The organism is Aliirhizobium wenxiniae, from assembly GCF_019511445.1.
GTDB lineage: Bacteria > Pseudomonadota > Alphaproteobacteria > Rhizobiales > Rhizobiaceae > Neorhizobium > Neorhizobium wenxiniae_A.
In genome coordinates this window covers 1-53,880 of the sequence record NZ_JAEUAN010000029.1, presented here as the reverse complement: position 1 = coordinate 53,880, position 53,880 = coordinate 1, and the positions used below count along the sequence as shown (strand labels likewise).

The 53,880-nt window shown below is 57.1% G+C and carries 65 protein-coding genes and 9 pseudogenes (1 of these 74 only partly in view); 39 read left to right on the top strand and 35 right to left on the bottom strand.

What is annotated here, in order from left to right:
* A protein-coding gene (locus tag JNB91_RS26795) for a response regulator (protein ID WP_220328528.1) crosses the window boundary here: on the top strand, positions 1-173 show its end. The gene continues 187 nt to the left of window position 1, outside the view; the window shows 173 of its 360 coding nt (coding positions 188-360); its start codon lies off the left edge, out of view; its stop codon occupies positions 171-173.
* Between the two features lie 237 nt (positions 174-410).
* Here JNB91_RS26795 and JNB91_RS26790 read toward each other — a convergent pair whose 3' ends face one another.
* Positions 411-623 (bottom strand): hypothetical protein, encoded by a 213-nt coding sequence (locus tag JNB91_RS26790; RefSeq protein WP_220328527.1) that lies wholly within the window; start codon positions 621-623, stop codon positions 411-413.
* 238 nt (positions 624-861) lie between these two features.
* On the opposite strand from JNB91_RS26790, the pseudogene JNB91_RS26785 reads away from it, so the two are divergent.
* The 4 genes and pseudogenes from JNB91_RS26785 to JNB91_RS26770 all read left to right on the top strand — a co-directional run bounded on the left by JNB91_RS26785 (position 862) and on the right by JNB91_RS26770 (position 5,362).
* A pseudogene (locus tag JNB91_RS26785) lies at positions 862-1,643 on the top strand (IS5 family transposase).
* Between the two features lie 249 nt (positions 1,644-1,892).
* Complete coding sequence (locus tag JNB91_RS26780; RefSeq protein WP_220328526.1) at positions 1,893-3,524, top strand: putative bifunctional diguanylate cyclase/phosphodiesterase; 1,632 nt, start codon at positions 1,893-1,895, stop codon at positions 3,522-3,524.
* Between the two features lie 2 nt (positions 3,525-3,526).
* Positions 3,527-3,964, top strand: coding sequence for a BLUF domain-containing protein (locus tag JNB91_RS26775; RefSeq protein ID WP_220328525.1), 438 nt, complete (start codon positions 3,527-3,529; stop codon positions 3,962-3,964).
* A gap of 684 nt (positions 3,965-4,648) precedes the next feature.
* Positions 4,649-5,362 (top strand): Crp/Fnr family transcriptional regulator, encoded by a 714-nt coding sequence (locus JNB91_RS26770; protein ID WP_220328524.1) that lies wholly within the window; start codon positions 4,649-4,651, stop codon positions 5,360-5,362.
* A 2-nt stretch (positions 5,363-5,364) separates the two neighbouring features.
* Here JNB91_RS26770 and JNB91_RS26765 read toward each other — a convergent pair whose 3' ends face one another.
* The 4 genes from JNB91_RS26765 to JNB91_RS26750 all read right to left on the bottom strand — a co-directional run bounded on the left by JNB91_RS26765 (position 5,365) and on the right by JNB91_RS26750 (position 8,599).
* Positions 5,365-5,610, bottom strand: a complete 246-nt coding sequence (locus JNB91_RS26765) for a DUF6894 family protein (protein WP_220328523.1) — start codon at positions 5,608-5,610, stop codon at positions 5,365-5,367.
* Between the two features lie 52 nt (positions 5,611-5,662).
* A complete protein-coding gene (locus JNB91_RS26760) occupies positions 5,663-6,379 on the bottom strand; it encodes a Crp/Fnr family transcriptional regulator (protein ID WP_220328556.1) in 717 nt (238 codons plus the stop codon).
* A gap of 531 nt (positions 6,380-6,910) precedes the next feature.
* Positions 6,911-7,747, bottom strand: coding sequence for a GAF domain-containing protein (locus tag JNB91_RS26755; RefSeq protein WP_220328522.1), 837 nt, complete (start codon positions 7,745-7,747; stop codon positions 6,911-6,913).
* A gap of 21 nt (positions 7,748-7,768) precedes the next feature.
* A complete protein-coding gene (locus JNB91_RS26750) occupies positions 7,769-8,599 on the bottom strand; it encodes a GAF domain-containing protein (protein WP_220328521.1) in 831 nt (276 codons plus the stop codon).
* A gap of 173 nt (positions 8,600-8,772) precedes the next feature.
* Here JNB91_RS26750 and JNB91_RS26745 point away from each other — a divergent pair, with 173 nt between their 5' ends.
* Positions 8,773-9,273 (top strand): sigma-70 family RNA polymerase sigma factor, encoded by a 501-nt coding sequence (locus JNB91_RS26745; RefSeq protein ID WP_220328520.1) that lies wholly within the window; start codon positions 8,773-8,775, stop codon positions 9,271-9,273.
* A gap of 2 nt (positions 9,274-9,275) precedes the next feature.
* On the opposite strand, the gene JNB91_RS26740 is transcribed toward JNB91_RS26745, so the two are convergent.
* Complete coding sequence (locus JNB91_RS26740; protein ID WP_220328519.1) at positions 9,276-9,668, bottom strand: response regulator; 393 nt, start codon at positions 9,666-9,668, stop codon at positions 9,276-9,278.
* 278 nt (positions 9,669-9,946) lie between these two features.
* Here JNB91_RS26740 and JNB91_RS26735 point away from each other — a divergent pair, with 278 nt between their 5' ends.
* From JNB91_RS26735 to JNB91_RS26725, 3 genes are all read left to right on the top strand, one after another.
* A complete protein-coding gene (locus JNB91_RS26735) occupies positions 9,947-10,447 on the top strand; it encodes a YciE/YciF ferroxidase family protein (RefSeq protein ID WP_220328518.1) in 501 nt (166 codons plus the stop codon).
* Positions 10,448-10,509: 62 nt separating this feature from the next.
* A complete protein-coding gene (locus JNB91_RS26730) occupies positions 10,510-10,689 on the top strand; it encodes a DUF2934 domain-containing protein (RefSeq protein WP_220328517.1) in 180 nt (59 codons plus the stop codon).
* A 393-nt stretch (positions 10,690-11,082) separates the two neighbouring features.
* Positions 11,083-11,292, top strand: a complete 210-nt coding sequence (locus JNB91_RS26725) for a hypothetical protein (protein ID WP_220328516.1) — start codon at positions 11,083-11,085, stop codon at positions 11,290-11,292.
* Positions 11,293-11,458: 166 nt separating this feature from the next.
* On the opposite strand, the gene JNB91_RS26720 is transcribed toward JNB91_RS26725, so the two are convergent.
* A complete protein-coding gene (locus tag JNB91_RS26720; RefSeq protein WP_220328515.1) occupies positions 11,459-11,608 on the bottom strand; it encodes a hypothetical protein in 150 nt (49 codons plus the stop codon).
* A gap of 343 nt (positions 11,609-11,951) precedes the next feature.
* Here JNB91_RS26720 and JNB91_RS26715 point away from each other — a divergent pair, with 343 nt between their 5' ends.
* The 4 genes and pseudogenes from JNB91_RS26715 (at position 11,952) to JNB91_RS26705 (ending at position 14,769) form a co-directional block, all read left to right on the top strand.
* Positions 11,952-13,739 (top strand): thiamine pyrophosphate-requiring protein, encoded by a 1,788-nt coding sequence (locus tag JNB91_RS26715; protein ID WP_220328514.1) that lies wholly within the window; start codon positions 11,952-11,954, stop codon positions 13,737-13,739.
* A 15-nt stretch (positions 13,740-13,754) separates the two neighbouring features.
* Positions 13,755-13,940, top strand: a pseudogene (locus JNB91_RS26710) (DUF3175 domain-containing protein); the annotation flags it as partial.
* Positions 13,928-14,035, top strand: a complete 108-nt coding sequence (locus tag JNB91_RS31785) for a DUF3175 domain-containing protein (protein ID WP_430736369.1) — start codon at positions 13,928-13,930, stop codon at positions 14,033-14,035. The pseudogene JNB91_RS26710 and the gene JNB91_RS31785, both read left to right, overlap by 13 nt.
* A gap of 8 nt (positions 14,036-14,043) precedes the next feature.
* A complete protein-coding gene (locus tag JNB91_RS26705; RefSeq protein WP_223218404.1) occupies positions 14,044-14,769 on the top strand; it encodes an MgtC/SapB family protein in 726 nt (241 codons plus the stop codon).
* Positions 14,770-14,791: 22 nt separating this feature from the next.
* On the opposite strand, the gene JNB91_RS26700 is transcribed toward JNB91_RS26705, so the two are convergent.
* From JNB91_RS26700 to JNB91_RS26685, 4 genes are all read right to left on the bottom strand, one after another.
* Entirely contained in the window at positions 14,792-15,412 is a 621-nt protein-coding gene (locus tag JNB91_RS26700) for a flavodoxin family protein (protein ID WP_220328513.1), read from the bottom strand.
* Positions 15,413-15,550: 138 nt separating this feature from the next.
* The gene (locus JNB91_RS26695) at positions 15,551-16,357 is read right to left on the bottom strand and encodes an SDR family NAD(P)-dependent oxidoreductase (RefSeq protein ID WP_220328512.1); all 807 of its coding nucleotides are present in this window, start codon (positions 16,355-16,357) and stop codon (positions 15,551-15,553) included.
* A gap of 12 nt (positions 16,358-16,369) precedes the next feature.
* Positions 16,370-17,539: a zinc-dependent alcohol dehydrogenase gene (locus tag JNB91_RS26690; RefSeq protein ID WP_220328511.1), complete on the bottom strand. Its 1,170-nt coding sequence runs from the start codon at positions 17,537-17,539 to the stop codon at positions 16,370-16,372.
* 13 nt (positions 17,540-17,552) lie between these two features.
* Complete coding sequence (locus tag JNB91_RS26685) at positions 17,553-19,361, bottom strand: YbhB/YbcL family Raf kinase inhibitor-like protein (RefSeq protein ID WP_220328510.1); 1,809 nt, start codon at positions 19,359-19,361, stop codon at positions 17,553-17,555.
* Positions 19,362-19,779: 418 nt separating this feature from the next.
* Between JNB91_RS26685 and JNB91_RS26680 the strand changes: the two genes are divergently transcribed.
* From JNB91_RS26680 to JNB91_RS26670, 3 genes are all read left to right on the top strand, one after another.
* Positions 19,780-20,094, top strand: a complete 315-nt coding sequence (locus JNB91_RS26680; RefSeq protein ID WP_220328554.1) for a plasmid stabilization protein — start codon at positions 19,780-19,782, stop codon at positions 20,092-20,094.
* Positions 20,095-20,113: 19 nt separating this feature from the next.
* Positions 20,114-20,314 (top strand): hypothetical protein, encoded by a 201-nt coding sequence (locus tag JNB91_RS26675; RefSeq protein ID WP_220328509.1) that lies wholly within the window; start codon positions 20,114-20,116, stop codon positions 20,312-20,314.
* 247 nt (positions 20,315-20,561) lie between these two features.
* Positions 20,562-21,425 (top strand): SDR family oxidoreductase, encoded by an 864-nt coding sequence (locus tag JNB91_RS26670; RefSeq protein ID WP_220328508.1) that lies wholly within the window; start codon positions 20,562-20,564, stop codon positions 21,423-21,425.
* 534 nt (positions 21,426-21,959) lie between these two features.
* Here the strand turns inward: JNB91_RS26670 and JNB91_RS26665 are convergent.
* Positions 21,960-22,541, bottom strand: coding sequence for an exopolysaccharide biosynthesis protein (locus tag JNB91_RS26665; RefSeq protein ID WP_220328507.1), 582 nt, complete (start codon positions 22,539-22,541; stop codon positions 21,960-21,962).
* 233 nt (positions 22,542-22,774) lie between these two features.
* Between JNB91_RS26665 and JNB91_RS26660 the strand changes: the two genes are divergently transcribed.
* On the top strand, positions 22,775-23,218 hold the full coding sequence (locus tag JNB91_RS26660) for a CopD family protein (RefSeq protein WP_262928031.1): 444 nt from the start codon (positions 22,775-22,777) through the stop codon (positions 23,216-23,218).
* Here the strand turns inward: JNB91_RS26660 and JNB91_RS26655 are convergent.
* Complete coding sequence (locus JNB91_RS26655) at positions 23,196-23,597, bottom strand: DUF2231 domain-containing protein (RefSeq protein ID WP_346269402.1); 402 nt, start codon at positions 23,595-23,597, stop codon at positions 23,196-23,198. The genes JNB91_RS26660 and JNB91_RS26655 overlap by 23 nt on opposite strands.
* 3 nt (positions 23,598-23,600) lie before the next feature.
* Between JNB91_RS26655 and coxB the strand changes: the two genes are divergently transcribed.
* The 6 genes from coxB (at position 23,601) to JNB91_RS26625 (ending at position 31,320) form a co-directional block, all read left to right on the top strand.
* Positions 23,601-24,428 (top strand): cytochrome c oxidase subunit II, encoded by an 828-nt coding sequence (coxB, locus tag JNB91_RS26650; RefSeq protein WP_223218403.1) that lies wholly within the window; start codon positions 23,601-23,603, stop codon positions 24,426-24,428.
* On the top strand, positions 24,421-26,934 hold the full coding sequence (ctaD, locus tag JNB91_RS26645) for a cytochrome c oxidase subunit I (RefSeq protein WP_220328504.1): 2,514 nt from the start codon (positions 24,421-24,423) through the stop codon (positions 26,932-26,934). The genes coxB and ctaD overlap by 8 nt, the downstream gene beginning before the upstream one ends.
* Entirely contained in the window at positions 26,935-27,279 is a 345-nt protein-coding gene (locus JNB91_RS26640) for a hypothetical protein (protein ID WP_220328503.1), read from the top strand.
* A 126-nt stretch (positions 27,280-27,405) separates the two neighbouring features.
* A complete protein-coding gene (locus JNB91_RS26635) occupies positions 27,406-28,215 on the top strand; it encodes a formate/nitrite transporter family protein (protein WP_220328502.1) in 810 nt (269 codons plus the stop codon).
* Positions 28,216-28,290: 75 nt separating this feature from the next.
* Positions 28,291-30,567, top strand: a complete 2,277-nt coding sequence (locus JNB91_RS26630) for an FdhF/YdeP family oxidoreductase (protein ID WP_220328501.1) — start codon at positions 28,291-28,293, stop codon at positions 30,565-30,567.
* A 447-nt stretch (positions 30,568-31,014) separates the two neighbouring features.
* On the top strand, positions 31,015-31,320 hold the full coding sequence (locus JNB91_RS26625; RefSeq protein ID WP_220328500.1) for a hypothetical protein: 306 nt from the start codon (positions 31,015-31,017) through the stop codon (positions 31,318-31,320).
* Positions 31,321-31,584: 264 nt separating this feature from the next.
* Here the strand turns inward: JNB91_RS26625 and JNB91_RS26620 are convergent, their stop codons facing one another.
* Positions 31,585-31,881, bottom strand: a complete 297-nt coding sequence (locus JNB91_RS26620; protein WP_220328499.1) for a hypothetical protein — start codon at positions 31,879-31,881, stop codon at positions 31,585-31,587.
* 126 nt (positions 31,882-32,007) lie between these two features.
* Positions 32,008-32,475: a hypothetical protein gene (locus JNB91_RS26615; RefSeq protein ID WP_262928030.1), complete on the bottom strand. Its 468-nt coding sequence runs from the start codon at positions 32,473-32,475 to the stop codon at positions 32,008-32,010.
* Here JNB91_RS26615 and JNB91_RS31780 point away from each other — a divergent pair.
* The 3 genes and pseudogenes from JNB91_RS31780 to JNB91_RS26600 form a co-directional block, all read left to right on the top strand.
* Entirely contained in the window at positions 32,405-32,569 is a 165-nt protein-coding gene (locus tag JNB91_RS31780) for a hypothetical protein (protein ID WP_430736370.1), read from the top strand. The two genes, JNB91_RS26615 and JNB91_RS31780, sit on opposite strands and share 71 nt — an antisense overlap.
* 130 nt (positions 32,570-32,699) lie before the next feature.
* Positions 32,700-33,047: an IS66 family insertion sequence element accessory protein TnpB gene (gene tnpB / locus JNB91_RS26605; RefSeq protein ID WP_220328496.1), complete on the top strand. Its 348-nt coding sequence runs from the start codon at positions 32,700-32,702 to the stop codon at positions 33,045-33,047.
* Between the two features lie 72 nt (positions 33,048-33,119).
* Positions 33,120-33,679, top strand: a pseudogene (locus JNB91_RS26600) (transposase domain-containing protein); the annotation flags it as partial.
* Here JNB91_RS26600 and JNB91_RS31775 read toward each other — a convergent pair.
* The 7 genes and pseudogenes from JNB91_RS31775 to JNB91_RS26570 form a co-directional block, all read right to left on the bottom strand.
* Positions 33,663-34,948 (bottom strand): annotated as a pseudogene (locus JNB91_RS31775) (hybrid sensor histidine kinase/response regulator); the annotation flags it as partial. The pseudogenes JNB91_RS26600 and JNB91_RS31775 sit on opposite strands and share 17 nt — an antisense overlap.
* Positions 34,949-35,365: 417 nt before the next feature.
* Positions 35,366-36,202: pseudogene (locus JNB91_RS31770) on the bottom strand (PAS domain-containing protein); the annotation flags it as partial.
* A complete protein-coding gene (locus tag JNB91_RS30940; protein WP_346269399.1) occupies positions 36,111-36,521 on the bottom strand; it encodes a PAS domain-containing protein in 411 nt (136 codons plus the stop codon). The pseudogene JNB91_RS31770 and the gene JNB91_RS30940, both read right to left, overlap by 92 nt.
* Before the next feature lie 113 nt (positions 36,522-36,634).
* Entirely contained in the window at positions 36,635-37,021 is a 387-nt protein-coding gene (locus JNB91_RS26585; protein WP_220328495.1) for a response regulator, read from the bottom strand.
* A gap of 2 nt (positions 37,022-37,023) precedes the next feature.
* Positions 37,024-38,070 (bottom strand): HWE histidine kinase domain-containing protein, encoded by a 1,047-nt coding sequence (locus JNB91_RS26580; RefSeq protein ID WP_220328494.1) that lies wholly within the window; start codon positions 38,068-38,070, stop codon positions 37,024-37,026.
* Between the two features lie 38 nt (positions 38,071-38,108).
* Entirely contained in the window at positions 38,109-38,291 is a 183-nt protein-coding gene (locus JNB91_RS26575) for a hypothetical protein (protein ID WP_220328493.1), read from the bottom strand.
* 10 nt (positions 38,292-38,301) lie between these two features.
* Positions 38,302-38,580 (bottom strand): hypothetical protein, encoded by a 279-nt coding sequence (locus JNB91_RS26570; protein WP_220328492.1) that lies wholly within the window; start codon positions 38,578-38,580, stop codon positions 38,302-38,304.
* 656 nt (positions 38,581-39,236) lie between these two features.
* Between JNB91_RS26570 and JNB91_RS26565 the strand changes: the two are divergent.
* Positions 39,237-39,764 (top strand): annotated as a pseudogene (locus JNB91_RS26565) (glutathione synthase); the annotation flags it as partial.
* Between the two features lie 6 nt (positions 39,765-39,770).
* Here the strand turns inward: JNB91_RS26565 and JNB91_RS26560 are convergent.
* The 4 genes from JNB91_RS26560 to JNB91_RS26545 all read right to left on the bottom strand — a co-directional run bounded on the left by JNB91_RS26560 (position 39,771) and on the right by JNB91_RS26545 (position 42,314).
* Positions 39,771-40,385, bottom strand: coding sequence for a flavodoxin family protein (locus tag JNB91_RS26560; RefSeq protein WP_220328552.1), 615 nt, complete (start codon positions 40,383-40,385; stop codon positions 39,771-39,773).
* A 16-nt stretch (positions 40,386-40,401) separates the two neighbouring features.
* The gene (locus JNB91_RS26555; protein WP_220328551.1) at positions 40,402-41,037 is read right to left on the bottom strand and encodes a glutathione S-transferase family protein; all 636 of its coding nucleotides are present in this window, start codon (positions 41,035-41,037) and stop codon (positions 40,402-40,404) included.
* Between the two features lie 26 nt (positions 41,038-41,063).
* The gene (locus tag JNB91_RS26550; RefSeq protein ID WP_220328491.1) at positions 41,064-41,942 is read right to left on the bottom strand and encodes an SDR family oxidoreductase; all 879 of its coding nucleotides are present in this window, start codon (positions 41,940-41,942) and stop codon (positions 41,064-41,066) included.
* A gap of 75 nt (positions 41,943-42,017) precedes the next feature.
* Positions 42,018-42,314 carry a PRC-barrel domain-containing protein gene (locus JNB91_RS26545; RefSeq protein WP_220328489.1) on the bottom strand — a complete coding sequence of 99 codons (297 nt, stop codon included), beginning with the start codon at positions 42,312-42,314 and terminating at the stop codon, positions 42,018-42,020.
* Positions 42,315-42,511: 197 nt separating this feature from the next.
* On the opposite strand from JNB91_RS26545, the gene budC (JNB91_RS26540) reads away from it, so the two are divergent.
* From budC (JNB91_RS26540) to budC (JNB91_RS31260), 10 genes and pseudogenes are all read left to right on the top strand, one after another.
* Positions 42,512-43,198 carry a meso-2,3-butanediol dehydrogenase gene (budC, locus tag JNB91_RS26540; RefSeq protein ID WP_262928029.1) on the top strand — a complete coding sequence of 229 codons (687 nt, stop codon included), beginning with the start codon at positions 42,512-42,514 and terminating at the stop codon, positions 43,196-43,198.
* Positions 43,164-43,274: an SDR family oxidoreductase gene (locus JNB91_RS31765; RefSeq protein ID WP_430736368.1), complete on the top strand. Its 111-nt coding sequence runs from the start codon at positions 43,164-43,166 to the stop codon at positions 43,272-43,274. The genes budC (JNB91_RS26540) and JNB91_RS31765 overlap by 35 nt, the downstream gene beginning before the upstream one ends.
* A 9-nt stretch (positions 43,275-43,283) precedes the next feature.
* Positions 43,284-43,526, top strand: coding sequence for a hypothetical protein (locus JNB91_RS26535; RefSeq protein WP_220328488.1), 243 nt, complete (start codon positions 43,284-43,286; stop codon positions 43,524-43,526).
* A 132-nt stretch (positions 43,527-43,658) separates the two neighbouring features.
* Entirely contained in the window at positions 43,659-43,862 is a 204-nt protein-coding gene (locus tag JNB91_RS26530) for a cold-shock protein (RefSeq protein WP_220328487.1), read from the top strand.
* Between the two features lie 398 nt (positions 43,863-44,260).
* The gene (locus tag JNB91_RS26525) at positions 44,261-44,428 is read left to right on the top strand and encodes a hypothetical protein (RefSeq protein WP_220328486.1); all 168 of its coding nucleotides are present in this window, start codon (positions 44,261-44,263) and stop codon (positions 44,426-44,428) included.
* 508 nt (positions 44,429-44,936) lie between these two features.
* Positions 44,937-45,693, top strand: a pseudogene (locus JNB91_RS26515) (SDR family NAD(P)-dependent oxidoreductase).
* On the top strand, positions 45,693-45,836 hold the full coding sequence (locus tag JNB91_RS26510) for a hypothetical protein (RefSeq protein WP_220328484.1): 144 nt from the start codon (positions 45,693-45,695) through the stop codon (positions 45,834-45,836). The pseudogene JNB91_RS26515 and the gene JNB91_RS26510 overlap by 1 nt, the downstream one beginning before the upstream one ends.
* 42 nt (positions 45,837-45,878) lie before the next feature.
* Entirely contained in the window at positions 45,879-46,034 is a 156-nt protein-coding gene (locus JNB91_RS26505; RefSeq protein ID WP_220328483.1) for a hypothetical protein, read from the top strand.
* On the top strand, positions 46,021-46,437 hold the full coding sequence (locus JNB91_RS26500; protein ID WP_223218402.1) for a GFA family protein: 417 nt from the start codon (positions 46,021-46,023) through the stop codon (positions 46,435-46,437). Before JNB91_RS26505 ends, JNB91_RS26500 begins: the two co-directional genes overlap by 14 nt.
* A pseudogene (gene budC / locus JNB91_RS31260) lies at positions 46,361-47,245 on the top strand (meso-2,3-butanediol dehydrogenase). Before JNB91_RS26500 ends, budC (JNB91_RS31260) begins: the two are co-directional and overlap by 77 nt.
* 72 nt (positions 47,246-47,317) lie before the next feature.
* Here the strand turns inward: budC (JNB91_RS31260) and JNB91_RS26490 are convergent.
* A complete protein-coding gene (locus tag JNB91_RS26490) occupies positions 47,318-47,554 on the bottom strand; it encodes a hypothetical protein (RefSeq protein ID WP_220328481.1) in 237 nt (78 codons plus the stop codon).
* 550 nt (positions 47,555-48,104) lie between these two features.
* Complete coding sequence (locus tag JNB91_RS26485; protein ID WP_220328480.1) at positions 48,105-48,248, bottom strand: hypothetical protein; 144 nt, start codon at positions 48,246-48,248, stop codon at positions 48,105-48,107.
* Between JNB91_RS26485 and JNB91_RS26480 the strand changes: the two genes are divergently transcribed.
* Positions 48,247-48,612, top strand: a complete 366-nt coding sequence (locus JNB91_RS26480) for a catalase family protein (RefSeq protein WP_220328479.1) — start codon at positions 48,247-48,249, stop codon at positions 48,610-48,612. The genes JNB91_RS26485 and JNB91_RS26480 overlap by 2 nt on opposite strands.
* Before the next feature lie 432 nt (positions 48,613-49,044).
* On the opposite strand, the gene JNB91_RS26475 is transcribed toward JNB91_RS26480, so the two are convergent.
* The 7 genes from JNB91_RS26475 to JNB91_RS26445 form a co-directional block, all read right to left on the bottom strand.
* On the bottom strand, positions 49,045-49,575 hold the full coding sequence (locus JNB91_RS26475; RefSeq protein ID WP_220328478.1) for a DUF4142 domain-containing protein: 531 nt from the start codon (positions 49,573-49,575) through the stop codon (positions 49,045-49,047).
* Positions 49,576-49,672: 97 nt separating this feature from the next.
* On the bottom strand, positions 49,673-50,116 hold the full coding sequence (locus tag JNB91_RS26470; RefSeq protein WP_220328476.1) for a DUF421 domain-containing protein: 444 nt from the start codon (positions 50,114-50,116) through the stop codon (positions 49,673-49,675).
* A gap of 7 nt (positions 50,117-50,123) precedes the next feature.
* A complete protein-coding gene (locus JNB91_RS26465) occupies positions 50,124-50,525 on the bottom strand; it encodes a hypothetical protein (RefSeq protein WP_220328475.1) in 402 nt (133 codons plus the stop codon).
* Between the two features lie 329 nt (positions 50,526-50,854).
* On the bottom strand, positions 50,855-51,052 hold the full coding sequence (locus JNB91_RS31760) for an SMP-30/gluconolactonase/LRE family protein (RefSeq protein WP_223218400.1): 198 nt from the start codon (positions 51,050-51,052) through the stop codon (positions 50,855-50,857).
* 206 nt (positions 51,053-51,258) lie between these two features.
* The gene (locus JNB91_RS26455) at positions 51,259-52,224 is read right to left on the bottom strand and encodes a DUF3618 domain-containing protein (protein WP_220328473.1); all 966 of its coding nucleotides are present in this window, start codon (positions 52,222-52,224) and stop codon (positions 51,259-51,261) included.
* Positions 52,224-52,640, bottom strand: coding sequence for a phage holin family protein (locus tag JNB91_RS26450; protein ID WP_220328472.1), 417 nt, complete (start codon positions 52,638-52,640; stop codon positions 52,224-52,226). The genes JNB91_RS26455 and JNB91_RS26450 overlap by 1 nt, the downstream gene beginning before the upstream one ends.
* Positions 52,633-53,259, bottom strand: coding sequence for an Ntn hydrolase family protein (locus JNB91_RS26445; RefSeq protein ID WP_220328471.1), 627 nt, complete (start codon positions 53,257-53,259; stop codon positions 52,633-52,635). The genes JNB91_RS26450 and JNB91_RS26445 overlap by 8 nt, the downstream gene beginning before the upstream one ends.
* Before the next feature lie 335 nt (positions 53,260-53,594).
* Between JNB91_RS26445 and JNB91_RS26440 the strand changes: the two are divergent.
* Positions 53,595-53,880: pseudogene (locus tag JNB91_RS26440) on the top strand (IS110 family transposase); the annotation flags it as partial.

Below are 53,880 nucleotides of genomic sequence, written 5' to 3'. Positions count from 1 at the left end.
GGCTTGAGCTAGCGCGACATGTGGCGGAAATCCGCCCCGACTGCGCAATCGCCGTGATTTCTGGTCGATACTCACCGTCGCAAGGTGCATTGCCCGCCAAGGCAAGATTTCTATCCAAACCCGTAACCGAGGAAGTCGTGGCACACACCCTGAAAGCGCTCGGCGTTATGTAGCCCTCCTGTACGGTATCGCACCAGAATGTGTTGTTTCATGTGCCGAGCCTATATTCGCCACAAGAGAATTCGTTGAGCTTCGCAAAACGTATATCGAGAAATCAAACATGAGCATCGCGCGCGTGGACAAGTTTCAACAACCGACCAGGCCCTTGGATTGAGAGTGAGCGCTCGGCGGCTCTTCACGCCCACGGCGTTCTGGATACTCCCAAACAAACAGACTTTGACGAGCTAGCCTCAGACATCTGTGGCGCACCGATTGCCGTCGTCAACCTGATCGATACAACCCGACAATTCTTCGAGGTCGAAGTAGGGCTTGGTGTTCGTTCGATGCCGCTCGAATGTGCGATATGCGCGCATGCCTTGCTTGAGGAAGATGTGATGTTCATCCCCAACGCGACGAAAGACCCGCGTCGTGAGTGCAATCCGCTGGTAACCGAAGCGCCGCATTTGCGTGCATATGCCGGCGCGCTATTAAAAGCAGCTGGCGGACTCAGTGCCTGGCAGGCACAAGTCGCATTGGTCGCAGTTAGGGTTGGTCCGGCGCTGCGGCCCTCATGGTTGAGCACGAGGTTTGGAGAATTAAAATGCTGCCATACTTGCCTCACTATCCCCTTAGGTCCTGTTGACAAAGTGGATTCCCGGATCAGTGGAACCGTGATTCAAGACTGGCTTTTAGGAGGCGGTTTTGGCTCGCGGCGACCTCACGGATATGGAATGGCGGATCATCGGGGGGCTGTTGCCCACCGAACGCGGTAGGAAGTCCCGGCCCTCGCACGACAATCGACGATACCTGAACGGGATGCTGCATGTTCTTCGGGTGGGATGCCCCTGGCGCGACATGCATGAGCGCTACGGCAAGTGGAATTCGGTCTATGTGCGCTTCCGCCGTTGGGCAGAACAAGGCGTTTGGGACGCTTTGCTTGAAACCTTCGTCGAATTGGGGCTGACGGATGACTGGCAGCACATGATCGACAGCACCACGGTTCGCGGCCACTCTCAGGCTGCGGGCGCTAAAGGGGGACTTATCAGGAGGCTTTTGGTCGATCACGCGGCGGCTTTACGACAAAAATCCACGCCCGCGCAGACGGTCAAGGACGCCCTCTTGGCTTCATTCTGACGGGTGGCGAGGCTTCGGACTACAACGCCGTTCGGGACCTGCTGGCGATACCTGTCGGCAAGCCGAGGCTGTTCCTTGCCGACAAAGGCTACGACGGTGATTTCCTGCGCGAGGAACTTCTGATCCACGGCATCAGGCCGGTCATTCCGCCAAAGGCCAACCGAAAGAACCCGCCTGCCTGCGACTTCCGGGCTTACAAGGACCGGAACCGTATCGAGCGGATGTTCAACCGCCTCAAGCAGTTCCGTCGCGTTGCGACCCGATACGAAAAAACCCGAAAATCCTTCTCAGCATTCCTCGCCCTGGCTGCCGCAAAAATATGGCTGCCACACTTTGTCAACAGGACCTAGGCGTCCTCGCGACTTCGATACGCGGATTCCACAAAGGAAGTCTACGCGCTTATCCAAGAGATGAGTTCGAAACATCGACTCGGCATGGCGTCGCAATGGTCGAGGAAAGCCGCGTTCCCGCTGCCGGCGATGTCCCTGTTCAGCAATCAATAACTGTCTCGCGCAAAACAAACCCACCGGTGGCGCCGGAGCCATTGTTGAGTAATCTCTGTGGCTTAGTTTCTGGCCAACTTGCACCGGTAGGACATTATGAACGCGGTAACTTCATTTCTGCACAAGACCGAAGCTGATCCATCCAGCATGCCGAGCTATGAGAAAATTCTTGAGCTCTTGCCGCGCCCTGTCATTTTCGTAGGCTCGGACGGAATCGTCCTCTACGCCAACCCATCCACCGAAGTTTTGTTGGGCACGGTGATTGGAAGAGACGTGCACGAGCTATTTCCGGGCTTCATGTCCGGCCTTATCAGCATGCCCGGGGCTCTTTCCTCAGTGCTTGTTTCATGGAACGAGGTAGCCTTCGAGGCGGCTTTTGCCGCGTTGGGCAATGGACGGTTCCTTATCGATTTGCGGCCTTCCCTCCAGGCCTCAATCACTAGCATGCCAAGCGACATGGACGATCTGACAGGCCTCGCCAAACGCAACGCTTTGCTGTCGCACCTTTCATGCGCCTTGAGCGTTAAAGCGCCTTCTTCTTTTGTCGCCATCCATTGTCTCGATCTGGATCGCTTCAAGATGGTGAACGATATGCTTGGACATGCGGTAGGCGACCTTCTCTTGCAAAAGGTTGCTAACCGTCTGACGTCCGCCTGTCGCAAGGGTGATATTGTTGCTCGCCTCGGCGGCGACGAGTTCGTCGTTTTACAGAATGATGTCAACGATGAAGCAGCAGCCGAGACGTTAGCCTCTCGCATTGTCGACCTCGTCGGCCGCACATATGTCATCAATGGTCACACCATCAACATAGGTGCCAGCGTCGGCGTAGCCCTCAGCTCTGCTGGAATACAAGCGCGCGACCTCCTTCGGAACGGGGACCTGGCATTGTATGAGGCCAAAAGGGCGGGGCGCGGTCGTTACCGCACATTCGAGAGCGGAATGGATGCTCTTCTCCTCAACCGTCGCGAAATGGAGATCGATCTGCGCCGAGCTCTCGCTTTGAAGCAGTTCAAGCTACACTATCAGCCATTTCTCGATGTCACCACAAACAAGGTGGACGGGTTCGAGGCTCTGCTGCGGTGGGAGCATCCCAAGAAGGGCAATATACCGCCCCTCTCCTTCATCCCTCTTGCGGAAGAAAACGGCCTGATCGTCAAGATCGGGGAGTGGGTAATCCGAGCAGCATGTATGGAAGCGTTGTCCTGGCCCGAAGACATGGTCGTTGCGGTCAATGTCTCGCCCCTTCAATTCAAGTCCGACACCCTGCTCGAAACGGTTGCAGCCGCCCTTGAGCGCTCTGGACTGCCAGCCCACCGGCTAGAGATTGAGATAACCGAAGGGGCGCTGCTCGACGATACAGAAAAAGTTGTCCAGACGCTCAATGCCCTGCGCAATCTTGGTGTCAAGATTTCGATGGATGATTTTGGCACCGGCTACTCGTCACTGAGCTATCTGCAGAAGTTCCCCTTTAACAAAATCAAGATCGATCGGTCGTTCGTTGCTGGTCACAGTACGGATAGTGAAGCGATCCTGCGATCGATCGCGAGCCTGGGCAGAAGTCTGGGAATGGCGATCACGGCTGAAGGCGTTGAGACGGCAGAACAACTAGCTCGGATCCGCGGTGAGCGCTGCACGCATGTGCAGGGCTACCTCACAGGTCGGCCAATGAGCACGCATCAGATTCCTGATTTCCTGAGGCAGAATGATCTCCAGACAGAGAAGCTTTAACGATGGCTAGCAGCATCTACAGTCTGGTTTACTACAGCCGCAACTATATCGCCTCTGACGAAACAACGTTTGCCGCCAATGTCGATCAGATTCTAGCAAAGAGTCGGCTGAACAACCAACGTGACGAAATTACCGGCGCGCTCTTGTTCAATGCGGGTTGCTTCGCCCAGGTGCTTGAAGGTCCGCTCGACACAGTCGAAGCTGCGTTCGAGCGGATCCAGCAAGACGAGCGTCACGGCGACGTGTCACTGCTCGCTTTGAACCCGATCGAACACCGATCCTTCCCGAACTGGGCAATGGGCTTCATCGGGACGTCCAAAATACATGCAGAGCGTTTTGCCGATATCGGCTCCTCCAGTGGTTTCGACCCCTCGCGGCTGACCGGCGATGAAATCAATTCGTTGCTGAGAGAGCTGGCGATTGAGGAGGAGGCTGCCTGAGCTGTGCATGCTTATGGGGAGCTCTTGAGGGATAAAAACGCGGTTCAGCTCCATCGTCTCGGTCGATACTCCACCCTTCATCAGCCCGATGCGCTTTGGTACGCGCAGCGACTGCTTCGTCGATCAGTAATTTTCCTCTGCTCTTGAATGGATGCGCATCTTCGTCCCTTTCTTTGAAAAGGGTTTGGATTCAACTACTTGGATGGTCGATCCCATGAGCTGCTTTTTGAAATCAGCAGTGTAGCTCGATCAGGATGAAAGCTCAAAGCTCGGGGGAGCCGGAGGTTTTCTGTTAAGCTACGAGGTCACAAGTCCTATTTAGCAAGATGAGCAACTTGAGCGCTCAATGCGCCATGACTGCAAACTGGGACTGATCGCATCCGTTCGGCCGCTGAGCATGACGACCGAATGACGAAATTGTCGAGGCTTGCCTGATTGAGGATCTCCAGCGCAAACAGTTGCCGCTCTTCAAGACCATGTACCCTCAGTCCTTTACGCTTCGACATCGCAAGAGAATTTAGACGGAAAAGCCGAGTTTAGCAGAGTCTAGGCTGCGTTGGATGAAGGTATGCCAGCGTACATAAAATCCGTCGAATACGCGGGGTGTTATAGACGCACCAACCGTTTGAAATAGCTCAGGGCTTGGCGGCCGTGGGCTGCGGCTCGCGCCCGCCGTTGAAAGCCATGAACGTCTCGGACCATCCCGCCTCCCGAAATCGACTTCTCTCCCTGTTGCCAGCAACCGAGTTCGAGGACCTTTCCAGAATTTGGGAGTTCGTCCCTCTCGCTCGCGGAGAGATCATCGCGAACGCAAATGCTCCGATAGACCACATCTACTTCCTTTGCAGTGGTATTGGCTCAGTCGTGACCGCAGCAAAGGACGGTCAGCGTGCGGAGGCCGGTATGGTGGGACGCGAAGGTTTCTGTCCGACATCGGCAGGTGTAGGCGGATCCATTAGCATCCACGAGGTGCTGATACAGATGCCCGGAGACGCATACAGGATTCCGCTGGATGCGATGAAGAGCACTCTTGGTGACAAACCTGCATTCTCCAATCTGCTCGCACGCTTTATCCAGACCTTTGCGACGCAAATCTCCTACACGGCGCTTTGCAACGCCAACTATCAGGTAGACCAGCGCCTCGCCCGCTGGCTGCTCATGTGCCATGACCGCGTTACCGGTAACGAAATCGGACTGACTCACGACTTCGTTTCATCCATGCTGGCCGTCCGCCGGCCGAGCATAACCAATGCATTCCACATACTCGAGGGCATGAAACTCGTATTCGCAGAGCGCGGCAGGATCACTATTCGCGATCGAAAGGGTCTGGAGGATTTCGCTGGCAGCGCATATGGGGAGGCCGAGGAAGAATATCGCACCTTGATCGGCTCTTTCTGATCTCACTTTTTCAGGTGATTTTGGACGACGTCGTGAAAGGAAACGCTGAACCTCAGATTGCCGTAATCATCCGATATGTCCATATGCTCGTCTGGAACATTTTGCCCGCTCTTGATCAATGCGGCCGCCATCTCACGCACCGCGTTGATCGCGCTCAACCGTGCGGCGTCAATGTCTTGAAACTCCTCACCCTCGACATCCGAGACAGTTTCTACATCCCGACGCAGGTTAAAAAAATATCGGCTCATCGCGTTCGCATCAGTCCAAAGCTCTCGCCAATCTTGGCACGGTGGGACACTGTCACTGAAAAAGGTCCTTCATAAGACGCCGGTATTCGGATTCCGGTTTTCCGTATGCGTCCTGAGCAAACTCTTCAAGCGCTACCCTGTTCCTGATCGTAATCAAACCACGTTCGGCCTTGATAAAGCCATGGCCCTCTAAGATGTGCAGCGACGTGGTCACACTCGGCCGTCGCACGGCCAGCATTGTTGCAATAAAATCGTGCGTCAGTTCGATTTCATTGCCGGTAACGCGGTCATGACACATGAGCAGCCATCGCGCGAGCCGATGGTTGACGTCATGGACTGCGTTGGAAACTGCTGTGTGAGACAGTTGGACCGAGAAAGCCTCAATGCAACGGATCACCAGCTTGGAAAAATTCTTCGTGTCCATGGCGGCGCGGAAGCTGCGGTACTCCATTCGGTAAGCATCGCCAGCGACTTGCATCCAGACATCATGGGAGCTAGTTTCGACTTCAGCGATCGCGGTTGTCGGAATGTAGCCATCGAACCCGAAGATTCCCGCCTCGGCTCGTCGGCCGTCAGGCATTGTCGTAACGAGCGATCCTATCCCCGACGTAAGAAAGTATACTTGCTCGATAGGTTCACCGATCCGAGCGAGTGTCGTTCCTCTGGGGAGCTCGATATACTCGAGTTCCTTAGCAATACGCTCAAAATCCTGCTGAGGAAGCAGAGCTAATAGCTTGTTTCGAGTGGTTGGTTGGTGAGAAGAGATTATGAACTCGCCTCCGGCTTTTTGGGGCAAGAGCACATGGAAACCCTTAGTCGTCCGTGCCCTTTTGCCAGTCTGCAGACGATGCCAAGACGATACACCTGACTGCTAGCTGCAACAACCCATAACGGCCTTCCTGGGAGCTGGATCACGCCGACTGTCAAGCTTGATAGCGCCTGAGAGGGACGTGGCCCCTGGTAACAAATGCGCGCGCACCGACATACTGCCTCCACATGGCGCGCGATCTACTCGTGAGAAATTGGCTTCGCCGCGGCGCATGATGGACATCGTATGTTATTTGAGTAGTGTAGAGCGATCGTCACCCGAGAGCATGTAGGCGGTGGCGCCTAAGGGTTACTATGTTCTCTTGCCTGCTGACCAGTAGGAGCGGCCATGCCTCACTCCGCAAGCATTACCGCGACCCGAGCTGATCTGCGCGCCCTGATTGACCCTTGGGCAGCGCGGTACTCACCGGACCGTGAATTTCGCCGGCGACTGGTCGAGCGTACGATCCTGGTGCTGACGGATGACCCTTCGTTACTCGATGGACCATCCGTCGATCGCGCCATCTTCCGTGTTGTTCACCATCTGGCGATAAGCGAGCTTAATCTCGCTGCTCCGCGAGCTCGTCGACCGTATTTGTCTCCGAAAGGGATGCAGGCAACCAATGTGTTTCCGAAGTCTTCGAGCCGGAAGGAGCATTCGAGGATGCCTCACCAAACCGCTGCAATCGGGCTTCGCTTTCCTGCCGAGCCTGTTCTGCCCCTGCTCTTCAATCTCCGACCGGACCCGATCGCCGACTTCACGGAGAAGGTTCACTTCCGCAGACGTCCAGGCGCGTGGCGTGGAGTTTTGAACTCCTAAAAATGAGGTGCCAACTCTATCATCCACAACAAGATCGACGAAAGCTGCGATCTGGCGCCCCAACAGGCTTGCACGAGCTATTGATGACAGGCTTTCCTCTTCTGCAACATCTGACGCTTTGACGATAGCGCCTGAGCGATAAGCCGACAGAAAGACCGGGCCGAGCGACGCGAGTGAATGCTTGCCGACGATGGACGGGACATGATTGGTTCGGTCAAGCAGGACCTCAAGCATGTCATCTCGAACCCGACCATAAATGACACGGCTGACGTCGAGATAGGCGGCGAGACGTTGGGCTGCACGATCCGCGATGTCCCGGATGGAATTAAGCGGCCGCAGTTCATCCGATAGGTCAGAAAGAAACGACTGGCGCTCGTCGTTTCGCTGCCGGTCGGTGTGGTCTTGTCCAATCTTATAGTAGCCGCGCAGTTTTCCGGATCGCTCGCGCAGGGCAATGGTCTGTCCATCCAGAAATACCGGCGTTCCATCCTTCCGACGATGCCACCGCACGTCCGCTACCGAGCCTTTTTCTCAGGCAGTCGACAACTCGCGCTCGGGAACACCCGCCGCACGATCGGCCTCGTTAAAAATCATATCTGCATTCTGACCGATAGCTTCGTGGGCGGACCACCCGAGGATTTCTTCCGATCCACCCAACCAATCGGTTACACGACCATCACGGTCACTGATGATCAGGACGTAGGCTCGTGCGTTGTCGACGAGAAGTCTCAACCTCTCGTCTGATACGCGGAGCTCAGCGACAGTTTTGAGGCGATCGATGACGGGACCAAGGACCATCGCGTAGGTCTTGAGAAACTCGATGTCCTGCTGGTCAAACTCACGCGCTTCGCGGGCGTCCACCTGCAAAATGCCGTAGGGAACGCGTCCAGGCAGCAAAATGGGTACGTTGATGAGCGCGACTACGCCATGGTCTTTGAGGAAGGACGGAAATGTGAAGCGATCTTCGCTGGCAATGTCGTTGCTGATCACGGGCGTGGTTTTTTCGATTGCGTAGGCCTCGGAGGATCGGCCTCCGAGCTCTATTCGCGCTTCGCCGACAATTCCGTCATTCCAGCCGAAGCCTGCTCGCACGAAACCTGTGCCGTCCTGGCGATCGATTTCAATGACCTTGGCGAGATCGGCGCCAAGTGCTGAGGCGACCAGCCGACATCCTTCGTTGAGGATCTCGTCGAGGTCGTCATGGTCGAGGACGAAGTCGCCGAAGCGGGACAGAACGCCTTGGCGATCTATGATCCTGGCTTGATCACTCATCCATCGCACTCCATGGACCAGAAAACGAACTGGTACAAATAGTTGTAGCTCTAAGATAGATAGCGCCGTTTGCGCGCAAGGATAGACCAAGTCCGTTTCGGTCAGCCTGGCACCGGCTCTGTTTCCTTGGATGCCGCGCGACCAGCGCGTCTGTTCAGCATCGAGATCAGCTCGGTACGCAAGCGTACCGTCCGCCGAAAAACACCAAGATTCTCGGAACGATCGACTGCTGCGGCTGTTTCGCAGTCTGACGGGAGGATGTCATGGCAACATGCAGCGAACACACAGGCTTCACCGAATACGAACTTCTCGAGCACCTTCCGGCTTTGCGAAACTTCGCCCGCCGGTTCCATTCCTCTCCATCGGACGTCGATGATCTCGTTCAAGAGACATCTCTCAAGGCTATTGCCAACGCGGACAAGTTCCAGCGTGGTACGCAATTGAGGTCCTGGCTTTTCACGATCATGCGCAACACATTTTGCACTAAGTTCGGATTGACCAAGCGCGAAGACGTGGGTCTTGCCGATGACACAGCCCTACAGGTCGCTGTGCCTCCGACACAGGAATGGAACCTTCGCGGGCACGAGCTGGAACAGGCAATATCCGAATTGTCGGACCATCATCGAACCGCGATAGAAATGATCTTCATCGATTGCATGAGTTACGAAGATGCTGCGCAGAAATGCGGTTGTGCACTTGGCACGATGAAGAGCCGCGTCAATCGTGCCAGGTTTCACCTCTGGACAACGATAAATGGCGAATAAACTCAATTCAGTGCGGCACCATTACCAGCACTAAACAGCGCCGACGCGATTTTTCCCAGTTCTGTAGGTTTTTCGCACAATGTGAACCCGGAGAACTTGGCCGGAATGACGGACGCGTCATAACCCGTCGCAAAGACGAAGGGAATATTCGCTTCGTCAAGCCTTTCAGCCACCGGAAACACGAATTCATCTCCCAGGTGCACATCCAGAATTGCCCCGTCGATTTCCGAGGTAGTTAGCAATTCCAGTGCATCTTGCACGTTTGCCGCTGGACCGATGACCGTTGAACCGAGCTGCTCAAGTTTTTGGCGGGTCTCGTCGGCGAGAAAATACTCGTCTTCTACGATCAGAATATGCTTGCCCGCAAACAGGCTTAGATAAATAGAACTGTCCAAGACAACCTCGCAATCCCATCAGTGTAGCGGGGATCTCTTTCCACCGCAAGAAACGCTGCTCCCCGTGTGACGCCCAGCGACCATCGGTGGCAATTGCGAACACTTGGGGTGTCTAAGAGTTCCGCGGCCTTGCTGTCGATGTACCATCAATAAGGGAATGTCACGCTCGTCGGTAAGCCGCGAAATAACCGATACCGGAGTGGGAACTTTGAGCTCATGCGCCAGTTGGTGATCGCCCATTTCAACATGGGCCAATTTCAATATGGGAAGGAGTGATCATGGCGGAGAAGACTCTGGAGGACCTGTTCCTCGAGACGCTCAAGGACATCTACTACGCCGAAAAGCAGATCTTGAAGGCCCTGCCGAGGATGGCACGGGCATCGCAGTCCGAGGAGGGCAAGGCTGCATTCCTCAAACACAAGGAGCAGACTGAGGGGCAGATCGAGCGCCTGCAACAGGTGTTCGAGCTGCTCGGCAAGCCCGCCCGAGGCAAGACCTGTGAGGCCATCCAGGGCATCATCGCGGAAGCTGAAGAAATCATAGAAGAGTTCAAGGGCTCGGTCGCGCTGGACGCTGGCCTAATTTCGTCGGCCCAGGCTGTAGAGCATTATGAGATTGCGCGCTACGGGACGCTCAAAAGCTGGGCCGGCCAGCTCGGTCTGAAGGAGGCAGTCCCTCTTCTTGATGCCAATCTTCAGGAAGAGGTTGAGACTGACGAGCTTCTCACGCAGCTGGGCGAAGCGTCTGCAAACCCGAAGAGCGCAGAGAATAGCGCCTGACCGATGCTGTCGGCAGGGAGCACTCGCCGACAGCAATCAGAAAAGCTTAGGGAGGAAAAGGTATGGATACGAACCGCGAAGAATGGATCTCAAAACGAGCCTACGAGCTCTGGGAGCAGTCGGGTCGTCCGAATGGACAGGACGCCGAGCAATGGGCAGAAGCCAGCGCCGAATGGGACGCGCAGCACGGGCAGGACAAAAATAGCAGTGCTCCTGCGGGCTGGGACGACGAAGATTCCTGACGTTCCAAGGTTGGCATCGCCTGCGGATTATATGACTCCCAGGCGCTCGGAGGCGACGAGGCATCGGTCAGCGGCATAAAGCGTGTAAAGATCGTCTCCCTGGCATACCGGCCCACGACCTCCTCGATTGCGGGGAGGTCGCCGCACATCCATTCGACATGCCACGGCGTTTGTTCGTAGGGCATTCGCTTCATATCCACGCATAGATGTCGCCAGATAGGCCGTGGCATATTGGTTGGATCCTGTTCTCTCGACGTACACCCCGCTTGGCACGAGCTGTCTTGGAATATTTCAAATGCCCAGACTTACGTGCCGGATATTGGCTTCGCCTGAGGGAACTATGCACTGCCTGCCCAGTTAGCTGGGACATAACTAGCGCTTCAGGAGGATATCATGAGTAAAGTCGAAAACGACGCTAAGGGGCAGTACGCACCCTCGCAGGCCGATCGAAAAGCAAACGGGGTTGCCAGTGCCAAACCGACCGTTATCACCGGCTCAGAGGATGCCACGGTTCACCGCGATCCACCGGGCAAGAAGCATGAAAAGGATTTCGACCTCAACTATGATCCTGCCGACAGCAACGAGGGCGAATTCCGTGGCTGATTGGGGCTGTCATCGAAAAGCAAGTCAGTTCGTATGATCGATCGCATGAGGAGATGATTGCTGGCCAATACCAGTATCACCTCGCGATAGGACCATCGTGTAAGTCACGAAGGCGACGACGGCCAAACCCAATAGGACGATGACGGCGGCAACAACGTTGCGGCCCTCATGTCCGCTCTTCATTTTTTTCCTCCAGGTGCCGGTTTTTCTCGACACCCTTTTCAGCTTCCTCCTTCAGCGCCTGGCGGTTTTTATCTGCAACCGCTGGATCAGAGCGTGCTGCGTCGCTCTCGGGGCTAGGTGTTTTCTTAAGCATAGGTTTCCTTTCCCGGTTTTGCGAATGGCGATCCCGGCAATCGGGATCACGTTGGGCATATCTACCCGCTCCGTGGTTCACTGAACCTCGCCAACAGGAGACGTGCTTGAGAGTTCCATGAGAGTGGACATTTTCCCGGGGGCAATCTGAGCCCGCCCCATGGAGACTGCGCTTCAGCGTCATATCTTCGCCCTATGATCCGTTGCCCCATTTATCCGGGACCGCTCCTTTGGCGGTCGGGATAAGTCTGTCCCCATCAGCTGAATGGATGGAACTAATAAAGCGGTGGCTGGTTGCCGCCTCATTGCCCCCTGTCTTTTCCTCACTGCAGAAAGAGCATTCCATGACCAACACCGTTGGCGATTTCATCGTTTCCCGCCTGTACGCCTGGGGCGTTCGCAGGATGTACGGTTACCCCGGAGACGGCATCAACGGCGTTTTTGGAGCGCTCCACCGGGCAGAGGAAAAAATCGAGTTCGTGCAGGCCCGGCACGAGGAGATGGCCGCATTCATGGCATCCGCTCACGCCAAATTTTCAGGTGAGCTCGGCGTCTGCATCGCAACGTCCGGTCCGGGTGCATCTCATCTCGTCACTGGTCTATATGACGCAAGGCTCGACCACCAACCTGTTCTGGCAATCGTTGGGCAGCAGGCCTTGAGCGCGCTGGGAGGCCATTACCAGCAGGAAGTCGATCTGGTGTCCTTGTTCAAGGATGTTGCAGGCGACTTCGTGCATCAAGCCTCTACGCCAGCTCAGGTCCGCCATCTCGTCGACCGGGCCGTGCGGATCGCGCTCGCCAATAGGACAGTCACCGCACTGGTGTTGCCGAACGACCTCCAGGAGATGCCATATGAAGAACCGCCACGCGTCCATGGGACTGTCCATTCGGGCGTCGGATACCGGCCTCCGAACGTCATACCACATCAGGACGATCTTCAGGCGGCTGCAGAGGTGCTCAACGCTGGCGAGCGGGTCGCTATTTTGGTCGGTGCTGGTGCGCTGAACGCGACAGACGAGGTGGTCGCCGTATCGGATCGCCTTGGTGCGGGCGCGGCAAAGGCGTTGCTCGGTAAGGCGGTACTGCCCGATTCCCTGCCTTGGGTCACCGGTTCAATCGGCTTGCTTGGGACAGAGCCGTCCTGGGATCTCATGCGCGATTGCGACACGCTTCTCATGATCGGATCGGGATTTCCCTACTCGGAATTCTTGCCGAAGGAAGGCCGGGCACGCGGCGTTCAGATCGATCTTCAACCGGGCATGCTGTCGCTCCGCTATCCAATGGAGGTCAATCTCGCCGGCGACGCGGCGTTGACCCTTCAGGCACTGCTTCCTCTTCTTCAGCAGAAGCAAAACAAATGGCGTAGCGATATCGAGAAAAACGTCGCCGACTGGTGGAAGCTTTTGGAGAAACGCGCCCATACCGAAGCCAACCCGGTTAATCCGCAGCTTGTAGCATGGGAGCTGTCCCCTCGTCTCCCAGACAACGTTATCCTGACAAGCGACAGCGGCTCCTGCGCCAATTGGTATGCCCGCGATATCAAGATGCGCCCAGGAATGATGGGCTCGCTGTCTGGAGGACTGGCATCGATGGGCGCGGCGGTGCCTTACGCGATCGCGGCAAAATTCACGCATCCCGATCGGCCGGTGATCGGCTTGGTCGGCGACGGTGCTATGCAGATGAACAATATGGCTGAGATGATCACCGTGGCGAAATACTGGAAGGATTGGAGCGACCATCGCTTCGTCATCTGTGTATTCAATAACGAAGACCTGAACCAGGTGACATGGGAACAACGGGTGATGGAGGGCGACCCAAAATTCGAAGCGTCCCAGCGCATCCCCGACGTGCCTTATCACCGCTTCGCCGAGCTGATCGGTCTCAAAGGGATTTTCGTCGACCGCCCGGAAAATCTCGGACATGCATGGAACGCGGCGCTGGCCTGCGACCGACCTGTTATTCTGGAGGTGGAGACAGACCCTGAAGTGCCGCCGCTGCCACCGCATTTCACCTTCAAGCAGATTAAGAACATGGCGTCAACGCTCGCCCAAGGCGACCCGAACCAAGGCGGCGTCATCCGGGGCACCGTTCGTCAGGTCCTGAGCTCCGTCCTACCGGGCCGGGACAAATAATCGAGAGGAACAAACATGGCTGCCAGGACGAAAAAGTGGTCGCAGGACGTGACCGATAGCAGCGACGCGATGGATCTGAAAAACGGCATTTTCAAAGAGAAGAGCCCTACGAAGATAGCGGCATCCCTGAAACACTCGGTCGAACAAAGCCATCGCCGCAAGGCGACCCCATTTCGGTCAGCGTGTCGATGCTTACCTTTTACGTCAACCGCGCTGGTGGGCAGCTCCCGAAATCTCAGAAGGCAGTGCTCGAAAAAGCTAAGGCAGCGCTGCGCAAAATCTTCGGCAAGGAGTAGTAGAAAGCATGGATATGGGCCTCGACCACCTTTTTTGGGACCGGATGCCGATCGATCCAACCTGGATTGATATCGTGGTCAGGTTGGCGGCAGCCCTGATCGCCGGTGCCGTGATTGGGCTAAACAGAGAGCGGGGCGGTCACACCGCGGGCTTCAGGACCTGCATACTCGTGTCGCTCGCGGCCTGCGTCAGCATGATCCAGGCGAACCACCTTCTGTCCACCAGCGTCGAGGCCAATGGCTCGATGGATATTCTTCGGTTCCCACTCGGGATCCTGACTGGTGTCGGATTCATCGGCGGTGGAGCCATTCTGCGGCGTGGCAATATCGCAACGGGGGTCACCACAGCCGCAACGCTCTGGCTTGCCACGGTGATCGGCTTGAGCTTTGGCGGGGGCCAGATCATCACCGGCATTGCTGCAACAATCCTCGCCTGGCTGGTACTTTCGCCGTTCAAGCGTCTCGATAGACAAGTGGCCCAGATCCACAAGGCGTCGATCAAGCTTGTCACTCCGACCCATGGATCAATGCCTGATCCCACTTTCGGATTAAAGGAATTTGGTGCCGAAGCGCTTTTCACCGGCGCAGCCCGCCTCGACGAGGCGAGCAAGGAAATGAGCTTCGAATTGCGCTGGTCTGCGAAGGGCGGTGATGAAACCGCAGCCGAAGTCTACAAGGCTCTGTCGCAAGACTTCGAGGTCAGCCTGTTCAAACTCCATACGACGACGCGCTGAGGGTCAAAAGAGGAAGAGTAGGTCATCCGCCTGAGGATGAACCTGGAAACGCATTGTCTTCAAGCAGGCGTGCAAGATGAACGGTGTTTCGCGCCAACATGTCGACCGTTCTCGTCACCACGTCGGGGACGTCTGGCAGGTCAACGAAATTGGTGCTGCCCATCGCTTCCCCCACCCAGTAAGCCACAGCATTGGGAGCAATCGTGAAGCCGACGTCATTCAAGGCCTGGTAAATCTCGGCCGAGGTATGATGCGCGCCGTCTTCATTGCCGACCACCGCAACCGCGGCAACGCGTCCGTAGGAGACCATTCGTCCTGCATCGTCGGTTTCTTCCAGGAACGCGTCCATGCGCTCCAAAGCTCGCTTTGCCACGCTGCTCGGCTGTCCAAGCCATATCGGTGTGCCGATGATGAGAATGTTGGCATCGAGTATCTTCTTACGAATAACCGGCCAATCATCCCCCTCACCTTCATCGGAGGTGACACCTGGCTTGATATCGTAATCCGCGAGACGAAGGATTTCCGTCTCGACACCATCCTTTTCCATGGCTGACCTGATCAGAGACAGCATGCGATCCGTCGAAGAGGGCTCGCCCCCTGTCGATTTAAGCGTTGCGTTCAGCGCGACTGCCTTAAGTGTCATGATGGTAATCCTCTCGATTTTCAAAGAATGGACGGCGCGATGCGATCGTCGGCGCCCTGACTGCTTTTGATGCTTGTGCACACAGCCGCGATTGCTTGATCCGCCAATTGATCAGCGGCTTGACTGAATGCGACGAGCTTAGATGTCTGGCTTTGCCGAACCAGGTTCGGCCATCTTGCGATGCTGCCTGGCCAGCGTTTCTGAAGGCATGATGTTGGTGGCTGCCGACATGACCTTGTTCTTCCAGCCGGATACGACATCGCCATCTCCGTTCATCATGGCATCAAAACCTGCCTTTGCGACCTCGGCCGGGTCATCCTTCTCGGCCTGACCGACGGATGTATCCAGCATATCGGCACGCGCGAAGAACTGGGTCTCGGTTGGTCCGGGCATCAGGCATGTGACTGTCACCCCCGTATCCTTCAGTTCTTCGCGAAGCGCGAAAGAGAACGAATTGATAAAGGCTTTGGTGCCATTATAGACCGCCTGGAACGTGCCAGGCATGAAGCCCGCGATCGAGCCCGTCAGCAGAATGCGACCGGCCCCGCGGCTGCGCATTTGCTGTCCGATCTGCTGGACGAGATACGTGGTCCCGACGATATTGGTGTCGATCACGCGGCGCGCTTCGACAAAATCCTGATCGAGGAACTCTTTGCCGAGTCCGCGTCCAGCATTCGCCATCAGTAGATCGACTGATCGGCCATCGGCCGCAATGTCCTCGATCAGCCGGTCCACGCCTTCGATCGTTGAGAGGTCGGCGTTTACGGCCTGAACCGAAACACCAAAGTCGTGAAAGTGAACGGCCATGTCTTCGATCTTTGCCTCATCGGCGGCTATGATCAGATCATAGCCCTTAGAAGCGGCGATCGTCGCCAGCTCCAGTCCGATCCCGCTTGATGCACCGGTCACGACGGCCAGCCCTTTTGCCGTTTGTGCATTATCCATCGCCGCTCTCCTTCAGGGCTTGAGGACGACTTTAACGCAGCCGTCCTTCTTTTCGAGGAACGTCTTGTAAAGCTCCGGCCCGTCTTCCAGGCTACCGGTATGGGTGATGATGAACGACGGATCGATCTCGCCATTGACGATGCGGTCCATCAGGATCGGCAGGTAGTGCTGAACGGGGGTCTGCGCCATCTTGAACGTCAAACCCCGATTGATCGCCGACCCCATCGGGATCTTGTCGAGGTAACCGCCATATACGCCGACGATCGAGACAGTCCCGAAATTGCGGCAGCAATGGATGGCCTGTCGAAGCACATGCGGCCGGTCGGTGCCCATGAAGGTCGCAACCTTGATGCGGTCGAGACGAGCGTCCCAGCTTGCGGAAGGATCGGACTCGGTGCCAACAGCATCGATGCAGGCATCTGCGCCACGCCCGCTCGTCAGTTCCATGATCCGGTCGTAGATGTCCTTGTCGAGGTAATCCAGCGTGATGGCTCCCGAAGCCTCTGCAAGTGCAAGCCGCTCAGGAACGCTGTCGATGGCGATGACCCGTTCGGCGCCAAGGATGAAGGCTGATTTGATCGCCATCTGCCCGACCGGCCCGCAGCCCCAGATTGCGATCGTATCGCCCGGCTGGATGTTGCAGAAGTCGGCGGCCATGTAGCCTGTCGGAAAGATGTCAGACAGGAACAGGACCTGCTCGTCGGTGAGACCATCGGGCACTTTTATGGGACCGGCATCCGCAAACGGAACGCGCAGATACTCCGCCTGGCCGCCGCTATAGCCGCCGAGCAGATGCGTATAGCCAAACAGGCCGGCAGGCGAATTGCCCCACATTTTGGTAACCTTCTCTGGTTTCGGGTTCGACCGCTCGCAGCCGGAGAAAAAGCCGCGCTTGCAAAAGAAGCACTCGCCGCAGGCAATCGTGAAGGGGACGACAACGCGGTCACCGACCTTGAGCTTCTTGTTGTCCTTGCCGACTTGCACCACTTCGCCCATGGTCTCGTGGCCCATGATGTCGCCGTGGTGCATTTCCGGCATGATACCGTTGTAGAGATGCAGGTCCGAGCCACAGATGGCACAGGCTGTGACCTTGATGATGACATCGCGGCCATCCTGAATGTCCGGATCGGGAACGCTGTCGCAGCGGATATCGTGCTTGCCGTACCAAGTGAGTGCTTTCATCGTCTGATTTCTCCTACTTCGTAGCCATTTTGCGTTTAAACGTGCCGATGATCTGGCCTCTGCCGAGAACATGGCCTTCCATCGCCCTCAGCACGCCATCACGGTTGGCGCCGGGATCGAGGCCGAGCGTTTTGACATCGAGTGCAAACACCTGAAAATGATAATGATGAGCCGGATCGCCGACGGGCGGCTTTGGCCCAGTGTAACCGACCGACCCCATGCTATTGGCGCCCTGCTTCATCTCCTTGGGCTCCTGAAGGATCGGCGCGCCCGGAATACCTTCCCGCAGTTTTGTCGTTTCAGCCGGAATGTCGTAGGCGAGCCAATGCGTAAACGGCTTCGGCTTTGCCGCATCGGGGTCGTCGGCAATCAGAACGAAGGATCTTGTACCCTCCGGCACGCGCGACCACTCGATCGCCGGAGACGCATTGTCGCCATCGGCGACGTACTGAACAGGAACCGGCCCATCCTTCTCGAAAGAAGCTTTGACCGCGATCGCCTGATCGCTCTTGGCGTTCACAAGGTCGATGGCGATCTTGGAGGCCGGCATATCGGCGACGACATTGGGAACGGGTGGTGGCTCACCGGCCTGTTTGGCGACGGCACCGGTATAGGTGACTTTGTAGACAACACCATTGCTGTCGTCGGCAACGAACAGCGATCCATCCTTGCCGACGGCGATACCGGTCAGGCGGCCGAGATAGCCGTACTTGCCGTTTTCCTGCTGCAGCAGAAACCCGTCGAGGAATTTCTCGAAACCGACCGGTTTACCCTTTTCGAAGTTGACGCGCACCACCTCGTAGCCACTCGGCGGACGACGGTTCCAGGAGCCGCGCATGGCGATGAAGGCATCGCCCCGGTAATCGGCCGGGAAGGCATTGCCGTCATAGAATGCCATTTGCATCGGTGAACTGTGCGCGGTGTAGCCGAGAACGGGCTCGGTCGACTGCTTTGCCCATTGATCGAGCGTGATGCCTTCGGGCGGATTGATATGCGGGTTGATGCCGCTCATGCCGTAAACATACGGCCAGCCATATTTCTTGCCCTGTTCGATCCGGTTCAGTTCCTCGACCTGCACCTCGTCACCCAGCCAGTCGATGCCGTGATCGATGCCGTATAGCCCACCGGTCGTCGGCTCCCAGTCGAAACCGATCGTATTGCGCAAGCCGCTGGCAAAGATCGTCCGCGTCATGCCGTCTTTGCTGGCGCGCACGATCGTCGCGTTTTCTTGATTGTCTTCCTGGCATTCGTTGCAGGTGCTGCCGACCGATATGTAGAGCATACCATCCGGGCCGACATTGATCGTCCGATTGGCGTGTTGGCCGGCATCCGGCAGATCGTCGATAATGCGGGTGAACGGACCGAATGTCCCGTCCTCCTTCACGTCAGCGGTATAGACATCGTGGATCGTGACGAGAAACACCTTGTTGCCGTCGAAGGCGATGCCATGCATGTTCGGCCGGCTTGCCACCGTGACCGCGCCGTCCGCTTTGCCGTCATTGTTATCGTCCTTCAGCATGATGACGTCGCCGACTGTTCTGCGGGTCGCGTAAACGATCCCCTTCGGCGAAACGGCAAGCATGCGCGGATTGCTCAGGTCGCGGGCAAAGACATCGACCTTGAAGCCTGCGGGCGCCTTGATGAGGCCGGTGAGTTTGGCATCGTCTGTCACCACCAATTTTTCCGGTTCGAGGATCGAGCCCTGGATCGTGACGTCGGAGGCCTCGCCGACCGTTCCCTTGATCTGGGCAGTTCCGCAGGAAGGCACGGTAAGAGCAATCGCTGTCGCGGAAAGCGCGAGAGTCCAAAAACGTCTGGCCATGAAGATCTCCTGAGACGAGAGCGTTAGCAAAAAGCCCGACCTCTCGATCGGGCGTTGGTCTGAGCTGGATCAAGAAGATGCGACATCGAAAAAGCCGGGCTCGGCGATCGCGCCCGCGATAAGGCTAGAAGGGGCGTGCAGCACAAGTGACGTCAGCCTGTGATGTCCGGGAAGCAGGTTCATGTGAGGTCCTCTTGTGGGCCCCTCGAACAAGACAACTATCTGAAAGTTCCACCGCGCCGTGGCTTCAATATGCATCGCAGCGTGTCCCGACGAGCGGCCTCGCAACCACACGAAAGAGATGCTTGATGGAACCGCAGGCGATCCGAGTGGTGTCGTCTCAAATGTCCTTAACGCTAAGGAACTCTGGAGCCACACGAATGTTCGAGGGGATCATAATGTTGAAAGGGAGATGACCATGCCTCGCGGCGACAAATCTGCTTATACCGACAAACAGAAGCGTAAGGCCGAACATATTGAGGAAGGCTACGAAGATCGCGGCGTGCCGAAAAAAGAGGCCGAACGACGCGCCTGGGCGACCGTGAACAAGGAAAGCGGTGGTGGCAACAAATCGGGCTCAGGACGCGGCCACGCCGAGAACCACGCTTCCTCGAAGAAGGGCGGCCGGGCTGAAGGTGAGGCCTCTGCCAAGCGATCCGCTGCAGAGCGCTCGGCGTCGGCGAAGAAGGCCGCAGCTACGCGCAAACGCAACGAGCATCACGCCGGCCATTGAGTATTCGCGGATAAAGTTCATGACGATCAATTCACCGAAGCCCGGCGCTCCCGGCACCACCGATCAATCTCCCCGCTGGGAAGGTCCGCAGGAAAACCGACCTCGCGGATACATGCCGGCAAAGGACGATCCGGATGTAGATCGCGATGCCGTCGGCGAAAACAACAGCGACCCGGGCCGGACAAAGGTTTCGGACGCGTTGAAGACCAGGGGTAAGTAAGATCGCCGGGCCCGCAGAACGACGCTTGAGGCAATGCGGTCGCCTCAAGCCGATCCAGAGGCTGGAGGCATCCACAGCATCAAGCCTGCCGCCGCCAAGTTGGGTAGTTCCACTATCGCCAGATTAAAGATGGATCTGACCTGCACTCTTGTCGAACCGCCGTTGGACGGGCGAAAAGTCAAACACCATCTGGAACTGTGTGGCTCAAGATTGGTTAGCGCGCTGGTGCAACATCCAGGAGACAACCATGAACGAACCACGTCGCCCTTCCCCGCCGCAGCCTGAGCAGCAGCAGCAGCCTCCGGGCGAAACCACTCTCATGATGCCTGTGCCGGATCACGGAGAGAATTCATATCAAGGAAACGGAAAGCTGGTAGGCAAGGTTGCCCTCATCACGGGCGCTGACTCCGGTATCGGTAAGGCAGTTGCAATCGCATTTGCCCGCGAAGGGGCCGACGTTGTCATTTCTTACCTCAACGAGGATGACGATGCACGCGATACGGCTAAGTGGGTGGAAGATGCCGGCCGCAAAGCCCTCGTCATCCCCGGGGACATCAAATCCGAGGATCACTGCATCGACTTGGTGGAACGGACGGTGGCAGAACTTGGCAGTCTCGATATCCTCGTGAACAACGCTGCTTACCAGAGGACCTATGCCAACATCAGCGACATCAGCGCGGATGAATGGGACGAGACCTTCCGGACAAATATCTATGCACCGTTCTACCTTTCGAAAGCGGCCGCGCCTCATATGAAGCCCGGCAGCGCCATCATCAACACCACATCCATCCAGTCCCGCCAGCCCTCTCCTCACCTTCTCGTCTACGCATCGACAAAAGGGGCCGTTTCTAACTTTACCGCAGGCTTGGCGGAGGTGTTGGCCGACAAGGGCATACGGGTGAACGCTGTAGCGCCAGGACCGATCTGGACACCGCTTATTCCCTCAACCATGCCGCCGGAAAAATCGGCGAAGTTCGGCGAGCAGACCCTGCTGAAACGGGCAGGTCAGCCTGCAGAACTAGCAGGGGCGTACGTCCTGCTGGCGTCGGATCTTGGAAGCTACATGACAGGAGCAGTAATCCCGGTCACAGGTGGCGAGATCATGATATGAGGCAACCTACGTGAGAACGGACTATGTCGCACGATGACGAGGGCCAAGCTCTGGCCCTTCTAAATGCGATAAACACCGCCATCGCGCTCTATGGTTTTCGGTAGTGGTGCCTGAAGGATTTGTAGTCGGCACTGGAGCACCGGTACCACTTTGGCTGTGTGGCGTTGCCTCAGTGGGCGCGGTGATACCAGTCCCGGCTGAGGAAGCCTGAACGTCGAGGCTGGGTTTGCAGGGCGACCGGCTGCGCCTGTTTGTTCTGCCGGGGGATCAGTGCCTCCCCCGCCATTCTGCACCCGCCGAAACAATCGCCGCCATGGCGACGACAACAGCCGATTCGACGAAAGCGTCCAGGCAAGAGCGCATCGATCCGAGGCGGAAAGAGCAAGGGTGGCCAAAGCCACAGGCCTTCAACAAAGAAAGGCGGCAGAGATGCCGCCCTTCTTTGTAATCGATGCGATGATCAGTCCTTCCTTGAGCAGGCATGCATGATCCGACATCTAAAGATGTGTGGTCATGCGGCCAACGCCGTATACATCAGATATGCTGTTGCGATGGACATCCGGCAATGCAAGCGAGCGGACCGTCGCGAGCCAGCAGCGCCAATCGCAGAAAAACAATCGCGGCCATCGGCACAGTGCTCGCAAACGGGATCAGTTCAAGAGGCGGTACTGTCGCACATAAGGCAATGACAAGCAGTGCTATGCCTTGGCGGTATGGTGTGTTTGTTGCCCATTCCAAGCGCGGCCGGACAGCCTTGTCGACCCAGCGGGACAACGGCTCAATTTTCGCAATCCCTGCTGACAGTTTCTGGCCATCAACAGTTCGTCGCTCTACAGCTTGAGGCAGCCAAAGGTGCTTGCGGCCGCAAAGGATTTGGATCGCAAAAATACTGATGATGACCGCAATGACCGTCGGCACACCAGGTATGCCGCCGATAGGGCTGATTTCGATTATTGCGGGTATAATCAGGAATGGTCCGAAACTCCGCTCCCCGACCTCTTCGCGTATGTCATGAATCGTCAACGTGTCTGATGAATCCGCGAGAGAGTGCATTCGGTGGAGGAGATGGGCGAGGCCACCCTGGGATAGGGACACGTAAGTGTTTGTTTCAGTCATTTAATTCCGCCGAATTATCGATCGCAGCGGAAACGATAAAGATCCGCATCCGTTCCAGGGCAGAACCGGCATGCATCTGCGGGCCACCTTCACAACCTTGTGCTCTGGACGCACTTCATTCCGACCCCATCTAATCACATCAACCGCAGATACGCGCATGCATCGGGCCGGCATTGATAATAGCTTTGTTGAAATTTCTCCATATCATCACGATTGCGATCTGGGCCGCAGGATTGATCAGCCTGCCCGGCCTTTATGTACAAAGGGCGAATGTGGAGGATAAGGATGCGCTCTATCGTCTGCAAATGATCGTCCGTTATGCGTATGTGACGATCATCTCGCCGGCCGCGTTCCTAGCGGTCGTGAGCGGCACCGCCCTTATTTTCGGGCAGCAGACCTACGCGCCATGGTTTTCCTTGAAACTGCTTTTCGTCGGCTTTCTGGTCGTTACCCATATTCTCACAGGGCTGATAATTATCAGGCTCTTCAAGGAGGGCGGGGTGTACCCGGTTTGGCGCTTCGTCGTCGCCACTATCGCGACGTCGGTTGTTGTCATCGCCGTCGTCTTTATCGCCTTGGCCAAACCACCTGTCGGATTCGAACTTCCGGTCGAATTGACGCGTCCGGGTGGATTGAAAGCTCTTGCTGAGCGTTTCAGTCCTTGGCCGATACCATGAGGCCGACGCCGTGATCGAAAATAAGCTTGCCCCCATGCCAACCAGCCATCCCTGTCATGAAACAGGTCAGGAGAGATACGAGGAGACCATGCGGCAGCACGTCCGCCGCCCCAGACGCCCGCAGTCCCCAGTTAAGGCCGGCGAAGGCGATAAGTGTTATCGCAGCGATGGCATGCGCCCAACTCGCCACCCGTTCGCGAATGCCTGGTACTGCAAGGAGCTCGATCGTGCCCACCAGTCCTGCCGCGAGACCGAAAAAGAACACCCCGCCGGAGCTCCAAAGGCCGACCCGCAGCCAGAACGGATCGGCCGACCACCAGAAAAGCAGATCGACCGCCAATGTGACGAAAGCAAGGGCGATCGGGAAATGTACGCTCATGGCATGAAGCGGATGGCCGGCAACAGCAATCGTCGAACTGGCATCCTTCTCTTCGATCTTCGAGATGACGGGGTTTTCGACCTCAGTGATTTTTTTCAACACAAATCTCCCTTTATCCGGCAAAGTCCCGGAACAAAGGATTGGTTCCGCTGTCTGTGCTGCACGGGCGTCCCGCTAGCGCTGGGGGGCTGCAGCGGCGATTTCTCGGCGCTTGATCCTGCCGGTCCGTCAGCAGCCTCGATCGCCAACCTCTGGTGGGCGATGCTTTGGGGTTCGTTTGCGCTGTTCACCCTCGTCTTAGGACTGTTTCTCGCCGCCGTGCTTGCTCCGCGTTTTGGCCGCGGCGTCTCGCAAGCGCGATGGATCATCCTGGGCGGCCTGATATTGCCAGTGCCTGTGTTGGCGGGCTTGACCTTCTACGCTTTTGCCCAGGGTGAATTTTTGCTGAAAGGCGCCGTAAGCGAGGCCAACGAAGTGCTGGAGGTCCGCGCGATCGGCCGCATGTGGCAATGGCAGTTCTCTTATCCCTCGGTGTCCGGCGGCCCGGTTCACACCGATATCCTGCACATCCCGGCGGGCCGCACCATCGAAATCATCGCCGAAAGCGAGGACGTTATTCACAGTTTCTGGGTTCCCCGTCTCGGCGGCAAGATCGACGCCGTTCCGGGCCATTCTAGTCGCCTGCGCATCCGCGCCGACCAACCGGGGAGATACGGTGGCATTTGCTCGGAATATTGTGGCACCGGGCATGCCGGCATGCAGTTCGAGGTGCGGGCCCTCGGCCAAGACGATTTCCGCGACTTCTTGACCGGGGGACTTCGCCATGACTGAGAACCAGACGCTCCATCATAACCCTATCGCACTGCATAAAGCACTGGATCGCATCTGGGGAACGAAGCCGGGGTGGGGACGCCTCGCCGCCGTCAATCATAACGTGATCGGCGTCCGCTTCATGCTGACGGCCCTGGTCTTCTTTGCGATCGGGGGCGTTTTGGCGATGCTGATCCGCACGCAACTTGCGTCCTCGCAAAGCGTATTCATGGATGCCGAGACCTATGGCCAGGTCTTCACCATGCACGGCACGATCATGATGTTTCTGTTTGCTATTCCCTTTTTCGAGGGTATGGCGATCTATCTTCTGCCAAAACTGCTCGGAACCCGCGACCTCGCCTTTCCACGGCTCGGCGCGTACGGCTACTGGTGTTACCTGTTCGGCGGCATGATCCTGATCGGAGCGCTTCTGGCTGGTGTCGCGCCCAACAGCGGCTGGTTCATGTACACGCCGCTGTCATCTTCGGTCTATGCGCCGGGCATAAATTCCGACGTTTGGCTGCTTGGCATCACGTTCGTTGAGATTTCCGCGCTTTCAGCAGCCGTGGAAATAATCGTTACGATCATGAAAATCCGGGCGCCCGGCATGTCGCTCGACCGCATGCCGATCTTCGCCTGGTACATGCTCGTGGTCGCGACAATGATGCTGATCGGTTTCCCGCCACTGATCCTCGGCTCGATCCTGCTCGAAGTGGAGCGTGCTTTCGACCTTCCCTTCTTCGATCCGACGCGCGGCGGAGATCCGCTTCTGTGGCAGCACCTCTTCTGGCTTTTCGGCCATCCCGAGGTCTACATCATTTTCCTCCCTGCAGCGGGTGCGATCTCGACCATCCTGCCCGTGCTTGCCGGCACGCCGCTCGCTGGTTACCGCATGATCGTCTCGGCGATCGTGTCAATGGCGTTTTTGTCTTTCGGCCTGTGGGTCCATCACATGTACACGGTCGGCATACCCCATGTGGCGCTGTCGTTCTTTTCTGCTGCGAGCGCATTGGTGGCCATACCAACAGCAATCCAAATCTTTGCCTGGCTCGCGACGCTCGCCCATGGCCGCGCGCGCTTCTCCATACCGATGCTGCATATTTTCGGATTCTTCTTTGTCTTCGTGATCGGCGGCCTGACCGGCGTCATGCTCGCCATGGTTCCCTTCGACTGGCAGGCCCATGACACGCATTTCGTCGTCGCCCACCTGCATTATGTGCTGGTCGGCGGCTTCATCTTTCCCATGCTGGCCACGGCCTATTACTGGGTGCCGCACCTGACAGGAAAACAGCCGGTACAACATCTCTCGCACGCGGCGTTCTGGATGATTTTCATCGGCTTCAACGTCACCTTTTTCTTCATGCACCTTACCGGACTGCGCGGCATGCCCCGCCGGATCTTCGAGTACCCGGCCGAATTCGGTTGGGAGGTCCTGAACTTCGTCTCATCGATGGGAAGCTTCGTTATGGCGATGGGGTTCGCTCTCGTGGCGCTCGACTTCATCCTTCTCTTCAAGTTTGGCCGCGCTTTCAGGCGCAATCCGTGGAAGGCCGGCACACTCGAATGGGCTATGCCGACGCCACCGCCATCCTATAATTTCGCATCCATTCCACGGGTCGACAACCGAGCCGACCTTCTCGATCCAGACGTGATCGGCCCGCACCTTGCCGCAGGGCGAGGCTATCTGGGCATGCCGCGTGATGACCGAATGGAGGTGCTGGGCGTCAATTCGGTAACCGGAGAGCCTGAACAGCTCGTTCTCTTGCCGCGCCAGACATTTCTGCCGTTCTGGACTGCGGTCGCAACCGGCAGCTTCTTCCTGTTGATGCTGTTCAAGTTCTACTGGGCTACTCCCGTCGCACTTGCGGCCGTGATCGTTTGCTTCTGTCTATGGTCGCGGTCTAGCCCCTCCTCCTTCGACGATGACGCCGTGCCGATCGGTCACGGCGAAACGGTTCCCGTCCACATTCGTGCAGAAAGCCCGCCTTCCTATCTAGCCATGGTGCTGACACTCGTCGCCGACGCGACGCTCTATATCTCGCTCCTCTTCGGTTGCCTCTTTCTCTGGATCTCGGCCCCGAATTGGCCGCCGGCAAACCTCCAGAGCCCCAGTCTCTGGCTTTTGATACTGGCTGCGACGAGCATGAGCCTCGGCTCACTCGGCAGCAGGATATCGAAGAAGTCCGCGCACATGTCGCTCCTCGGCAATGGACTGGCTTTTGCAGGACACCTGATCTCGACCGGATCATTCATCTCCATCGCATTTTACTCGCTGCCATCCGCATCGGGCCACGCGGCGACCGCTTCGCTGTTTGTCATCGTCTGCTACATCTCTCTGCACGGCGTGGTCGGCTCGATCTTCGCCGCGCATGCCCTATGGAGAGCCCTGCGCGATCATGACATGTCGGTGCGGGTGCTCGATCTCAAAATCGGCGCGCTTTGGCACGATTATTCAGCCGCTTCCGCTTTTGCGGCGGTCGGCTTTTGCCTGTTGCTCGACAGCCTGGTCCGCGACGGAGGCGTCTGAATGCGCCATCCCCTTTTACTCCTCATTCTGGCTTTCGTTGTGTGGAGCGGCACCTTCCTGCTTGTTTACGCGACTCAGGCTACCGGGTGCAGCCTGGGTTGGCATAACAACGACATAGCGTTCTGGCGATCACCGCTCCGTTTCATCCTGATCGTGCTGGTAGTAATAAGCTTTGTTGCGATCCTCGGTACGCTCGCCTGGTTGCGCAGGAGACACAAGCCGGCGGCCGCCCTGGAAACCTCAACGTTTCTTGGTCAGGTCAAGACCTATGTCACCATAGCCGCGATATTCTCGACTGCATTCTGTTTCGCCGGAGTTTTCTGGCTGACGCTTTGCCCTTTGTGATCAAATCGGAATGTCGGTCACGATCACCCTTCACGACATCGTGTTCCCTCGCGATTGATCTTCCCAGCATCCGGATCGTTGCAACCCCAAAGCCACTTTGACGCCATGCCTGATGACGGGGACCCGATGTCTGACAACGCCTCTCTGCCGCACCCAGACGAATTGTATGAGACCGTGTTCGCCGCTTGCCGGGACAAAGCAGATCTTCCCCTCTCGAAAATGATTGTGCTGGGTACGCTCGCGGGCATCTATATCGGTCTGGGTGGGCTTTTTGCGACAGTCGCGCTTGCTGGCGCGGACGCCATGCCGTTCGGGGTCGGCCAGGTACTGGCCGGCCTGGTATTTTCCGTGGGCCTCGCATTGGTCTTGGTCGCCGGCGCAGAGCTTTTCACCGGCAATACCCTTATGACAGGACCCCTGGCGGCGGGTCAGATACCGGCGAACAAGGCAATACGTGCCTTGGGCATCGTCTATATTGCGAACTTTTTCGGCGCTGTTCTTCTGGCTGCAACCGCCGCCTTGGCGGGCCTTCACGAGGCAGGCGACGGAGCAATCGGCCGTGCCGCCATGGAACTGGCGGAGACCAAGACAGCGAAGGGTTTTGCAACGACGACAGCGAGCGGCATTCTCGCCAACCTTCTCGTCTGCCTTGCGGTCTGGCTCGCTTATGCCGGACAGACCGTTGCCCAGAAGATTTTCGGTCTGCTGCTGCCTGTTGCCGCGTTCGTCGCGGCCGGTTTCGAGCATTCCATAGCGAATATGTATCTCCTGTCCTACGCGTTCATTGCGCAATCGCTAATGGAGCAGACAAACACGGCCATCACTTTTACAGATATTGGGGCAAATCTCCTTCCTGCAACGATCGGAAACGTGATCGGTGGAGCGTTGCTCGCTCTGGCCTACCACGCAGCTTACCGGAAAGTGGCGCAAGCCTGACCGCAAGCCTCACCCGGGCAGGCAGCAAACCCGTCCTGCTGAGGCACGATTGCAATAAATGACGAGGAGACACTCATGGCTGACCACATCTCAAATCCGGAATCCAAAGAACCTGCTGGTGGCTGGGGCTCGCTCAAATCCATCGCGCGCATCTATGGCGAGGCCTGGCCGACACCGGCCGCGGTTGAGGCGCTTGCGCGCCAGAACAAGCCGGGCGGCTTCATGTGCGTTTCCTGCGCCTGGCCAAAACCGGCCAACTATCACCCTTTCGAATTCTGCGAGAACGGCGCCAAGGCGACCTTATGGGATCTGACGAATGCGCGCTGTACGCCGGACTTTTGGGGGGATCACACGGTCACCGAGTTGCGGGCCTGGAAAGACCATGACTTGGAAATGACCGGCCGCCTCACGCATCCGATGCGTTACGATGGCGGGACAGATCGTTATGTCGAAGTAACCTGGGAGGAAGCTTTCGAGCAGATTGGCGCGGCATTGAAAAAGCAGACACCGGAATCGACCGTATTCTATTCGTCCGGCCACGCGGGTCTCGAAGCTGCCTATCTCTACGCGCTGCTCGCTAGGGCATTTGGAACCAACAATCTTCCGCAGAGCTCCAACATGTGCCACGAAACGACATCGGTCGGCCTGAGCAACGTAATCGGCTCACCCGTCGGCACCATCGTGTGGGAAGACCTCGAAAAAGCCGATGCATTTTTCTTTTTTGGGCAAAACCCAGGCTCCAACAGCCCGCGCTTCCTCCACCCGCTTCAGGATGCAAAGAAGCGAGGCGCAAGCATCGTCACCTTCAATCCGGTCATCGAGCAGGGGCTTGTTTCCTTCGTCAATCCGCAAAACCCCTTCGACATGCTGACTGGCAACGAGACCGCGATATCCGATGAATATCTGCAGGTGCAGGCGGGCGGCGATATCGCCGCCATCCTCGGTCTATGCAAGACAGTCATCGAAGCCGACGATGCAGCGCTGTCCGCCGGGGCGCCGCGGGTTCTCGACGTGGCGTTCATCGAAGAACACACGACCGGCTTCGATCGCTTCATCGACTGCGTCCGGCAGGCAGATTGGCAGGACATCGAACGCGAGAGCGGTTTATCGGAACAGGCTATCCGCAAGGCGGGCGAGATCTATATCAGTTCCGAGCGGGTCATCGGCGTCTACGGTATGGGGCTGACCCAGCATGCGGAAGGCGCTCTCAACATCGCCATGCTTGTCAATCTACTTCTCCTGCGCGGCAATATCGGCCGTGAGGGTGCCGGCTGCTGTCCGGTGCGCGGGCATTCGAACGTCCAGGGACAGAGAACCGTCGGCGTAGCGGAGAAAACGAAGCTGATACCAATGGACAAACTGAGGCAGCTTTTCAACTTCGATCCCCCAGTCAAGGACGGCCTCACGATCGTTGATGCCGTGAAAGGGCTCATAGCCGGCGAGGTCAGAGCCTTCGTTTGTCTCGGTGGCAACCTTTTGCGAGCTGTTCCGGAACAGAAAGAGATGGAAAAGGGATGGGAGAAGCTGGACCTGACGGTCATGGTCTCAACTAAGCTGAACCGCAGCCATCTGTTTCCCGGCAAGCAAGCCTACATCCTTCCCTGCCTTTCGCGCCTGGAAATGGATAGGCAGGCGAGCGGATCTCAGACAGTCACGACGGAAGACAGTTTCTCTCATATTTCGGCTTCGATCGGAAAGCGGACACCGGCGTCGCCGTACCTGAAGAGTGAGTTGGCAATCGTCACGGGCATCGCCCAGGCCACACTTCCCGATAATCCGAAGTTTAAATGGGATGAGTGGACCGCTGATTATGGACTGGTTCGCGATCTGATCGAGGCAACCTATCCCAAGGACTTCAAAGATTACAACGGACGCATGTTTCAGCCGGGGGGCTTTTATCGAGGCAATGATGCACATGATCGCATCTGGAATACAGAAGAGAAAAAGGCCGCGTTCACTAGTCCTGAACGACTGAATGCCCTGTCCTTCGAAGAACGCATTGGCCGATACCGCCTGGTTACCATGCGCTCCAACGACCAGTTCAATACAACGATCTACGGCTATTCGGACCGTTTCCGTGGCATTGAAGGAACGCGCGATGTAGTCTTAATGTGCGAAGAGGATATCGAAGCGGCTGGCCTTTATGCCGGACAGAGTATCAGACTGGTTAGTGATTTTGAGGATGGAAAACGGCGGGAACTCGGTGGCCTGCTCGTCACCCCCCATAACCTGCCCCGTGGTACGATTGGCGCCTATTATCCGGAAAGCAATGTCCTAAATGCGATCGATCATCACGATCGGCTCTCTAAGACGCCCGCCTCAAAGGCTATTCCTGTGCGGATCGAGATCTAGCGACGTGGATTGTCCACTTCGCGAGAAGGTCATCATGTCCGCAAAGATACGATTGAAACAAGCAGAACGGAGCGCTGAAACCAATGGAGAAGACACGAACGTTCAACGCTGTCGATGGCAATGGTAACAGCGCAAAGATTGTCGAGGTGACGAGAACCTCCGACGCTGAGAAGACGCGCCTGGGTACCGAGCTACCATTATGGCGGCGGTTCAGCATAGAGTCCGGAGAAAACCTTGAGCCGCAGGACGACGGCTCGTTCGTCGGGACCGACACTAGAAAGGTTTATACCCGGTCGTAATCCGGTGTCCCTGCAATCGAGGGCTATTGACTGGTTATGCGAGGTTTGCGCGATTGCACAATCTCAAATTCGTATGCTCTAGGGCTTGGAACTTTCTTGATTGTAGACTGTTCGCAAATTCGTAGGGTTCAGGTGAGGAAACAAACATATGATGAAAGTTCTTGCGGTAACAGCGCTGTCTATCGGTCTCGCAACTTCGGCAATGGCGCAGAGTTCGAGCGGCGGCAACAACAGTGGAAGCGGCGGTAACAGCAGCGGGACCAGCAGCGACAGCAATTCGTCCGGCGCGAACAATTCTGGTGGCAGCAATTCCGGCGGCAACCAAGGTGCAGATCAGGGCAGCAGCAATACGAATTGTGGTGCTCCCGGTGGTACGCAAGGCGCGGCTCAGTCCGAGCAGAACAACAACCAGAGTACAAATCCCGGCGCTGGTCAGGCGGGAACATCCTGCTAAAGCATAAGACTACGCGATAGGAGAGGCTCCGTTTCGGCGGGGCTTTTTCTTTGCAACGGGTAGAAAAGGGTGAAGCCATCTTGCTGGGATCGGCGGCGTCAATTTTCCGATCGCTTTTCAAGAAAGACTTTCAGTCAAGCCACGGCGCACTCGCGGAGATCAAAAAAAACCTCCGGTGAATGTCCGAAGGGCAGGAATGAAGCGCAAGTCGAAACGCCCTAGATGCGTCTCACAGCGGTGGTCGCACTTAACGAATATCGATGCTTAAGACGCGATCAAGCCGCCATAGATGATTATTGCACCGACGAAAATCCCTAGAACCGCAACCGTCGAGAAAGTCCCGACAAGGATCATGGTCGCCGATCCGAACTTTTTGCGAGGACGTTCAGCGTTTCCGGCTCGACCTTCTTGGTCCAACGACCCTTGGGTCACCTGAGCGGGCGAGCCCTGTTCGAAGGATGTTCGCTTAACACTGCGAAGAATTAGAAATCCAGCGGTAAGCGCCGCGCCACATGCGAAGATGGCAAGAAGAATCATCGGCAGATAGGATGTAGTACTCATGGTTGCTACCTCTTAACTAACATGGAGTGTAACCGAGCCTTCTCGAAGAAGTTCCGAAATCAATGAAGCGGAACGACATTCTCTTAAGCCTCTTGGAAGCCGCCCAATCGTGAGGGAAGTTCAGAGTCAGATGGTTGAAGCCCATACCCAAAGGGTGTCGACTTGTTCATCCGGAATTTCAAGCATCGCCATGATTTCAGCGATGTTTCGCTTCCAGGCAAACAGGCTTGTTTCGAGTTCAGCAAGGACGATTTTGCGATAGATCGTGCCGTTCAGCCTAATGCGCGCAAACCGACTTCGCGAGCGAACGTATGGAAAGCCTGTGTGATTGGTCTCTTTCAGATCGGATGAAGGACGTGAGCGTCCGGTGAGCTGTTTTTGCTGATCGGGCAAATCAGGCGATGTTCTGGCATTAGAACCAGCATTAGTGCTGACATTAATACCAGAACAAAGAGGTTTCATGGCTCGCATAGAGATCATGTCCGGTACCGAGCGCAGACGGCGTTGGTCGGACGAGGCGAAGCTGAGGATACTTGCGGAGGCTGATGAGCCCGGTGCTCGCATCGGGGATGTGGCCGCCGGAATGACATTCATCCGGGCCAGATCCGCTTGTGGCGGCAATCATTCAGCTATGCCGATCGGCCAACAGTGTTCCTCCCGGTGGAAATCACCGAGGAAGTTGGCGTAAGCCAGCCGTCTACCGCAGCAACGAGGCCGGTGATCGTCGAGATCTTGCTTCGAAACGGTCGGAGCTTGAAGGTTCCGGTTGACGTTGAGTTGAAACTGCTTGGCCTGCTCGGCGCTTGCGTGGAGGCGGCATGATCGGGCCATCGGGGAATGTGCGGGTCTACCTGGCCTGCGGAGTGACCGATATGCGGCGTGGCATCGACGGCCTGTCGGCACTGGTCGAAACAGTCGTGAAGGAGGCGCCGGGCTCGGGCGCGATCTTTGGCTTCCGCGGAAAGCGCGCTGACCAGATCAAACTCCTCTGGTGGGACGGCCAAGGGTTCTGCTTATTCTACAAGATTTTGGAGCGCGGGTACTTTCCATGGCCGACGGCGAAAGAGGGTGTAGCGCACCTGACGCAGGCGCAGCTTTCCATGCTCGTTGAGGGGATTGATTGGCGACGCCCGGCGTGGACGTCCGCTCCCGGCCGAACGGGATAAAAGCCATATTTTGTAGGGACATCCGAGGCTTAACGCTGGTGCGTTAGTGGCAAATCGGCTAGCTTCGCGGGTATGGAAACAGCGCTGCTGGACAGTCAGGACGAGCTCACTGCTTTGCGCGCTCTCGTCGCGGAACAGGCGGCGAAGCTTGAAAGCCAGGAAGCCGAGGTCATCAAGCGAGCTCCATAATCGGGCTTCTTCGCGCGCAACTGGAACTTCTTCGACATCGGCAACATGGCGCGTCTTCGGAAAAGATCGACCGGAAGATCGAGCAGTTCGAGCTGATGCTGAAGGAGATTGAGGCCTCTCGTGCCGAAGCTGAACTACGCTCCGGGAAACCTCCTCTGCCGGAGTTGGACGACGCATCCGAGAAGCCGAAGCGCAAGCCTCTACCCGATGATCTCACCACCGAAGAACTGGTCTATGCGGCTCCCTGCAATTGCCCGACCTGCGGTGGCACTTCGTTCCTGAAGGCGGCCGACAGAGTGATGCAGGTGCTGGAGCACGTGCCGGCGTCGGTCAAGATTGTCCGGCATGTGGAGAAGCGCATGATCTGCAGGGAATGCGATACGACAGTGGCCGGCGAGATGCCGACCTTGCCGATCGAGCGCGGCAAACCCGGACCGGGGCTGCGGCATCCGGAGCCTTGAGGACGCGATAGCCCAATTTCTGAAGCTTTTCGACGACAGTGGCTCGAACACCTTCGTCGTCCTCGGCCACCAGAATCGTCTCAGGCCCACCCTCGACGGGACCGTCCATTGTCACGACTTCCAAGTCCTCCTGACCTGTCGACCGCGGTAGATACATTCTGATCGTCGTGCCTTGCCCGACTTCGCTATAGATCTTTACATGGCCGCCGGTCTGCTTGACGAAGCCGTAGACCATGGAGAGACCGAGGCCCGTCCCTTCCCTTCCGGCTTGGTGGAAAAAAATGGCTCGAAGACTTTATCCATCAGGTCAGGCGACATGCCAGTGCCGGTATCCGTGACCGACAGGGCGATGTATTGACCGGGCTCTACCTCTTGGTGAAGTCTTGTATAGCTGTCATCAAGATAGGCATTACCGACTTCAATAGTCAGCTTTCCAAAGCCATCCATCGCGTCGCGGGCGTTGATTGCCAGATTGAGGACCGCGTTCTCGATCTGCATCGGATCGACCAATGTGTTCCACAAGCCCCCGGAGACGATCGTTTCAACCTCGACGCCTTCGCCGATCGTCCTGCGCAACATCTCGTCCATGCCGCGTACAAGCCGGCCGATGTTCAGTACCCGCGGATCCAGTACCTGGCGACGCCCGAAAGCAAGCAGCTGGGAGGCGAGTTGGGATCCTCGATCGACGCCGGCGAGTGCATTTGAGATACGGCGTTCGGCCTGACCGTTTCCTGCCACGTCTTTCGCCAGCAGTTGCAGCTTGCCCGCGACAACCTGAAGCAGGTTGTTGAAATCGTGGGCGACGCCACCCGTCAAATTTCCGATCGCCTCCATCTTCTGCGCTTGCTGAAGCGCTGCTTCCGTAGTTTTCAGAGCCAAGGCCGCTTTGCGGTCGTCGGTTACGTCTCGGCCGACCGCGTGAATGAAGGCCTCGTCGGGAACGGCTGTCCAGGAAATCGTCCGATAGTCACCGCCGCGCGTCTGATAGCGGTTCTCAAAGGAAAACGTCGTTACGCCCTGGCCGAGCTTGGCCACTTCAGCGAGCGTTGATGCCTTGTCGTCCGGATGGATGAGATCCATGAAGGAGCGACCAACGAGATCACCCTCCTCCCAGCCGAACACGGATTGCCAAGCCGGATTGACGGCCGTGATTTTTGCATCAAAGTCGGCGACCAGCATGATGTCAGTGGAGAGCCTCCACATGCGGTCGCGGTCAGCGGTGCGCTCCGCCACACGACGCTCAAGCGTCTCGTTGATTTCCTGCAGGGCCTGTTCGGCTTTTCGACGAGCAGTGATATCCTGACAAACGACGGCGATCTGGCGACGCGTGGGCGGCTCTACACGGAACGCACCGACACTGAGAATCTTGTCGGTCTCATCGAACGGCATTTCTAATCGTCGAGGCTCGCCGGTCTCCAGGACTGGCCGGTAATGTTCGACCCATTTGTCAGCCTCAGTGGGAAATACCTCCCGTACCGTTTTGCCAATTAAACCGGATACGCCCGAGTGCCGTTTGTAGGCTTCATTGTACTCGACGTGAACATAATCGCTCAGCGGACCATTTGGCCCGTCGAGGAACTCGATGATGCAGAGCCCTTCATCGAGTGACGAAAACAGGCTGCGGTAGCGCAGCTCGCTCTCGCGCAGCGCCACCGCTGCATCCCTAACCTGCGTCAGGTCGAGCATCGCACCGATCATGCGCAGCGGCTTACCCTGCTCATCCCTGATGATGTAACCGCGATCCAGTACCGGCGCGTAGGTTCCGTCCTGACGACAAAACCGATATCCATCGGACCAGTCGACTTCCGTGCCATCAATGGCCGCATGAATAGACTGATCGATCCTGCTGTGGTCGTCCGGATGGATATGATCGATCCACCACTCGCCTGTCGGCTCGACGCTGTCGAGCGGATGGCCATAGGCGGCCGTCAGCGCATCGTTCCAGAGCACGTGGTTCGATGAGAAATCCCAGTCCCAGATTGCGTCATTGGTCGCGCGGCTCGCCAGCCTGTAACGTTCTTCCGTCTCGCGGTGGATCCGCTCTTCCTGATGGGCTTTTGTCACGTCGCGCACAGTGCCGATCAAGCGGACCGCTTTCCCGCCCTGGAAGAAGGTGCGCCCCTTGGCAGCGATCCATCGAACCGCGCCATCGACAATGCCGACTGTCCGATAGGCAACGTCGTACTCACCGTCGCCATCGACTCTGATTGCGGCGTTCACGGCGGCTTCGATTTCCGTTCGGTCCTCGGGATGCAACCCAGTCAGAAAGGTTTCGTAGGATACGTCCGCGTCCGGCGGAAGACCGAACAATTCACGGCATCTGTCATCCCACTCAAGAACGTCGTTCACGAGGTCGTAGTCAAAGGTCCCAACCCCAGTTGCCTCCAGCGCCAGCGCTAGTGTCTGCTGAGCCTTACGTAGATTGTTCTCTGATGCCCTTCTGGCGGTGACGTCGCGTGCAACCCCCGCTGAAGCGCATTGGCTTGCCGTCTGTGTCTCGCTCAAATTCGGCCTTCCGGGCAATCCATCTGACCTCACCAGTATCCGCCTTGCGGATTCTGTACTCTACCTCCGTTGCGGCATCCCCGGCTGCACGATTCTCGGGATGGGAAACGAACGGCTCATCATCGGCAAGAACCACTGCCTCGAAGTCGGTCGCTGGGCGACTGGCAACATGATCGAGGCCGTAGAGTTTCGAAAATTCCGGTGTCGCCGAAACCATGTCGGTTTTGATATCGATGACGAAAGTACCGATGCCACCAGCCGCTTGGGCCGCGCCGAGACTTTCGGCGACGCTTCGGGTTTGGTCGTCAGATGTGTTCACTCGTCTCTCCTCCCGCTATTGCCGCAAACCTTCGTAGAGTCATCAGACAACATCAGCAAGTTACGACCGATACCTTCACCTTTCTGAGCGAGGCCCACATTTGGCGCAGATAGCTACGCGCTAGGGCGTGTCATCAGTTCGATCTGGCGCAGAATGCGTGTCGGATCGAAGGGCTTTGCAATGAACTGGCTGCTCGCGGGCAACGAAGCGTCTTCGATATGCACGCCCCCAGATGTCAGCAGGAGGACAGTCGGCGGATACCTGTCGCGGATATAATGTGCGAGTTTCAACCCATCCATTGACCCCGGCAACTGTATGTCGGTGAGGACGATGCGGATCATTTTTTCTCTTTCCAGGATGCCGATAGCCTCGTCGGCGTCCCGCGCCTCGAAGACTTGATAACCGGCATCGGCGAAAAAATCGGCCAGTTCAATCCGTATGAGGATCTCGTCCTCGACGAGAAGTATAGCGTGCGTGTTGATCGGTGTTGCCTGTCCCATACTCAGCCTTCCGCCATGCCGGCGGCTTCCAGTTCGCATTCGATCTCGAATCGTAGACCTTCGGGTCGGTAATCCAGTTTAGCTTCCCCACGGAAATACGACTTCAGGGACCGCTCGATCATCGTCGAGCCAAATCCGCGTCTTGTCGGCGGCATGACGGGTGGGCCGCCAATCTCCTGCCAGAGAAGTCTCAGCCGTGGCTCTCCCTGATGGCCGCTTTTGATAGTCCATGTCAGTTCGACGTGACCGGTCGCATTCGACAGAGCGCCGTATTTGGCCGCATTAGTCGCCAGCTCGTGTAAGGCGAGAGCGAATGCCAGCGCGCCGCGGGGGTTCAGCGTGAGAGGCGGCCCATCTACCCTGATGCGGTTGCCGATCTCGCCGTGCGGGCCGAGCACTTTAGTGATCATCGCCATCATGTCGGCCGATGCCCAAGAATTCGCGGTCAGCACCGTCGTGGCATCACCGAGCGCGACCAACCGCGCAGACAGAGCGGTATTCGCTAAAGCGAGATCGGGCGACTGGCGAAGCGTCTGCGACACGATGGACTGGACAACAGCAAGGACGTTCTTCAGCCGGTGGCTGAGTTCGTCATTCAAAAGAAGCTGCTGGGCTTCGGCCTGTTTGAGGAATTCGTTGGTTTCGGCGTGTTGGGCCGCGAGCCTGCGATATCTTGCGAAAGCCGACCGCAGCTCCGCCGAAAGCCACGCGAGTGCCGCAGTGACGACGAGAAACAGGATGCTTCCAGCCCATTGGGGTCCTGACATCCACAGATCGTTTTCGAGGCTGCCAATGGTGAAGGCTGCGACGATAGTAGAAAGGACACTCGCGTAAATTCCAGCACCTCGTCCGAATACGAGACCGAACAGCACAATGAACGGGATGAAGAAGAGCCAGGGAAGCAGGCCTGTGATGAACAGGGTTCGGAAGACGCCGACGGCCATGACAGTGGCGGTCACGATCATAAAGCGGTGGAACGCCGCGATCTGGTGCTGAAGCGACCATTCGAGGAGAGCGTCAAGCGACGGCGTTGTTCTGTGATGAGGCATACGCAGATCGGAACTCCGGGGGTCGGAAAGGGGAAGCGTCAGTTGACGCCCCTGTCAGTATCGTACGACCCGGCTGGCCTTATCGGGGTGGAAACGGAAACGGGATCGCTGGCCGGAAAGGGTTGCTTGCGGCCTTCGTCTAGCTTCTCTTCCTTGGACATCCTACTCTCAGCAGCCTTTTCAGCCTCTACGGATTTCGCGGGTTCCGATTTGTCGGGCATGGTTCTCTCCTCACAGGAAGCGGCGGTTGACTTCGTTGCTGATCATCGGGATCGCGACGGCGGTGGCGGTTGGGAGCCTCAGGGCCTGGATTAGCTTGCCGAGCACGAACGTCACGCCGACGGTCGCCGCAATCCGAAGCCACGGATGCGGGTCTCTGGCAGCGACGTCGACATCGGACCGGCTGTGGATCTCCGCCAGCTTTTCCTGGAGGTCAGCGACCTCGGTGCGTAACCGTCGCACCTCCTTCATGGCGGCTTCGTTGGCCGTGGTCTTGCTCTGCGGGGGCATTCGTCACTCCTTGTGTTTAAGGGAGTAACGGTTAGCCGCTAAAAAAGATGCACGGGACCATAACCGGAATACCCCCTTAGGCTTTGAAGGGAACCAAACTACCGACGATGGCGATATATGGTTGGACTGCCACTAATTCGCTTCGGTGATCAAATTCTGACTATCGTTCGTAACAAACAATTGGCGCGCGCGTTCTCCAGTCACACTGGAGAACTCGCTATGCAATCCGCAAGGTCTGTCGATCACTTCAAAACTGCGTCGACAACAGAAGTCGAGCTCGAACGGGGGTTCTCGCCGAAAACTTTGATCACGCCACCAGTTGCCCCTACAGCGCTGTGGGCCATCGAACGTGGCATGTCGCCTATTATCGCAACCGCGATTCATGAGGCGATGGCTCGCAGACCCGCGTCGAACAGGACCGACACTAATTGGTCGTGCAGTTCCGGATAGATCTGGTCGCTGCCGGGTTGCCGATAGACGGGGGCCAAGATAGGTGCCTCCCATTTCGGTGTGATGCAGGAGCTGGCGGATCGCGGCCTGCTGCGCCTGTCAGCGGTTCGTCCCCTTTTTCTCGAAACCGACGAAGGTCGCTCCCGGCTGGCACGCGCCAGAGACGGCATGCGTCCGCTCGACATGATTCAACGACAGGAGCCATGATGCGGATTTTTTTTGTGAACTCGATCGCCGATGAGACCGCGTTCTACACGACGACAGCCCTTGCGCTCGCCGCAATCGCCCGCGGCCATGACGTATGTTACCTGACGCCAGGCGATTTCGTGCTGCGGCCCGACGACAGCCTGATGGTGCGAGCGACCACCGTGAAAAAGGGAAAGACGAGGAGGCCTGATGCATTCATAGCGGCTTTGCAGGGGGAAGAGGCCGAGATCCAGACAATCCCGATCGAGGACATAGACGTCCTGTTTTTGCGAAATGACCCCTCGCAGGATGCCGATGAGCGGCCCTGGGCAGCCCATGCCGGCATTCTTTTGGGCAGACTGGCGGCCGAGCGGGGCGTGCTGACGCTCAATGACCCTGACGGGCTGGCCCCCGCGCAGAACAAGCTCTATTTCCAGGGCTTTCCCGAGGCGGTGCGCCCAACGACCCTTATCTCGAAAATCGAGGAGATCCGCGCCTCTATCGACGAGCAGAAACAGGGTGCCATCCTCAAGCCGCTGCAAGCGTCATCGCCATCATGCCTCCTCACCTGGATACTGGGATGCCTTAAGCAATCCTGCCAAATGGACGGTGTTGCGGACGAGCATGTCGACGGTTTTGCTCACGACGTCAGGCACTGATTCAAGATCCACGAAGTTGGTGCTGCCCATGGCTTCACCGACCCAGTAGGCGACCGCGTTGGCCGGGATCGTGAAGCCGACATCGTTTAAGGCCTGGTAGACCTCAGCCGATACATTGTGGGCACCGTCTTCGTTGCCGACCACCGCGACTGCTGCGACGCGCCCGTAAGACACCATCCGGCCCTGTTCGTCAGTCTCTTCCAGAAAGGCGTCCATTCGCTCGAGCGCGCGTTTGGTCACCGACGACGTTTGCCCCATCCAGATAGGTGTGCCCATTACCAGGATGTCAGCATCGAGGACTGCTGCTCGGATGGCGGGCCATGCATCGCCCTCTCCTTCGTCGGAAGTGACGCCCGGCAAGATATTATGGTCTGCCAAGCGAAACAGGGTCGTCTCGACGCCATAACCCTGCATGCCTTCGGCTATAAGAGCAAGCATGCGATCTGTCGAAGACGGCTCACCGTCAGACGACTTAAGCGTTCCGTTCAAAGCTACCGCTTTCAGGGCCATAACGATCTCCACCTCATCATCTTGAATACGCATAGGCGCCGCCCCGCTCGAGGGCAGTCCGGTAGGCGGGGCGCGCGTGAATTCTCTGAAGCCATGCCATCGTCGCCGGGCGCCTTTGGTCTAACCCTTCGCGTTTCGAAGCCGCTTCAAGTGGAAAACTCATCATGACATCGGCCGCGCTTATGTCGTCGCCGGCAAACCACGGTCGAGACCGCAACTGGCTTTCGACAAAGTCCAGATGCACATCCAGCATGGGCCTGATCTTCTTCGCGGCCAGCTTTCCGAACAACGGGATCTTTGAGGCAACGAGAACGGCGAACAAAACCGGCATAACCGACCCTTCCGCATAGTGCAGAAACTGACGGTATCGAAGTGTGCCCTCAAGATCCTGTGGCGGTCCCAATCGACCCTCCGCCTTTGCCACGAGGTATTCGCAAATCGCACCGGTTTCGACCAGTGTGATTGTTCCTCCATCACTGGCATCCTGAACGATCGGAGATTTGCCGAGCGGATGTATCTGCTTCACCTCCTCTGGGGCTGACATATCGGCATTTCTCTCATATCGCCGGATCTCGTAGTCGAAACCGAGTTCTTCCAGCATCCAGAGTATGCGCTGGGATCGGCTATTATTGAGGTGATGAACAACGAGCACTGGGGCAGCCTCCCACTGGTGGACGATCACGGCTGACCGCCGCCACCTGCCGCGCCATAGACTTGCCCGTTGGCATAGCTTGCCTTGGGATCGGCGAGTTGCACGTAAATGGAGGCGAGTTCCGCCGGCTGGCCAGGGCGACCCATCGGCGTGTCGCCGCCGAAACCTTGAAGCTTCTCCATCGTCGCGCCACCCGAAACCTGGAGCGGCGTCCAGATCGGCCCTGGCGCGACCCCGTTCACTCGGATGCCCTTCGCTCCGAGCTGCTTGGCCATCGACTTGGTGAAGCTCATGCCGGCGGCCTTGGTGATCGCGTAATCGACAAGATTGGCCGAAGGATCATAGGCTTGCTCGGATGTGGTCTGAATGATGACGGATCCCGGCTTCATGTGTTTGAGCGCCGCTTTCGTGAGCCAGAACATCGCGTAGATGTTCGTTTTCATCGTCGCGTCGAAGTCTTCCGAGCTGATATCGGTGATCGACTGCGCCTGCTGCTGACGACCGGCATTGTTGATAAGCGTATCGATGCCGCCCAGCGCTACGACGGTGTCCTCGATGAGTGTCTCACAGAAGGTCTCGTCGCGAAGATCACCGGGAAGCGCCAAGCCTTTGCGGCCTTCCTTCTCAATCAAAGCAATGACTTCCTGCGCGTCGGCCTCCTCGTCAGGAAGGTAGTTGATTGCGACATCAGCCCCCTCACGGGCGTAAGCGATCGCGGCAGCCCGGCCCATGCCGGAATCGCCACCCGTGATCAGTGCCTTGCGGCCGGTGAGGCGACCGGATCCGACATAGGAGGTCTCGCCGTGATCGGGCTTGGGATTCATCTGGCCAGCAAGGCCCGGGAATGGCTGGGTCTGCTTTTCAAAGGGGGGCTTAGGATAGGTCCTGGTCGGATCGACGGTCATTGCAATCTCCGGGAGGCAATTGTCATTCGAGTAGCCAAGTGAAGAGCCCGGCGCTGAGGCCGGGCTCTTGTCATCTCAGTGCTTGTGCTCAGGCATGTCCTTGAGCTGGTCCTTCGTCCAGGTCGTGACAGCATGGACGTCGCCATCCTCGTCGCGCATGAACTCAAGGTCGGACAGTGGAACAGCAACCGGCTTGGCACCGATCCCCAAGAACCCGCCGACATCAATGATCGCCTGGCTGCCCATGCCGGAGCCATGGACGTGGTCCAGCTTGCCGACCTTATGGTCGTCGGCCCCGTAGATGGTGGCGCCCTCAAGGATGGCGGGGGTCAGTTCGGCTGCCGTGAGACGGACGTGATTGGTATGGTCCATGAATGTTTCCTCTTTTCTGGTTCTTGGAGACTGGCAAACCGATCCAGACACGGATTGTTCCCTGACCGGGCGATCGACGCGGTGACCGGAAATCGTCGAAGGCAATGCGCCATCGCGCCGCTGAAGGACTTTGGAACATTGACCGCATCGTCCCGTTTGTGCCGACGGGAGGCCGTCAAATTCCCAAGGAGCATTTCATGCAGCAATTTGTGGACAAGGTTGTCGTTGTCACCGGAGCGGGATCGGGGATCGGTAAGGCGACCGCCGAGCGGTTTCTGGACGGGGGCGCGAAGGTCGCACTTGTCGGTCGCACCAGGTCCAAGCTTGAAGACGTCGCGAAACCCTATCCTGCTGACCAGATTCTGATCATCGAAGCGGACATTTCCAATGAGGCGGCCGTCGACGGCCTCATTGATTTTGCAGCCGAAAAATTTGGCCGCATCGATACGCCCGTCAACAATGCCGGCGTCGTCGGTCAAGGCGATGTCGGATCGCTTACCACCGACAATTGGCGCAAGGTCATGGCGATCGATCTTGACGGTGTCTTCTTTGCCTCGCGCGCGGCCATGCCACATCTCAAGTCCTCAGGCGGTTCGATTGTTAATGTGTCCTCTGTGTCCGGGACAGGCGGCGAATGGGGAATGGCGGCCTATAATGCGGCGAAGGGCGGCGTCACCAATCTGACCCGGGCTATGGCGATGGATCACGGTAAGGACGGTGTCCGGGTGAATGCCGTCTGCCCGAGCTTCACGATGACCGGCATGACAGAAGATATGACGGGAGACGACAAGCTGGTGGCCAAGTTCAATGAGCGTTTTGCACTGGAAGTGCCCGGGGAAACCGGAAGATGTGGCCGCAGCAATCGCGTTCCTCGCCTCCGATGACGCCCGTTTCGTCACCGGCGTGAACCTTCCCGTTGATGGTGGGACGTCGGCGTCGAATGGACAGCCGCGGCAATAGGGGAGCAAAATGCCAGGCACCTATACATCGTTCTATCTCGTCGCCTTCAATAACGATGATCGCGATCAGGCCGTGCAGGCGTTCCCGCCTCGCCTGGCCGCCGGTGAGACCGCCGCGATCGAGGCGGCCGGAGAGCTGGCACGTGATCACGCGGGCGTGCTGGTCTGGCGACGGGACAATGATCCCGTCGTCGGAGAGGAAGGCGACCCGATTGTGATACTCAGCATTGGCAAGGTCGGAGATTTTGGCTGAAGCGCATGGTCGGGTCGTAGCCGTGCGCATTACGCTGTTCCCCGAGTATGAATAGCGCGGAAGCTGAAGATCTTGATGTTCAAAACATTGATCGGTAATCCAGCGTGGTCGCAATCAACAGACGAGGAGATCATGGCAACCGGTAAAGTTAAATTTTTTGCACAGGACAAAGGCTTCGGGTTCATCACACCCGACAATGGTGGTCCGGACGTCTTCGTCCATATCTCGGCTATTGGTTTCGGTGGTTCGCTGACGGACGGTCAGAAGGTGAGCTTCGACGTCGGACAGGATCGCAAGACCGGCAAGTCAAAGGCCGAGAACGTAATCGTTCTCTAAAAGAAGAAGCGGCCCCGGCGATCTGGTGGGGCCGTTTGACCTTGGCGCAAGCCAAGAAGTTTCGGCAGCGATAGGGACAGGACATTGCCAAGAGCGATTACGATCGACCATGAGGATCTCCGTGTCGGGTCGTACTATTGGGCTCGTAGTCGGGGAAGCGAAGAGACCGAGATTGTACAGGTTTCCGACATCTTCGGGTCCGCCAAAGAATATTGGACGGTCGCGACCATTGGATCAGATCAACATCGCAGTCTGAACGAGTTTGATTTTCTCATCCGACTGCTCAAGCCATAGGCGCCCCCACAGTTGCGGCCCGGCGACGCGTTTGGGTCGACCGTTACCAGACTGCACTATACGAAGAAGCGGAACAAAAATGCAGATGGGCCGCTTACCCGCTCATGGAAAATCATCTCACGCTCACAGCATTGGCTGCTGCCGTTCTCGTCTCCGTCCCATTGCGCGCAGCCGCTATTGATACTCAGGCAATGAACACCGCACAAATCCAGAGCGTGCCTTTGGAGACGCCGCAGCAGAAACCACCGGAGCCCGATGCGGCGGGGCGTTGAATTGGTCAACAGCGCTTTTACCGCAGTGACGACGGCGATCGAAAGCAATCTCAAGAGCGAAAACTCTAAACACCTCAGTGTGAGCTGTGATCTTGTGGAGCTGTCCAAACGACGTGACATCGCTGTGGCGATCTTGCGATCCTGCCATCGCGCGCGCCAGACGCCATCAGCGTAAGAAAGCCGGCGCCAGCTGTTCATGCCCCAAGCTCATCTGAGAGGGTCAAATCGTCAAAAGATACGCAGGTTCGGGCTCCTCTTTACGAACGTGGTCGTCCATCTCAAAGTGAAGCGCGGTCTCGAGCATGAAGTGACTCAAGCTCACAGCAATTTCTGTAGTGCACCTGTTAGGTCTGCAGGACCTAGTTTCGGTCAGACGGCCACATTCAACGGGGTTCTTGCCGCTTCTTGGCTCACCTAAGACCGGCTAGGGCTGCCCGAGGGTCGGTTCGGGTTGGGGAACTTTCGCACTAGCGCTTTGTTGTCGAACAGCTCGAAACGGAGGCAATCCATGTCAGCTCGTCCAACTAAGTTGCAAGATCTCGTCGTCGTCATCGCGGGCGCATCTAGCGGTTTCGGCCGTGGAGCCGCGGAGCAGCTAGCCCGGAACGGCGCGAAAGTCGTCATCGCCGCAACGGAAAAACATCCTCGACGAAATCGTCAACGACATTATCGCAGATGGTGAAAGTGCAATCGCGGTCGAAGCCGATGTTAGCGATCCCGTGCAGGTCCAGAATATCGCAGACGCCGCTGTCGCCGAGCACGGCCGGATCGATGTCTGGGTCAACAACGTTGGCGTCGGCGCGATCGGTTTCTTCTGGAATATACCAATCGAAGATCATGCGAGGTTGGTCGACGTCAATCTGAAGGGCCTGATCTACGGTGCCCACACTGCGTTGAGCCAATTCCGAGGTCAGGGATATGGCACGCTCGTGAATGTCGGCTCGATCGATAGTGAGGTGCCGATCGCGCTTCAAAATACCTATGCCGCGACGAAGGCCGCGGTTCTCAGCCTCAGCCGCTCACTCAATGAGGAGCTTCGCCTGGCAGGCGAAGATGACATCCGGGTTGGCACCATTATGCCTTGGGCTGTCGATACCCCGTGGTGGTCGCATGCCGCCAACTATCCTGGCCACGAGCCTCGAATGGCGATGATGGACGATCCGCAGATCGTCGTCGATGCCATCATAAAGGCCTGCCTCGATCCGAAAGAGGAGCAACCCGTTGGAGTGAAAGCGAAGTCTTCAAAAATATTTCCCATCATCTGATGCCGGACCTGACCGAGCGGATGTCGGCGAACATCGCGAAAAAGGAATCCGACAAGGGTTCGAGTGCGGCCGACAACCAGGGGGCAATCTATCACCCATGCACGATGGGCTTGGCGTCGAAGGCGGCGTCCGTGAGCGTATGAGACGCGAGGATGCTGCTTACTAGATCTTCGAAGGAGAGCCATATGAATAGGAACAATGCCGATAAAACCAGTGACGCGGCTCGCAGCGATCCGCAGGTGGCTCACGAAAAACGCAAGGCACTGGCCAAGCAAGCAGAACGGAAGGTGAAGGAGGCTGACGGAGCCGCAGCCAAGGACAATTCCGATGCTTCCCGCTGATCGGCACAGTGTCTGGACTGGTGGCTGCCACTGCGGCGACTGCTGTTATGAGTTTAAGGGTGATCCTCCACATAGCGGCTATTGTCATTGCGATATGTGCAAGAAGACGACAGGAGGCCCGTTTGCGGTACTGGTCCAAACCGATCGTGCCGCGCTCATGTGGAGAGGGCGGGCTCCGTCTTCCTACCGATCATCTCCGATCGCGACGCGCGGCTTTTGCCCACGGTGCGGCACCCCGCTTTATCTTCACTACGATGACGACAGTATCATCAGACTGCCTGTTGGTTCGCTCGACCGTCCAGAGCGGATCACGCCACAAGGACATTATGGTGTCGAAAGCCGTTTACCCTGGGCAGATTGTGGCCAAGGACTACCTGAACAAGAAACTCAGGAGCGTTTCTAGAGCTCTTTACTACACGCCAAAGGAAGAACGTATGACCGAGAGACGACAGCGCTTCGACAAAAAAGTCGTGATAGTAACCGGAGCCGGGTCCGGGATTGGTAAGGCCACGGCCCATCGCTTTCTCGATGAGGGTGCTAATGTCGTCTTCGTCGGCCGGCATCTCGACAAGCTCGAAACCGCCTCATCCGCTTTCCCTCATAATCGCGTGCTGGTGGTCGAAGCGGATGTCTCGTCCGAGGCAGACGTCAAAAATTTCGTCAAACAGATACTTGAACGTTTCGGCGATCTCAACGTGCTGATCAATAATGCCGGCGTCCATGCCGAGGGAACCGTCGACGAGTTGGCTACGGAGGACTGGCAAAACGTTATGAAGACCGATCTATCTTGATGGGGTCTTCTTCGCGAGCCGGGCAGCACTTCCTCACCTCAAATCTCTCGCGGCTCTATCGTCAACGTCGCGTCGGTTTCTGGAACTGGTGGCGGTTGGTCAATGGCTGCTTACAACGCTGCCAAAGGCGGCGTGGTGAACCTGACGCGGGCAATGGCTCTAGATCATGGAAAAGATGGCGTTCGCGTGAATTCCGTCTGCCCGAGCCTGACACGGACGGACATGACAGAAAAGATGATGGGCGACGAAAAGCTGCTCGCAAAATTCAGCGAACGGTTCGCACTTGCGGGGCCAGGTGAACCCGAGGACGTCGCGGCCGTCATCGCATTTTTGGCGAGCGAGGATGCCCGCTTTGTGACGGGAGTGAACCTGCCTGTAGACGGCGGAATCTCTGCCTCGAACGGCCAACCTCCGCAGTAGATCGTGATCCGGTCCATTGCTAGGCATCTTGACGCGAAGTTGGTTGCGCAAGGGAAAGAGCCAAATTCGTGGTTACGGTGCCTCGCCACCATCTGTGGGGTGCATACGCGCAAGATGATTTGCCAGCTCAGGGTCGTCAGATAGGTGTCTCCGAAACTCCCCTTCTGTCATCCGGCCTGCGCGGTAGGCCGCGATGATCTCCCGCTGTTCTACCATCATAGCTTCCTGTCCACTTCCTTCGGGAGGAAGGACACCAAGTTCGGTCAGGATACTGCTCATCACACCACTGTTTTCCTTGTCGTCCTGCATAACGCGTCTCCCGTTTGAGGACATAACCGCCAGGGTCGCGCGCAGTTCCCAAGGCGTGTCGGTTGAAAGCTGCACGCGCGGGCGAAGCTCGCAAATGAGGTCGCTTGCTGTTGGGAACGTTCGTAGATTGCGACGACATGCAGAGCATCTCCTACTATCGATCTATGCTATTGCTGCGGCGCATGGTGGACTCTGCACTCGATCAGCGTATGCTCTTTGCCATCGTTACCAACCGATCTCGTAGGCGGTGACGACCAAGGGTCACCGCGTGCTCTTGCCTGCCGAACGGATAAGGAGGAACAGGATCCTTTCCTCCTTCACGCATGCGAGCCGTTCAGGCCCTTACGGGCTGCTTCACAAATGGGCCCGTCGCTATTCGCTGGATGAGGCCTGGCGCAGGCGGATCGTGGAGCGGACAATTCTGGCTGTCACCACGGATTCGAGTCGCCTGGCTGATAGGCCGTTGGAGCAAGCTCTACAGTCTGTCATGCACACTCTCGCGAGGCAGGAACTCTTGTCATCACGCTTAAGTGGGCGCGACGGCGCACCTCTACTCGCCGGTCGTAGATATCTCGTCGTAGAGGACGACTATTTCAACGCGATGGATATTGTCAAAATCCTCGATAAGGCAGGCGCGACCGTTTTCGGGCCGGTCTGCGACGCCGAGCGCGCCCTTGAAGTTGCCTCTGACCATGGGTTCAAGATGGATGGTGCCATACTGGATATTCGACCGAATTCAGAACTCGACGGCCCGCGATCTTGCCGAAACGATGCTGTCGATCTCAGAAAAGACCTATGCCGATCCCGGTCAAGCGATGCGTGCCGTTCATGCAAAAAGCCACGGACTGATCAGCGCGACGGTCGAAGTGCTGGACAACCTCCCGCCGGAACTGGCGCAGGGAATTTCTGCCAAACCGCAGCGTTATGAGGCGGTAATCCGGCTTTCGACGACGCCCGGCGATCTTCTGCATGGCAGCGTCTCAGCGCCCCGCGGCATGGCGCTGAACATTCTCGGTGTCGAGGGAGCGCGTCTTCCCGGGTCGGAGGAATCCGCTTAGCCAGGACTTCGTCATGGTCAAGGAAGTTCTCTCCACAATCATGAAAACGCTAGGAAAAGTATTGTAGAGCGTCGGAATCGAGAGCGCTGCTTTGAAGTCGGTGGGAGGCAATCCCGACACTCATATTCTCGGAACAAGCTTTTTCACCCAGCTCCCGCTTCGATATGGCGAGTATGTCTCCAAGATTGGTGTAGTTCCAGCATCCGACAATCTCAAGGCACTCATCGATGCAATCGTGGACACATCCACGGATCCCGACATCATTCGCCACGAGGCGGACAATTTTTTTTTGGACCAGACGGCCGTCTGGGACCTGCAGGGACATCGATGCCATGCCAGTGGAAGGCGTTAATGCATGGAAGGCCAAAGGCGACAAGCCTTTAACAAAAAAGGCGGCAGGGATGCCGTCTTTCTTTGTAATCGACGCGATGATCAGTCCTTATCCATGTCCTGAGCCATTTTGTAGTGATGCTCGAGAGCGGGAAGATGCTTGGCAGCGAATGCCTTGAGATCTGCGTTCTCGCCTTCCTCGGCATAGCGCTTGAAGAGATCGACAGCATCTTCGTGCGCTTCGACCTGGTCGTCGATATATTCCTCGTTGAAGTCAGCGCCCTGCAGTTTGGCAAGCTCGTCAACGTTTTCCTTGTGGTCATCGATAAGGGTGGTCTCAGCCTTGCCTTGAACCTTTCCGCTGTTAAGCAGCGCAGTCAGTTCTGTCGATGTCTTCTCGTGGTCGGCAATCATCTGAGTCGCAAATTTCTTGACGGCCTCGTCACCCTTTTGCATGGCGAGCTTGCTGGACTCGATCTCAAAGACATCACTGGCAGATGCCTGCATGACGAAGTCCTCAGTTTTTGGAGCGACGCCCAACGCAGAATTGACGCCTGTGGACTCGGTTGCCGACTGTGCAAACGCAGCAGTGGCTGTCATCAGAGTAGCGACGGTGAATGCGATCTTTTTCATCAAAATCTCCCTTATTTGCCGGGTGCTAACAGGCGCACCGACGGAAAGTTCCAGCTTCGGGATGGCAAAACAGTAACACGGCCTCGAAAATTGGTCGTCAATCCTTCGGGATAATGCTCACGGCACCATCTGCCTCCAAGACCGCTGATTTAATCTGGGTGAGCTCCTCCACTCCTTGCTCGACCCTCGCCGCCGTCAGTACGTCCTCGAGACTGACACGGGCCCGGGCAAACGCGCGTAGGTCCGGCTTGCCGTCAGAAATCAGGACAGTTGGCGTTCCATCGATGACCCTCGCGATACGCGGCGCCCACTGCTTTATGAACGAGAGACCGATATCCAGACTGAACAATACGATGATCAGAAGCGCCGCATTGATAATCGAGAAATCATCACCAAGCAGAGCTTGCTGGGTGGTTTCAGCAATGATGAGAAGCAGGACGAGATCGAACGGCGTCATCTGCGCCACCGTCCGCCGCCCGGATAGGCGCAACGCTATAAGCAGAATGAAGTAGATGGCTGCGCCGCGTATGACAGTTTCCATTACACCCTCACGGGAAGATAAAGCTGGAAAGGGACGCCAGCTCACCGTCGATGCCGACAATGAAGCTTACCGAACCAGCAGACTGCGCGCGAAGATGCAGTGTGACCAAGCCGCCGTTATGGCCTGGATTCTCAAAGAACAATCGCTGACCGCTTGCCTCGATCACTGTGCGCGCCGGCAATGGTTGAATATCCTCAACCTGAAAGACTTCAGCAAAGGAATTCGATAGAAATAAAGAGCGGGTCTGCGCAGATGGGTCGGGCGTGAACCGCACTATCATCTTGTCGGTACCTTCCCACCGGCCGATGCGGGGGTGCTCGACGATTGCCCTGTCTATGACGGTAACTTTCGTGGCGAGCGGACCGCCGGAGCCAAAGGCGCCCAACAAGCCGGCGGCGATGATCAGCACGAAGACACACCACGCTATCCGTTCGACCGTCCAGAAACGCTCCTGAAACCTGCGATGCTCATGGAGTTGTAGACCATCTTTCCGAACGGTTGGCTGATCGGGGGGACCCATTGCTTAACCCTTCTCGCGTTTTCGTCCATCAACGTCCGTAGCTTCGGATTGGTTTCGACCACTAAATCCTTACGCTTCCAGGTGAACTCGAAAACATGCTTGGACAAGGGAGCCTTTTGCGGCGCTTCGGAGGTCATTGTGGAAGGCAGTCGCGATGAAGAGCGTCCTGCGGCCTAGTCCGCCAAGGCAGCAACTTGTCACAATGGGGACTGCAAGATCTATACGACAAGATCACCATCTGACGAGAAAACGTCGACACGAGAGCCGCCGGAAATCGCGGCATGGAGGTTGCCATCACGACTGGCTTCCAGTCTGTCTGGGCTTCCCTTGGACGTCTTGGCAAACACGCGTATGTTCGCCACGGAGCCTTCATCGTTGGAGTAGTCGTATACCCATTGATACCTCTGGGCTCGCAAACAACCGGCGGAGTTCCTTTCGGAACTTTAGCTAGTAAAGGTGCGTCGCCAGGGTGACCGATCGACGGAGGCCAACGCAAGGTTTGACCGTGTGGCTTGCCTCTTGAGGTCGCGGCCTGCAAAGTCGCCGCTGCGGCCGAGCTCTGTTATTTGACCCATAGAGTAAAGGAGCGGATTATGTCCGCTCCCGCTTTGCTCAAGTGCTCTCAGGATGAAGGCCGCTCGTTCTGTTTGGCGTTCGTAGCTTCTTCTTTCACGCGATCCCGTGCCGTATCATGGACGTCCGCGGCTACCGTCACCGCCGTGTCATAGACATTGGTGGCGAGCTCTCCAACCGCATTCATAGTGTTCGAAGCCTGTTGAGAGAGGCGAGACTTTACATCATCGGACACCGACCCGACAGCCTCGTCTTCGACTTTCGTGTGCGGAAGCGCGGCGCCAATCGCCGCGCCGACGGCGAAGGCCAGGGCGCCGCCAACCAAAGGCTGATCCCGGAAATGATTTAGGATAGCATCATTCATCTGCGTTCCCGTGTCCAACGCACTACGTCCGGCACTCGACATCTCGTCGGCGGTCCTATCCGCCGATCGCTTAAGATCACGCCACGTGGTGGAGACCCAGCCGGATGCTTCATCAAACAGCTTCCCTGCCTCGTCGCGAAGATCGTGATACTGCCGGCCGGATGCGTCCGCGAAGCCGCGGAAGGTTTTGCCACTCTCATCAATAAAATGACCGGCACGGCGGCCGCTCTCGTCGGTCAGCGCCTTGTACCGGGTGCCTGCGCTGTCGGTGAAATGACTGTAACGATGCGGCCCGTCTCCCGAAACCGGGCCAGACCGGCGGACATCACCTTGAATTGTTGCAAGGGGATAGTCGTGCTCTTCCTTCCTCGCTACATAGGAAGATGGGCTGGTCTTAGGTCCGGCCATGAGCCATGCCAAACCAATCCCTACAAGCGCCATCGGCACGGGATTGTTCTTCACGGCCATACCAAGATTGGAAGCATACTCGCCGCCGCCTGACGACTTGGCGTAGTTGATGACTTCATCGACCAACTGACCAGGCGACATCCGCTGCTGGATCGCATCGAGCTTGGTCTCAATCCGCCGACGGTCCTCGGCAATCTCGCGTTCGATATCCGCGGCGCTTTGGTTTTCAGATGTATAGGCCATCACGTTCTGTCCTTTATGATCTTGGCGTCCTGCTGGAGAGAGGCGGAGGTGCGATCAAACTTCAAGTTGTTGCCCCTCAGGGCGCCAAGCCCGCGCATGATCAGGCCCCATGCGATGAGCGCAACCACCACGCCGACGACTACCGAAGAAAGAGCGTCTGCATTCGTTTCTCTCATGCCTTGAGCAACGAGAAAGGCCGTCAGGCCGTTCACGAGCGCCGCTAGCAGAACCCCAACTGCGCAAATCGCCAGGACGAGACCAGCAGCAAATGTCTCAATGCCGGTTAACGCATGCGCCATTTTTTCGGAAGCTTCAGTCTTGGCAAGAGTGATTTCCTTGCGAAATAGCCCGGAAATGTCACTGACAAGGCCGCTCACAAGTTCGGAAAGAGACCGGTCGTCTGACGACTTAGCCATCGAAGCGACCCTCCGTGCCCGCGACACGCGCAGGTGTCGAACCAGACGGTGTGATGCCAAGAGGCTGCGGTTCGAGACTTGGCGTTTTCGAAGGCTCTTTTGCCGTTGCCTGATTTGTCGTGCCGGCAGAGGCTATCAGAAACCGGCTCGCAGCCAATCCCGCGATCGCGGCCAACCCCAAAAAGGCAAGAGGCTGTCTGCGGCCAAAGTCTTCCGCCATCCCGGCAACTTCGCCGAGGCTGCGATCTTGTATGTCGTTCGAGAACGTTTTCATACTTGAACCGACGCTGCGGGCGAGCCGGCCAATGTCTCGGTTTTCTCCCTGCTCAAGTTCATCGGCTACCTTTTCGACCGCGAACGCCACCCCGTTCATTTTAGTTGCGATAACGTTCTTCTGCTCGGTGGCTGTAGCTTGCGCCTTCTCCGAAACATCCGACAGTTCGTTTTTCGCAAACCTCTTGGCTGACTGGACGTCGTCCGAAAGCTTTTGTTTAATATCGGTGGCTGTCGCTCCACTTTTTTTAGAAATGTCGGACTCTGGCAGGTGAGGCGCATTAGTCACGCTGGACACCGGGTCGAGCCCTCCGCCCGTGCCACCATGTTTGTTTGTGTCGTCCATCGTTCTTCCCTCCGTGCAAATCTCAGCCGTTTGTCGACCGCCGCCCGAACAGCAGAGAATACGAAAAGTTCCATCTTTCCGGGACGCGACAGATGGGAACGAACCAACAACTTTCCGTTGAACTTTTTTCAACCGAGGGCTTACCTAACTGAGACTTAGATGGCCGACGGCGAGAGCTTACGGAAGTTTATTTGGGTCTTGAACATGGGGTAATCGCGGGTCGGTTTCCCCAAAGGCATTGCCTCAGCAATATCTGACATGGGTGGTTGCCCCCGGTAAGATGGAAATACGGGCTCACGATTGGAACCGGGCCCAGCATCAAATGGGAGGCAACCATGGACCAATATATCGGGCTTGATGTTTCGCTGAAAGATACTGCGGTTTCGATCCGAGAGAATAGGAAGCGTATCTGGCGGGGGAAATGCCCTTCTGATCCGAAAGTTATATCGCAAATCATCCGCAAGCATGCTCCGCACGCAAAGCTAGTCGTCTTCGAGACAGGTCCACTGTCGACATGGTTCTATCATGCGCTGAACGCCGAAAGAATTCCCGCGATCTGCATTGAAGCACGTCATGCGCAAAAGGTTCTGAATGAAACCCTCAACAAGACTGATGCCAATG

Coding starts and splice junctions, on each gene's coding strand:
- JNB91_RS26790 (WP_220328527.1), bottom strand. CDS start 623: ATGCGGCGCTTCGGTTACCAGCGGATTGCACTCACGACGCGGGTCTTT.
- JNB91_RS26780 (WP_220328526.1), top strand. CDS start 1,893: ATGAACGCGGTAACTTCATTTCTGCACAAGACCGAAGCTGATCCATCC.
- JNB91_RS26775 (WP_220328525.1), top strand. CDS start 3,527: ATGGCTAGCAGCATCTACAGTCTGGTTTACTACAGCCGCAACTATATC.
- JNB91_RS26770 (WP_220328524.1), top strand. CDS start 4,649: ATGAACGTCTCGGACCATCCCGCCTCCCGAAATCGACTTCTCTCCCTG.
- JNB91_RS26765 (WP_220328523.1), bottom strand. CDS start 5,610: ATGAGCCGATATTTTTTTAACCTGCGTCGGGATGTAGAAACTGTCTCG.
- JNB91_RS26745 (WP_220328520.1), top strand. CDS start 8,773: ATGGCAACATGCAGCGAACACACAGGCTTCACCGAATACGAACTTCTC.
- JNB91_RS26735 (WP_220328518.1), top strand. CDS start 9,947: ATGGCGGAGAAGACTCTGGAGGACCTGTTCCTCGAGACGCTCAAGGAC.
- JNB91_RS26730 (WP_220328517.1), top strand. CDS start 10,510: ATGGATACGAACCGCGAAGAATGGATCTCAAAACGAGCCTACGAGCTC.
- JNB91_RS26725 (WP_220328516.1), top strand. CDS start 11,083: ATGAGTAAAGTCGAAAACGACGCTAAGGGGCAGTACGCACCCTCGCAG.
- JNB91_RS26720 (WP_220328515.1), bottom strand. CDS start 11,608: ATGCTTAAGAAAACACCTAGCCCCGAGAGCGACGCAGCACGCTCTGAT.
- JNB91_RS26715 (WP_220328514.1), top strand. CDS start 11,952: ATGACCAACACCGTTGGCGATTTCATCGTTTCCCGCCTGTACGCCTGG.
- JNB91_RS31785 (WP_430736369.1), top strand. CDS start 13,928: ATGCTTACCTTTTACGTCAACCGCGCTGGTGGGCAGCTCCCGAAATCT.
- JNB91_RS26705 (WP_223218404.1), top strand. CDS start 14,044: ATGGATATGGGCCTCGACCACCTTTTTTGGGACCGGATGCCGATCGAT.
- JNB91_RS26700 (WP_220328513.1), bottom strand. CDS start 15,412: ATGACACTTAAGGCAGTCGCGCTGAACGCAACGCTTAAATCGACAGGG.
- JNB91_RS26695 (WP_220328512.1), bottom strand. CDS start 16,357: ATGGATAATGCACAAACGGCAAAAGGGCTGGCCGTCGTGACCGGTGCA.
- JNB91_RS26690 (WP_220328511.1), bottom strand. CDS start 17,539: ATGAAAGCACTCACTTGGTACGGCAAGCACGATATCCGCTGCGACAGC.
- JNB91_RS26685 (WP_220328510.1), bottom strand. CDS start 19,361: ATGGCCAGACGTTTTTGGACTCTCGCGCTTTCCGCGACAGCGATTGCT.
- JNB91_RS26680 (WP_220328554.1), top strand. CDS start 19,780: ATGCCTCGCGGCGACAAATCTGCTTATACCGACAAACAGAAGCGTAAG.
- JNB91_RS26675 (WP_220328509.1), top strand. CDS start 20,114: ATGACGATCAATTCACCGAAGCCCGGCGCTCCCGGCACCACCGATCAA.
- JNB91_RS26670 (WP_220328508.1), top strand. CDS start 20,562: ATGAACGAACCACGTCGCCCTTCCCCGCCGCAGCCTGAGCAGCAGCAG.
- JNB91_RS26665 (WP_220328507.1), bottom strand. CDS start 22,541: ATGACTGAAACAAACACTTACGTGTCCCTATCCCAGGGTGGCCTCGCC.
- JNB91_RS26655 (WP_346269402.1), bottom strand. CDS start 23,597: ATGAGCGTACATTTCCCGATCGCCCTTGCTTTCGTCACATTGGCGGTC.
- coxB (WP_223218403.1), top strand. CDS start 23,601: ATGAAGCGGATGGCCGGCAACAGCAATCGTCGAACTGGCATCCTTCTC.
- ctaD (WP_220328504.1), top strand. CDS start 24,421: ATGACTGAGAACCAGACGCTCCATCATAACCCTATCGCACTGCATAAA.
- JNB91_RS26640 (WP_220328503.1), top strand. CDS start 26,935: ATGCGCCATCCCCTTTTACTCCTCATTCTGGCTTTCGTTGTGTGGAGC.
- JNB91_RS26635 (WP_220328502.1), top strand. CDS start 27,406: ATGTCTGACAACGCCTCTCTGCCGCACCCAGACGAATTGTATGAGACC.
- JNB91_RS26630 (WP_220328501.1), top strand. CDS start 28,291: ATGGCTGACCACATCTCAAATCCGGAATCCAAAGAACCTGCTGGTGGC.
- JNB91_RS26625 (WP_220328500.1), top strand. CDS start 31,015: ATGATGAAAGTTCTTGCGGTAACAGCGCTGTCTATCGGTCTCGCAACT.
- JNB91_RS26620 (WP_220328499.1), bottom strand. CDS start 31,881: ATGAGTACTACATCCTATCTGCCGATGATTCTTCTTGCCATCTTCGCA.
- JNB91_RS26615 (WP_262928030.1), bottom strand. CDS start 32,475: ATGAATGTCATTCCGGCGGCCACATCCCCGATGCGAGCACCGGGCTCA.
- tnpB (WP_220328496.1), top strand. CDS start 32,700: ATGATCGGGCCATCGGGGAATGTGCGGGTCTACCTGGCCTGCGGAGTG.
- JNB91_RS26585 (WP_220328495.1), bottom strand. CDS start 37,021: ATGGGACAGGCAACACCGATCAACACGCACGCTATACTTCTCGTCGAG.
- JNB91_RS26580 (WP_220328494.1), bottom strand. CDS start 38,070: ATGCCTCATCACAGAACAACGCCGTCGCTTGACGCTCTCCTCGAATGG.
- JNB91_RS26575 (WP_220328493.1), bottom strand. CDS start 38,291: ATGCCCGACAAATCGGAACCCGCGAAATCCGTAGAGGCTGAAAAGGCT.
- JNB91_RS26570 (WP_220328492.1), bottom strand. CDS start 38,580: ATGCCCCCGCAGAGCAAGACCACGGCCAACGAAGCCGCCATGAAGGAG.
- JNB91_RS26560 (WP_220328552.1), bottom strand. CDS start 40,385: ATGGCCCTGAAAGCGGTAGCTTTGAACGGAACGCTTAAGTCGTCTGAC.
- JNB91_RS26550 (WP_220328491.1), bottom strand. CDS start 41,942: ATGACCGTCGATCCGACCAGGACCTATCCTAAGCCCCCCTTTGAAAAG.
- JNB91_RS26545 (WP_220328489.1), bottom strand. CDS start 42,314: ATGGACCATACCAATCACGTCCGTCTCACGGCAGCCGAACTGACCCCC.
- budC (WP_262928029.1), top strand. CDS start 42,512: ATGCAGCAATTTGTGGACAAGGTTGTCGTTGTCACCGGAGCGGGATCG.
- JNB91_RS26535 (WP_220328488.1), top strand. CDS start 43,284: ATGCCAGGCACCTATACATCGTTCTATCTCGTCGCCTTCAATAACGAT.
- JNB91_RS26530 (WP_220328487.1), top strand. CDS start 43,659: ATGGCAACCGGTAAAGTTAAATTTTTTGCACAGGACAAAGGCTTCGGG.
- JNB91_RS26525 (WP_220328486.1), top strand. CDS start 44,261: ATGGAAAATCATCTCACGCTCACAGCATTGGCTGCTGCCGTTCTCGTC.
- JNB91_RS26510 (WP_220328484.1), top strand. CDS start 45,693: ATGCCGGACCTGACCGAGCGGATGTCGGCGAACATCGCGAAAAAGGAA.
- JNB91_RS26505 (WP_220328483.1), top strand. CDS start 45,879: ATGAATAGGAACAATGCCGATAAAACCAGTGACGCGGCTCGCAGCGAT.
- JNB91_RS26500 (WP_223218402.1), top strand. CDS start 46,021: ATGCTTCCCGCTGATCGGCACAGTGTCTGGACTGGTGGCTGCCACTGC.
- JNB91_RS26490 (WP_220328481.1), bottom strand. CDS start 47,554: ATGCAGGACGACAAGGAAAACAGTGGTGTGATGAGCAGTATCCTGACC.
- JNB91_RS26480 (WP_220328479.1), top strand. CDS start 48,247: ATGGGTTCAAGATGGATGGTGCCATACTGGATATTCGACCGAATTCAG.
- JNB91_RS26485 (WP_220328480.1), bottom strand. CDS start 48,248: ATGGTCAGAGGCAACTTCAAGGGCGCGCTCGGCGTCGCAGACCGGCCC.
- JNB91_RS26475 (WP_220328478.1), bottom strand. CDS start 49,575: ATGAAAAAGATCGCATTCACCGTCGCTACTCTGATGACAGCCACTGCT.
- JNB91_RS26470 (WP_220328476.1), bottom strand. CDS start 50,116: ATGGAAACTGTCATACGCGGCGCAGCCATCTACTTCATTCTGCTTATA.
- JNB91_RS26455 (WP_220328473.1), bottom strand. CDS start 52,224: ATGGCCTATACATCTGAAAACCAAAGCGCCGCGGATATCGAACGCGAG.
- JNB91_RS26450 (WP_220328472.1), bottom strand. CDS start 52,640: ATGGCTAAGTCGTCAGACGACCGGTCTCTTTCCGAACTTGTGAGCGGC.
- JNB91_RS26445 (WP_220328471.1), bottom strand. CDS start 53,259: ATGGACGACACAAACAAACATGGTGGCACGGGCGGAGGGCTCGACCCG.